This is a genomic window from Vogesella sp. XCS3, assembly GCF_020616155.1.
GTDB lineage: Bacteria > Pseudomonadota > Gammaproteobacteria > Burkholderiales > Chromobacteriaceae > Vogesella.
The window spans coordinates 1400814-1456936 of record NZ_CP085530.1; the positions used below are offsets into that span (position 1 = coordinate 1400814).

Annotated in this window: 55 protein-coding genes (2 of these 55 cut by a window edge); 38 read left to right on the plus strand and 17 right to left on the minus strand. The window is 63.2% G+C overall.

Going from position 1 to position 56123, the window contains the following annotated elements; genetic code table 11:
• On the minus strand, positions 1–968 hold the 5' portion of the coding sequence (gene uvrC / locus LCH97_RS06635) for an excinuclease ABC subunit UvrC (protein ID WP_227304240.1). It extends 835 nt beyond the left edge of the window; the window shows 968 of its 1803 coding nt (coding positions 1–968); its start codon is at positions 966–968; the stop codon falls past the left edge of the window.
• Positions 968–1381 (minus strand): DUF4124 domain-containing protein, encoded by a 414-nt coding sequence (locus LCH97_RS06640; RefSeq protein WP_227304242.1) that lies wholly within the window; start codon positions 1379–1381, stop codon positions 968–970. The genes uvrC and LCH97_RS06640 overlap by 1 nt, the downstream gene beginning before the upstream one ends.
• Positions 1382–1518: 137 nt before the next feature.
• On the opposite strand from LCH97_RS06640, the gene guaB reads away from it, so the two are divergent.
• Positions 1519–2982: an IMP dehydrogenase gene (gene guaB, locus LCH97_RS06645; protein ID WP_227304244.1), complete on the plus strand. Its 1464-nt coding sequence runs from the start codon at positions 1519–1521 to the stop codon at positions 2980–2982.
• A gap of 110 nt (positions 2983–3092) precedes the next feature.
• Here guaB and LCH97_RS06650 read toward each other — a convergent pair whose 3' ends face one another.
• Positions 3093–3938: a GyrI-like domain-containing protein gene (locus LCH97_RS06650; protein ID WP_227304246.1), complete on the minus strand. Its 846-nt coding sequence runs from the start codon at positions 3936–3938 to the stop codon at positions 3093–3095.
• A gap of 57 nt (positions 3939–3995) precedes the next feature.
• Between LCH97_RS06650 and LCH97_RS06655 the strand changes: the two genes are divergently transcribed.
• The 3 genes from LCH97_RS06655 to LCH97_RS06665 all read left to right on the plus strand — a co-directional run bounded on the left by LCH97_RS06655 (position 3996) and on the right by LCH97_RS06665 (position 6967).
• Positions 3996–4889, plus strand: coding sequence for an alpha/beta fold hydrolase (locus LCH97_RS06655; RefSeq protein WP_227304248.1), 894 nt, complete (start codon positions 3996–3998; stop codon positions 4887–4889).
• Positions 4890–4952: 63 nt separating this feature from the next.
• Positions 4953–6038, plus strand: a complete 1086-nt coding sequence (locus LCH97_RS06660; RefSeq protein ID WP_227304249.1) for an aminotransferase class I/II-fold pyridoxal phosphate-dependent enzyme — start codon at positions 4953–4955, stop codon at positions 6036–6038.
• A gap of 68 nt (positions 6039–6106) precedes the next feature.
• A complete protein-coding gene (locus LCH97_RS06665) occupies positions 6107–6967 on the plus strand; it encodes an HDOD domain-containing protein (RefSeq protein ID WP_227304251.1) in 861 nt (286 codons plus the stop codon).
• A 57-nt stretch (positions 6968–7024) separates the two neighbouring features.
• Here LCH97_RS06665 and hslO read toward each other — a convergent pair whose 3' ends face one another.
• Complete coding sequence (hslO, locus tag LCH97_RS06670; protein WP_017508591.1) at positions 7025–7903, minus strand: Hsp33 family molecular chaperone HslO; 879 nt, start codon at positions 7901–7903, stop codon at positions 7025–7027.
• Positions 7900–8484 carry an MFS transporter gene (locus tag LCH97_RS06675; protein WP_227304253.1) on the minus strand — a complete coding sequence of 195 codons (585 nt, stop codon included), beginning with the start codon at positions 8482–8484 and terminating at the stop codon, positions 7900–7902. Before LCH97_RS06675 ends, hslO begins: the two co-directional genes overlap by 4 nt.
• Positions 8485–8665: 181 nt before the next feature.
• On the opposite strand from LCH97_RS06675, the gene LCH97_RS06680 reads away from it, so the two are divergent.
• The 3 genes from LCH97_RS06680 (at position 8666) to LCH97_RS06690 (ending at position 12005) form a co-directional block, all read left to right on the plus strand.
• Positions 8666–9508 (plus strand): class II glutamine amidotransferase, encoded by an 843-nt coding sequence (locus LCH97_RS06680; protein WP_227304255.1) that lies wholly within the window; start codon positions 8666–8668, stop codon positions 9506–9508.
• A gap of 83 nt (positions 9509–9591) precedes the next feature.
• A complete protein-coding gene (locus tag LCH97_RS06685) occupies positions 9592–11400 on the plus strand; it encodes a putative nucleotidyltransferase substrate binding domain-containing protein (RefSeq protein ID WP_227304257.1) in 1809 nt (602 codons plus the stop codon).
• A complete protein-coding gene (locus LCH97_RS06690) occupies positions 11397–12005 on the plus strand; it encodes a 3'-5' exonuclease (RefSeq protein ID WP_227304258.1) in 609 nt (202 codons plus the stop codon). The genes LCH97_RS06685 and LCH97_RS06690 overlap by 4 nt, the downstream gene beginning before the upstream one ends.
• A 166-nt stretch (positions 12006–12171) precedes the next feature.
• Here LCH97_RS06690 and LCH97_RS06695 read toward each other — a convergent pair whose 3' ends face one another.
• The 3 genes from LCH97_RS06695 to radC all read right to left on the minus strand — a co-directional run bounded on the left by LCH97_RS06695 (position 12172) and on the right by radC (position 13759).
• On the minus strand, positions 12172–12546 hold the full coding sequence (locus tag LCH97_RS06695; protein ID WP_227304260.1) for an oxidoreductase: 375 nt from the start codon (positions 12544–12546) through the stop codon (positions 12172–12174).
• Between the two features lie 211 nt (positions 12547–12757).
• Complete coding sequence (locus LCH97_RS06700) at positions 12758–13009, minus strand: hypothetical protein (protein ID WP_017508585.1); 252 nt, start codon at positions 13007–13009, stop codon at positions 12758–12760.
• A gap of 75 nt (positions 13010–13084) precedes the next feature.
• The gene (gene radC, locus LCH97_RS06705; protein WP_227304262.1) at positions 13085–13759 is read right to left on the minus strand and encodes a DNA repair protein RadC; all 675 of its coding nucleotides are present in this window, start codon (positions 13757–13759) and stop codon (positions 13085–13087) included.
• A 157-nt stretch (positions 13760–13916) separates the two neighbouring features.
• Between radC and coaBC the strand changes: the two genes are divergently transcribed.
• From coaBC to LCH97_RS06720, 3 genes are read left to right on the plus strand one after another with little or no spacing between them, the layout of a single operon-like run.
• Positions 13917–15110 carry a bifunctional phosphopantothenoylcysteine decarboxylase/phosphopantothenate--cysteine ligase CoaBC gene (gene coaBC / locus LCH97_RS06710; protein WP_227304264.1) on the plus strand — a complete coding sequence of 398 codons (1194 nt, stop codon included), beginning with the start codon at positions 13917–13919 and terminating at the stop codon, positions 15108–15110.
• On the plus strand, positions 15107–15559 hold the full coding sequence (dut, locus tag LCH97_RS06715) for a dUTP diphosphatase (RefSeq protein WP_227304267.1): 453 nt from the start codon (positions 15107–15109) through the stop codon (positions 15557–15559). The genes coaBC and dut overlap by 4 nt, the downstream gene beginning before the upstream one ends.
• Positions 15560–15580: 21 nt before the next feature.
• Complete coding sequence (locus LCH97_RS06720; protein ID WP_227304269.1) at positions 15581–16567, plus strand: GGDEF domain-containing protein; 987 nt, start codon at positions 15581–15583, stop codon at positions 16565–16567.
• 76 nt (positions 16568–16643) lie between these two features.
• On the opposite strand, the gene LCH97_RS06725 is transcribed toward LCH97_RS06720, so the two are convergent.
• The 5 genes from LCH97_RS06725 to LCH97_RS06745 form a co-directional block, all read right to left on the minus strand.
• Positions 16644–17468, minus strand: a complete 825-nt coding sequence (locus LCH97_RS06725; protein WP_227304271.1) for an ABC transporter permease — start codon at positions 17466–17468, stop codon at positions 16644–16646.
• Between the two features lie 3 nt (positions 17469–17471).
• Positions 17472–18734, minus strand: a complete 1263-nt coding sequence (locus tag LCH97_RS06730; protein WP_227304273.1) for an ABC transporter permease — start codon at positions 18732–18734, stop codon at positions 17472–17474.
• Positions 18735–18806: 72 nt separating this feature from the next.
• Positions 18807–19844, minus strand: a complete 1038-nt coding sequence (locus tag LCH97_RS06735) for an ABC transporter substrate-binding protein (RefSeq protein WP_227304275.1) — start codon at positions 19842–19844, stop codon at positions 18807–18809.
• Positions 19845–19912: 68 nt separating this feature from the next.
• Positions 19913–21028, minus strand: a complete 1116-nt coding sequence (locus LCH97_RS06740; RefSeq protein WP_227304278.1) for an ABC transporter ATP-binding protein — start codon at positions 21026–21028, stop codon at positions 19913–19915.
• Positions 21029–21445: 417 nt separating this feature from the next.
• Positions 21446–26248 (minus strand): NAD-glutamate dehydrogenase, encoded by a 4803-nt coding sequence (locus LCH97_RS06745; RefSeq protein WP_227304280.1) that lies wholly within the window; start codon positions 26246–26248, stop codon positions 21446–21448.
• Positions 26249–26765: 517 nt separating this feature from the next.
• On the opposite strand from LCH97_RS06745, the gene LCH97_RS06750 reads away from it, so the two are divergent.
• The 11 genes from LCH97_RS06750 to LCH97_RS06800 all read left to right on the plus strand — a co-directional run bounded on the left by LCH97_RS06750 (position 26766) and on the right by LCH97_RS06800 (position 35395).
• Positions 26766–27530, plus strand: a complete 765-nt coding sequence (locus LCH97_RS06750) for an ABC transporter substrate-binding protein (protein WP_227304282.1) — start codon at positions 26766–26768, stop codon at positions 27528–27530.
• An 83-nt stretch (positions 27531–27613) separates the two neighbouring features.
• On the plus strand, positions 27614–28378 hold the full coding sequence (locus LCH97_RS06755; protein ID WP_227304284.1) for an ABC transporter substrate-binding protein: 765 nt from the start codon (positions 27614–27616) through the stop codon (positions 28376–28378).
• An 89-nt stretch (positions 28379–28467) separates the two neighbouring features.
• The gene (locus LCH97_RS06760) at positions 28468–29157 is read left to right on the plus strand and encodes an ABC transporter permease (RefSeq protein ID WP_227304286.1); all 690 of its coding nucleotides are present in this window, start codon (positions 28468–28470) and stop codon (positions 29155–29157) included.
• The gene (locus LCH97_RS06765) at positions 29154–29885 is read left to right on the plus strand and encodes an ABC transporter permease (RefSeq protein WP_017508572.1); all 732 of its coding nucleotides are present in this window, start codon (positions 29154–29156) and stop codon (positions 29883–29885) included. The genes LCH97_RS06760 and LCH97_RS06765 overlap by 4 nt, the downstream gene beginning before the upstream one ends.
• A gap of 9 nt (positions 29886–29894) precedes the next feature.
• Complete coding sequence (locus LCH97_RS06770; RefSeq protein WP_227304288.1) at positions 29895–31022, plus strand: succinylglutamate desuccinylase/aspartoacylase family protein; 1128 nt, start codon at positions 29895–29897, stop codon at positions 31020–31022.
• A complete protein-coding gene (locus tag LCH97_RS06775; protein WP_227304290.1) occupies positions 31019–31801 on the plus strand; it encodes an ABC transporter ATP-binding protein in 783 nt (260 codons plus the stop codon). Before LCH97_RS06770 ends, LCH97_RS06775 begins: the two co-directional genes overlap by 4 nt.
• A gap of 186 nt (positions 31802–31987) precedes the next feature.
• On the plus strand, positions 31988–32968 hold the full coding sequence (locus LCH97_RS06780) for a GlxA family transcriptional regulator (RefSeq protein WP_227304292.1): 981 nt from the start codon (positions 31988–31990) through the stop codon (positions 32966–32968).
• Positions 32969–33198: 230 nt separating this feature from the next.
• Positions 33199–33657, plus strand: coding sequence for a MarR family winged helix-turn-helix transcriptional regulator (locus tag LCH97_RS06785; protein ID WP_017508568.1), 459 nt, complete (start codon positions 33199–33201; stop codon positions 33655–33657).
• A complete protein-coding gene (locus LCH97_RS06790) occupies positions 33654–34190 on the plus strand; it encodes a cytochrome b (protein WP_227304294.1) in 537 nt (178 codons plus the stop codon). The genes LCH97_RS06785 and LCH97_RS06790 overlap by 4 nt, the downstream gene beginning before the upstream one ends.
• 27 nt (positions 34191–34217) lie before the next feature.
• A complete protein-coding gene (locus LCH97_RS06795) occupies positions 34218–34763 on the plus strand; it encodes a YceI family protein (RefSeq protein WP_227304296.1) in 546 nt (181 codons plus the stop codon).
• A 62-nt stretch (positions 34764–34825) separates the two neighbouring features.
• Entirely contained in the window at positions 34826–35395 is a 570-nt protein-coding gene (locus LCH97_RS06800; RefSeq protein ID WP_227304298.1) for a YceI family protein, read from the plus strand.
• 96 nt (positions 35396–35491) lie between these two features.
• Here LCH97_RS06800 and LCH97_RS06805 read toward each other — a convergent pair whose 3' ends face one another.
• The 4 genes from LCH97_RS06805 to LCH97_RS06820 all read right to left on the minus strand — a co-directional run bounded on the left by LCH97_RS06805 (position 35492) and on the right by LCH97_RS06820 (position 41788).
• The gene (locus LCH97_RS06805) at positions 35492–37294 is read right to left on the minus strand and encodes a HAMP domain-containing sensor histidine kinase (protein WP_227304300.1); all 1803 of its coding nucleotides are present in this window, start codon (positions 37292–37294) and stop codon (positions 35492–35494) included.
• Entirely contained in the window at positions 37291–38934 is a 1644-nt protein-coding gene (locus tag LCH97_RS06810; protein WP_227304302.1) for an EAL domain-containing protein, read from the minus strand. The genes LCH97_RS06805 and LCH97_RS06810 overlap by 4 nt, the downstream gene beginning before the upstream one ends.
• Positions 38927–41023, minus strand: coding sequence for a sensor histidine kinase (locus LCH97_RS06815; RefSeq protein WP_227304304.1), 2097 nt, complete (start codon positions 41021–41023; stop codon positions 38927–38929). The genes LCH97_RS06810 and LCH97_RS06815 overlap by 8 nt, the downstream gene beginning before the upstream one ends.
• Positions 41024–41137: 114 nt before the next feature.
• Positions 41138–41788, minus strand: coding sequence for a HugZ family protein (locus LCH97_RS06820; RefSeq protein WP_227304306.1), 651 nt, complete (start codon positions 41786–41788; stop codon positions 41138–41140).
• Between the two features lie 217 nt (positions 41789–42005).
• Between LCH97_RS06820 and LCH97_RS06825 the strand changes: the two genes are divergently transcribed.
• From LCH97_RS06825 to LCH97_RS06905, 17 genes are all read left to right on the plus strand, one after another.
• Complete coding sequence (locus tag LCH97_RS06825) at positions 42006–42731, plus strand: ABC transporter substrate-binding protein (protein ID WP_227304307.1); 726 nt, start codon at positions 42006–42008, stop codon at positions 42729–42731.
• A 194-nt stretch (positions 42732–42925) separates the two neighbouring features.
• Entirely contained in the window at positions 42926–43543 is a 618-nt protein-coding gene (gene hybD, locus LCH97_RS06830) for a HyaD/HybD family hydrogenase maturation endopeptidase (RefSeq protein WP_227304308.1), read from the plus strand.
• A gap of 17 nt (positions 43544–43560) precedes the next feature.
• Positions 43561–43869, plus strand: coding sequence for a HypC/HybG/HupF family hydrogenase formation chaperone (locus tag LCH97_RS06835; RefSeq protein WP_255619300.1), 309 nt, complete (start codon positions 43561–43563; stop codon positions 43867–43869).
• Positions 43870–43888: 19 nt separating this feature from the next.
• Positions 43889–44335, plus strand: coding sequence for a hypothetical protein (locus LCH97_RS06840; protein WP_227304310.1), 447 nt, complete (start codon positions 43889–43891; stop codon positions 44333–44335).
• Positions 44332–45222, plus strand: coding sequence for a hydrogenase expression/formation protein (locus LCH97_RS06845; protein ID WP_227304311.1), 891 nt, complete (start codon positions 44332–44334; stop codon positions 45220–45222). Before LCH97_RS06840 ends, LCH97_RS06845 begins: the two co-directional genes overlap by 4 nt.
• Positions 45219–45431, plus strand: coding sequence for a rubredoxin (locus LCH97_RS06850; RefSeq protein WP_017508555.1), 213 nt, complete (start codon positions 45219–45221; stop codon positions 45429–45431). The genes LCH97_RS06845 and LCH97_RS06850 overlap by 4 nt, the downstream gene beginning before the upstream one ends.
• Positions 45428–45916, plus strand: coding sequence for a [NiFe]-hydrogenase assembly chaperone HybE (gene hybE / locus LCH97_RS06855; RefSeq protein ID WP_227304312.1), 489 nt, complete (start codon positions 45428–45430; stop codon positions 45914–45916). The genes LCH97_RS06850 and hybE overlap by 4 nt, the downstream gene beginning before the upstream one ends.
• Positions 45913–46905, plus strand: a complete 993-nt coding sequence (locus tag LCH97_RS06860) for a hypothetical protein (RefSeq protein ID WP_227304313.1) — start codon at positions 45913–45915, stop codon at positions 46903–46905. The genes hybE and LCH97_RS06860 overlap by 4 nt, the downstream gene beginning before the upstream one ends.
• A complete protein-coding gene (gene hypA / locus LCH97_RS06865) occupies positions 46898–47239 on the plus strand; it encodes a hydrogenase maturation nickel metallochaperone HypA (RefSeq protein ID WP_227304315.1) in 342 nt (113 codons plus the stop codon). The genes LCH97_RS06860 and hypA overlap by 8 nt, the downstream gene beginning before the upstream one ends.
• Before the next feature lie 73 nt (positions 47240–47312).
• Positions 47313–48347: a hydrogenase nickel incorporation protein HypB gene (gene hypB / locus LCH97_RS06870; RefSeq protein WP_255619302.1), complete on the plus strand. Its 1035-nt coding sequence runs from the start codon at positions 47313–47315 to the stop codon at positions 48345–48347.
• Between the two features lie 3 nt (positions 48348–48350).
• Positions 48351–50663, plus strand: a complete 2313-nt coding sequence (gene hypF / locus LCH97_RS06875) for a carbamoyltransferase HypF (protein WP_227304317.1) — start codon at positions 48351–48353, stop codon at positions 50661–50663.
• Complete coding sequence (locus LCH97_RS06880) at positions 50642–50878, plus strand: HypC/HybG/HupF family hydrogenase formation chaperone (RefSeq protein ID WP_147683734.1); 237 nt, start codon at positions 50642–50644, stop codon at positions 50876–50878. Before hypF ends, LCH97_RS06880 begins: the two co-directional genes overlap by 22 nt.
• Complete coding sequence (hypD, locus tag LCH97_RS06885) at positions 50875–51999, plus strand: hydrogenase formation protein HypD (RefSeq protein ID WP_227304319.1); 1125 nt, start codon at positions 50875–50877, stop codon at positions 51997–51999. Before LCH97_RS06880 ends, hypD begins: the two co-directional genes overlap by 4 nt.
• Complete coding sequence (gene hypE / locus LCH97_RS06890; protein ID WP_227304323.1) at positions 51996–53033, plus strand: hydrogenase expression/formation protein HypE; 1038 nt, start codon at positions 51996–51998, stop codon at positions 53031–53033. The genes hypD and hypE overlap by 4 nt, the downstream gene beginning before the upstream one ends.
• Positions 53034–53072: 39 nt before the next feature.
• Complete coding sequence (locus LCH97_RS06895; RefSeq protein WP_227304326.1) at positions 53073–54509, plus strand: sigma-54 dependent transcriptional regulator; 1437 nt, start codon at positions 53073–53075, stop codon at positions 54507–54509.
• Between the two features lies 1 nt (position 54510).
• Positions 54511–55503 (plus strand): hypothetical protein, encoded by a 993-nt coding sequence (locus LCH97_RS06900; RefSeq protein WP_227304329.1) that lies wholly within the window; start codon positions 54511–54513, stop codon positions 55501–55503.
• Positions 55500–56123 carry the 5' end (the start) of a nickel-dependent hydrogenase large subunit gene (locus LCH97_RS06905; RefSeq protein ID WP_227304331.1) on the plus strand. 822 nt of this gene lie beyond the right edge of the window, so the window shows 624 of its 1446 coding nt (coding positions 1–624); it begins with the start codon at positions 55500–55502; its stop codon lies off the right edge, out of view. The genes LCH97_RS06900 and LCH97_RS06905 overlap by 4 nt, the downstream gene beginning before the upstream one ends.

Sequence of the window (56123 nt, forward strand, 5' to 3'; positions counted from 1 at the left end):
TCGGGCGATACCTGTTCGTTATGGATGATCACGGCAGGCAACGGCACACCCAGATAATGCTGCGCCAGGAAGGCTTCAAGGTTGGCCGCCAGCGAGGCTTCGTCGGCGTTCTGCGGGAAAAAGCTCTTGTCGCCCAGATGGCGCCCGCCACGAATCATCACCAGGTTCACGCACACCAGCCCGCCATGCGCGGCGATGGCCACCACGTCGGCGTCCAGCTGGCTGGTATTACTGCTGATGAACTGCTTCTCTTGCACCCGCGCCAGGGCCTGGATCTGGTCGCGCAGCTCGGCCGCCTGCTCGAACGCCAGCGACTCGGATGCGGCCAACATGCGCTCGGTCAGCGCGTCGATCAGCTCGTTCTGTTTGCCTTGCAGGAAAGCTACGGCACCGCGCACGTCTTCGCGGTAGTCCTCGGCGCTGATTTCGCCAGTACAGGGCGCGGTACAACGCTTGATCTGGAATAACAGGCAGGGGCGCGAGCGGTTGCTGAATACGCTGTCTTCGCAGCTACGCAAGCGGAAGACTTTTTGCAGGATCTGGATGCTCTCGCGCACGGCGTAGCCGTTCGGGTAGGGGCCAAAATACTGATGCGGCTTTTTCGGGTCGCCGCGAAAGTAGGCCAGCTGCGGGTAAGCGTGGCCGGACAGCATCAGATAAGGGTAGGACTTGTCGTCGCGAAACAGGATGTTGTACTTGGGTGCCAGCGCCTTGATCAGGTTGTTTTCCAGGATCAGCGCTTCGGCCTCGCTACGCACCACCGTGGTTTCGATGCTGGCGATCTGCGCCACCATCAGCTGGATGCGCGGGCTCAGATCGTTTTTCTGGAAGTAGGAGCTAACGCGCTTTTTCAGGTCGATAGCCTTGCCGACATAAAGCACATTGCCCGAGGCATCCAGCATGCGGTACACCCCGGGCAGGCCGGGCAAGCTGGCCAGAACCGGCCGGTAATCAAAAGCAGGCTGCATTACTTGCCGCACCAGATCTGCACTTCCTCGCGCGCACGCTTGAGCATCTCTTCACGGCCGGGCTTGCTACCCGGGCGGTCCAGCGCCGCCAGGTTGGCCTGGGCGGTTTTGCAGTTTTGCGCTTTCACGTCGCGGTTGTGCTTTTCAATGCGCTCGTTCAGCGCCTTCACATCCGCATCCAGCCCGCCGGCAGATTGCCCCGCCGCAGGGGCCGCACCAGCAGGGGCGGAGGCCGCCTGGCGTGCTACCTGCGCCCCACCCGGGTAAACCTTCACCTTGTCTACCTTTTTGCCAGGTGGCGGCTGGTCGGAAAACACCACGCGGCCGTTGGCATCTACCCATTTGTAGACCTCGGCCTGCGCCATGCCACTGGCAGCCAGCAGCAGCGCTGCTATCACTATGTCTTTTCTCATGAAAACCGTCTTTGCAATCGGCAGCAAACGGCCACTTTATACACTGCATGCACACTATAGGCAAAACCGCCATCACATTTTGCACTTGGGGCGGCAGATCGGTATAATGCGTTTTTGCCGCCTAAGGAAACGCGAAGATGCGCATCATCGAGAAAGCCTACACTTTCGACGACGTTCTCCTCGTCCCGGCCCATTCTGCAGTACTGCCGCGCGACGTTGCCCTCCACACCCGTCTTACCCGAAACATCAGCCTGAACCTGCCACTGGTTTCCGCCGCCATGGATACCGTGACCGAGTCGCGCCTGGCGATTGCCATGGCCCAGGAAGGTGGCATCGGCATCATCCACAAGAACATGAGCGCTGAAAAACAGGCCCTGGAAGTTTCCAAGGTCAAGCGTCATGAAAGTGGCGTGGTGAAAGACCCGATCACCATCGCTCCGGACATGCTGGTACGCGACCTGGTTCTGCTGACCCGCCAGCACAAGATCTCCGGCCTGCCGGTGATCCAGGATGGCAAGGTAGTCGGCATCGTGACCAACCGTGACCTGCGCTTCGAAACCCGTCTGGACCAGCCGGTAGCCAGCATCATGACCCCGCGCGAGCGCCTGGTCACCGTGAAAGAAGGTGCCAGCATCGAAGAAGCCCGCGAGCTGATGCACACCCACCGTCTGGAACGCGTACTGGTGATTGGCGATGACTTCGAGCTGAAAGGCCTGATCACCGTCAAGGACATCATCAAGACCAGCGAACACCCTAACGCCAACAAAGACAACCAGGGCCGCCTGCGCGTAGGCGCGGCCGTAGGCACTGGCGGCGATACCGACGAGCGCGTCAAAGCGCTGGTGGCTGCCGGCGTGGACGTGATCGTGGTGGATACCGCCCACGGCCACAGCCAGGGCGTACTGGACCGCGTGAAGTGGGTGAAGGAAACCTACCCGCAAGTAGACGTGATCGGCGGCAACATTGCCACGGCCGAAGCTGCCCTGGCCCTGGTGGCTGCTGGCGCTGACGGCGTGAAAGTGGGCATTGGCCCAGGCTCCATCTGCACCACCCGTATCGTGGCCGGTGTAGGCGTACCGCAGCTGACCGCCATCCACAATGTGTCCGAAGCCCTCAAAGGCACCGGCGTACCGATGATCGCCGACGGCGGCATCCGCTTCTCCGGTGATATTTCCAAGGCACTGGCAGCCGGCGGCAACGCCGTGATGCTGGGCGGCATGTTTGCCGGTACCGAAGAAGCACCGGGCGAAGTAGAACTGTTCCAGGGCCGTTCGTACAAATCGTACCGCGGCATGGGCAGCCTGGGCGCCATGAGCCAAGGCTCGGCCGACCGCTACTTCCAGGACAGCTCCAACGCAGCCGACAAATTCGTGCCGGAAGGCATCGAAGGCCGCGTACCGTACAAGGGCCCGATCGCCCAGGTTATCCACCAGCTGGTGGGCGGCCTGCGCTCGTCCATGGGCTACCTGGGTTGCCCTAGCATCGACGTGATGCACGAGAAAGCCGGCTTTGTGGAAATCACTTCTGCCGGCATGCGTGAATCGCACGTGCACGACGTACAGATCACCAAGGAAGCACCAAACTACAACGTGGGCCGCTAAGCCCGCGCCAAGGTTGGCCGCAAAAACCCCGCAGCGTGCTGCGGGGTTTTTCTTTGCCCTCACGCGGCCAAAGCAAAGCCATGCACTGCCGGCGGCACCAGCCGCGCCAGCTACACCAGCGGCGCCCAGATTTCGGTCAGCAGGTCTTTCGGCGCGGTATCCTGCGGCGAATTCAGGTAGGCCTCCACGCACGGCCGGTCGGCCAACTGTTCGCCACTGGCAGGCAGCCACACACCGTACAGCCAGCCGTAGGCCTGCTCCAGCTCGCTGTAAGGGCCACGATGGCAGATCACCACGTAGCGGCCGGCCTCAATGCGCCACGCTTCCAGCCCGTCAGGCAGGCTAACGCCGGGCGGCAAGGTCAGGCAGGCTGCCGAGCGCAGCTGCTCGGCCGGCACCGTGCGCGGGTCATCAAGATAGATGCCGTACCAGCGGCTCTCCGGCCCCAGCCACGGGCGGGCGATCGCCCCCAGGCGCTCGAACGCCTGTCCTATCTGCATATAGTCGCCACGGTGCGGCAAGGCGGCCAGCATTACCACTTGGTCAAGCGTGCGAAATTCGGGTGTGTACATGGCATTCTCCAATCGGGACAAGGTTTCCAGGCGCCGGACACAGTGCTGACGATAGCGCCCGGGCGGCATGCCGTACGCCTGCCGGAAGGCACGCACAAAGGCGGCTGCGCTGCCGTAACCTGCCCGCTGCGCCATCTGCTGCAAAGGCACCACGGGCTGGCGACGCAGTGCCAGTGCGGCCAACTGCAGGCGCAGGCGCTGGCGCGTGTCGTTCACGCTCTCGCCCATCACCGCCACGTAGGTGCGGTGAAAGTGATAGGGCGAAAAGTGCGCCATCTCGGCCAGCAGCGCCAGCGGCGTGTCGTGCTGCGGGTGCTGCCACAGGTAATGCACCACTTGCAGAACACGCTGCACATGGCGCTGGCTGGTGTCGCTACTCGTCATCTGTCTCCTCCTGTGCGTACACTAGGCGCCTCCGATTGATTCAGGTTGCGATTCTGCATGCACCCCACCCTGCCCTACCAGCCACAGCAGCCGCCGCGCAGCGAGTGGCATACCTTTAACGGCCACGCCTACCATATCCGCCGCTGGGGCCAGCCCGATGCACCCCTGCTGGTGATGCTGCACGGCTGGATGGATTGTGCCGACACCTTCCAGTTTGTTGCCGACCGCCTGGCTGGCGGCTGGCAGATTGTAGCGCCAGACTGGCGCGGCTTCGGCCACAGCGCGTGGAACAGCGTCAGCTACTACTCGCCCGACTACCTGGCCGATCTGGACGCCCTGCTGCAGCACTACAGCCCGCACCGTGCGGCCAACCTTGTCGGCCACAGCATGGGGGCCATGGTAGCCGGCCTGTACGCCGGTATTCGCCCCGATCGCGTAGCGCGGCTGGCACTGGTGGAAGGCTTCGGCCTGGCCGCCACCCGCCCGGCCGAGGCCCCGGGCCGCTACGCGCGCTGGCTGCGCGAAAAACAGCAGGCACCGGCCTTTACCGCCGTGGGCAGCCTGGACGAGGTGGCCGCCAAACTGCAGGCGCGCAACCCGCGCATGGCGCTGCCCCACGCACAGCACATAGCCACCGCACTGTGCCATCAGCACAACGGCCAGTGGCAATACCGCGCCGACCCGCGCCACAAAATGGTGAACCCGGTGCTGTACCGGCTGGAAGAAGCCAAAGCCTGCTGGCAGCGCATCAGCGCGCCGGTATTGTGGGTGATAGGCGGCGATATGTGGGACCACCCCATGGCCAAGGGCGTGTTCGATACACTGCCAGAGCGCCGCGCCTGCTTTGCGCAGCTGACCGAAACCACCATCGCCGACGCCGGCCACATGATCCAGTGGGAACAACCGGCCGCGCTGGCCGATACGTTGGCCGCGTTCTTTACTTATAAATAAGCGGCATGGCACGCCGGCGCGTTTTGCCTTAGTGTCATGCCATCAGCTTTTATGGATACCGCCATGCCACGCTACGCCCGCCACCTGCAAGACGTCACCATCGCCAACCCGTTCCCCGGCCTGCCCAAGCTGGAAGCCCTGATCGGCCGCCGCATCGACAGCCGCATCGGCTCCAACGAAAGCATGGCCATCGCCGGCCACAGCGTCAGCCAGCAATGGGGCGAAGCGCTGTACGAACTGGCGCGGCTGTACCCCGACCCGTACGCCGGCGCCATCCGCCAGCGCGCCGCGGCGCTCAACGACGTGAAAGCGGCCAACGTGGTAGTGGATGCAGGCGCCGACAGCCTGATCGCGCTCTTCCTGCGTGCCCGCGTTTCGCCGGGCGACGTGGTGGTGTGTACCGCCGGTACCTACCCCACCTTCCGCTACTTTGCCGAAGGCGTGGGCGCCCGCGTGGTGGAAGTACCCTATGCGCAGCACGGCGACAGCCTGGTGAACGACCTGCCCGCCCTGCTGGCCGCCGCGCAGCAGCACGAGGCCGCGCTGCTATACCTGGCCAACCCCGATAACCCTACTGGTAGCTACTTGCCGCTGGCCGAGGTCACTGCGCTACGTACTGCGCTGCCGGCCGACACCTTCCTGCTGCTGGACGAGGCCTATATCGACTTTTGCGACCAGGCCGAGCGCCAGGGCACGCTGCCTGATACCGCCCGCCTGCGTACGCTGTCCAAGGCGCACGGCCTGGCCGGCCTGCGCATCGGCTATGCCCTGGCACCGGCAGAATGGGTGGTCAAGGCCGACCAGATCCGCACCCAGTACGGCACCTCCAGCGTGGCACAGGCCGCAGCGGTCGCCGCGCTGGACCAACCCGAATGCAGCCAGCGGCTGATTGCCGACACGCTGGCGCTACGCGACCAGCTGCAGCTGGCTCTGCAGCAAGGCGGGCTGCGCATCATCCCGTCGCATACCAATTTCCTGACCATCGTCTACCCGGACGCCGACGCGGCGCTGGCGCGCCAAAAAGCACTGTGGCTTCAAGGCGTTGCCGTACACCGCCCGCCCCACCCGGCCATGCAGCACGTGCTACGCATTACCGCCCACCCGGACTCACTTGCAAAAAAGGTGGTCCAGATGTTGATTTCGCCATGAAATACCCCGCCTTCACTGCTAGAATGAGTTGAAATTCCTATAACCCAGCCTACACCGGATCCTTAGCAATGAAGGTCCCTCAATTCGACGCCAATACCACAGCCGACCTGGTGCGCAACTTGGTGATTCCGCCCCGTCCCGAAATCCTGGACAAGCTGGTCGCCCTGCGTAGCAACCCGGACATGAGCCTGATGGACGTGGCCGATATCATTTCCAGCGACCTGGGCCTGTCTGCCGCCATCCTTAAGGCGGCCAACAGCCCGTTTTTCGGTAGCGGCCGTACCCTGACTTCCATCATGCAGGCCGTGAATCTGCTGGGCGAACGCAATATCGTTCACCTGGTACATGGCCTCTTGCTGCGCCTGACGCTGACCAGCCAGAACCCGCCGGTGATCGAGCAGTTCTGGGAACGCACCATGCACGAGGCGTCCATCGCCGCCAGCCTGTGCGAGAAGCTGGGCCGCCCGGCAGACGAGTGCCAGAGCTTTGCGCTATTCCGCAGCTGTGGTATCGCCGTGATGCTGATGCGTTACCCCAACTACGAGCGCACGCTGCGGCTGATTACCCAGGCGCGCGACCGCCAGATCAGCAAGATCGAGCAGGAGTTCCACGGCACTAGCCACGACGTAGTCGGTTACCTGGTCGCCCGGACCTGGAATATGCCGGAAGACTTTGGCCAGGCCATCTTGCTGCAGCACAACCCGGACCTGTTCCAGGACAGCAACGACGAGCTGCTGGACCACAGCCACAAGATGATGATTGCCGTCGCCCGCGCCGCGCAGCACATCTGGCGCACCAGCACCGACCAGAATGGCGACCCGGGCTGGAAAGACCGCGCAGAAGAGCTGATTGCCTACTTGGGCATGCACGAAGTGGAGTTTGAAGACTGGGTGGACGAGATGCACGACCGCATCCACGCCGGCCTGTAAACCACACAAAAAAACCCGCCACTTGGCGGGTTTTTGTTTGGCTACGGCGGATAGCGATTAATGGCGCTGCTGCTCGGCGCGCACGGCGGCTACCACATCCATACCGAACAGCGTGTTGACGTCTTCGTCGTCAAACACGTAACGTTGGCCGCAATACTCGCAGCCCACCTCGATGCTGCCCTGCTCCAGCACCACGCTGGCCACTTCTTCGCCGCCCAGCAGCTTAAGCATGTCGCCCACGCGCTCGGTACTGCAGTTGCAGGCAAAGCTGACCAGTGCCGGGTCGAAAATGCGCACGGCATCCTGGTGGTACAGGCGGTACAGGATATCCAGCGCGTCCAGCTGCAATAGCTCGTCTTGCTGCAGGGTTTCAGCCAGCGCCTTCACGTGCGGCCAACCTTCGGCATCGCCATGGCCGTCGGGCAGGCGCTGCAGCAGCAGGCCGGCGGCGGTCTCGTCGTTACAGGCCAGTACCAGATGGGTTTCCAGCTGCTCGGAACGCAGCATGTAGTTTTGCAGCATTTGGGCGATGCTGTCGCCCTCCAGTGCCACGATACCCTGCCATGGCTCGCCGTCTTTCGGCTCCAGCGTAATGACAAAGGTGCCGCCCTCGCCCAGCAACTCGGCCAGCGGGGCATCGGTGATACCGTCGTCAAAGCGTGCGGTAGCCCGTACGGTACGGTCGTTGGTGCATTCGGCCACAGCCAGGCGCAGCGCACCCTTGCCGTGCAGCTGCATGATCAGCGTGCCGTCAAACTTCAGGTTGGCCGCCAGCAGGCTGCTGGCAGCCAGCATCTGGCCCAGCACATGGCGGATGGCCGGCGGATATTGATGGCGCGCCACCACCTCCTGCCAGGCGCTGTCCATGCGTACCAGTGCGCCACGCACCGGTATGCCGTCAAACAGGAAGCGTTGCAGAGTATCGTGTTGGCTCATGAGCGGGTGTCCTTCTCTTTCTGGATAGTGTGAATCGTCAACGGCAGCGAGGAGCTGGCGTCAAACTCGCAGCCGGCACGGATCGCCGCTTCGGCAATCTGGCCGGCCGTCATGTCGGTATCAAACAGGGCGTGCATGGCGCCCATGGCAAACTTGCGTCCCGAGCCTATGGCCCAGTAACGGGCAAACTGGTACACCTCACGCATGGGGTAAACACCGAAAATGCCGTGGGCGTTGGCGACCAATACCATCATCTGACTGGATTCGTACGGGTCGTCTTCCTCTTCTTCCGGCCGCAGGTAGAAGTGGTCTTTCAGCTTGGGGTGTATCTTGCGAAAGGTCTCGAACAAGCCGGCACGGCTGCTGAAATCGCGCGATTTCATGCCTTTCAGCGCCGATTGCAACACCAAGTCGTGCGCCGCCGAGCCAGCAATGGCCAGGTAGCTGTCGCCCAGCTTGAAGATCTTGTTGCTGTGCACATCGTAGGCCGCCAGCAGTTTCTGGTCATCGCCAAAAGTAGTCTGGCTGTCTGCGGCAATAGCAATCTCTGCCCCTTTGTTTACAACAACGATGGTGGTCATGCCTGCCTTTCAGTTACAGCGGGCCTGCAACAGCAACGTTGCTGGCAGACCCAGGAAAACACATATCGGGATTTTCTCATAAATAACAAGCCCACCCCAAGGCGGCCACCTGGCTGAATGCTGCTTGGCGTGGCCGCCCCTGCATGAAACAATAGGCTATCTATTGAACACGGACACCCCCATGTGCCAGCTTTTGGGCATGAACTGCAATACGCCCACCGACATCCTGTTTTCCTTTGAAGGCTTCCACCGCCGCGGCGGGCTGACCGACCACCACGCTGACGGCTGGGGCATTGCCTTTTTCGAGGGCAAGGGCGTGCGCCTGTACCTGGACGATAAACCGTCTGCCGACTCGCCCGTCGCGGCGCTGGTACGCCAGTACCCGATCAAATCGGAAAACGTGATCGCGCACATCCGCAAAGCCACGCAAGGCGAAGTGAACCTGGCTAACTGCCACCCGTTCCAGCGCGAGATCTGGGGCCAGTACTGGATTTTTGCCCACAACGGCAACCTGGTGGACTTCGCGCCCGCGCCCGGCTGCCACTACAACCCGGTGGGCAGCACCGATTCCGAAGCGGCGTTTTGCTACATCATGGAGCAGCTACGCCAGCGCTGGTGCACCGCCCCCACGCTGGACGAGCTATTCGAGGCCATTGAAGGCCTGGCCGCCACGCTGCGCGGCTACGGCGTGTTCAACTTCATGCTGTCCAACGGCCAATGGCTGTTTACCCACTGCTCTACCAAGCTGCACTACATCGTACGCAAGGCACCGTTCCCCACCGCCCACCTGGTGGACGACGACGTGACAGTGGATTTTTCCACCGTCACCACGCCAGACGACCGCGTAGCCGTGATTGCCACCGTACCGCTCACCGACAACGAACAGTGGACTGCAATGCAAGATGGCGAGCTGGCCCTGTTTGCCGACGGCATCGTGCGGCGCAGCAGCGTGACGCTGCCAGCCACCCGCGCAGCCCAGTGCTGCACGAATGCTGCAAAACCGTCTGATCCAGCGCAAATCTAGCCGCTTTACGCCAGGCAGGGCTGGCTAGCCATTTCGATAGCGCCGTATGCTGGAGAAATGAGCCACCCACCGGACCTGCCAGCATGAGCCGCTTCGACTTTACCCACCCGCCGTTTACCCACCTGAGCCAGCACGAACGGCTGGCACTGGAGGGCGCGGCGGATATCGTGTTCTTCGATAACGACGAAGTCATCATGGCCCCCGGCGACAGCGTGGATAGCCTGTACGTGCTGATCAAGGGCGTGGTGCGCGAGATGGCCGACGACGAAGTGCTGGCCGTGTACCACACGCAAGACACCTTCGACGCCCGCGCCATGGTAGCCGGCGTGGCCACGCAGCGCTTTGTGGTGCACGAAGAGGCGCTGGCCTACTGCCTGCCGCGCGCCATGGTCATGCAGCTCACCGAAAGCAACCCGCGCTTTGGCGCCTTCTTCTACGCCAGCGTGTCGCAGAAATTCGGTGCGCTGGCGCAAAATGCCGGCACCCGCGAACTGCAAACCCTGCTCACCGCCACCGTGCGCGACGCCTGTAGCCGCCTGCCGGTCTTTGCCGATGGCCAGGATAGCGTGCTGGACGCTGCCCGCCTGATGAAACAGCGCAAGAGCAAGTCCATCCTGGTACGCCACATGGGCCAGCTGGGCATGTTCACCACCACCGACTTTCGCGACACCATTCTGAACGAGCTACCTTCCAGTACACCGCTACACCAGGTGTGCCATTTCAACCTGATTACCACCGATATCGACGGTTTTCTGTTCGATGCCCTGCTCACCATGACGCAGCGCAATATCCGCCGCTTGGTGGTGATGGACCAAGGCGAGCCGGTGGGCATTCTGGCGCAGGTAGACATCCTGTCCTATTTCTCCAACCACTCACACCTGATTGCCCACAAGCTGGAGCGCGCCGACACCCTGGACGAGCTGCAGGACATCGCCGGCCAGATCACCCGCCTGGTGGGCATCCTGTCCAGCCACGGCGTCAAGGCACCGCAGCTGGGCCGTCTGGTACAGGCACTGAATGCACGGTTGTTCGAGCGCACCTGGCAGCTGATCGCCCCGCCCGAAGTAGTCGCCAACAGCTGCCTGATTGTCATGGGCTCGGAAGGCCGTGGCGAACAGATCCTGAAAACAGACCAGGACAACGCGCTGATCATCCGCGACGGCTTCGACCACCCCACACTGCAAGGCGCCTGCCAGGCATTCAGCGACGCCCTGGCGCGCTTTGGCTACCCGCCGTGCCCGGGGCGCATCATGGTGAGCAACCCGCAGTGGTGCCAGCACGAGCAAGGCATGCGCGACCAGCTGTACCGCTGGCTATACCTGCCGGATGCCGATTCGCTGATGAACCTGGCCATCTTTGTGGATGCCGAAGCCGTCGCCGGCGACCACGCCCTACTGGCGCAGTGCAAACACTACCTGAGCAGCCTGCTATCGGACGACGAAAGCTTCTACGCACGCTTTGCCCGCGCCATCGAACAGTTCGATACCCCGCTGGGCTTCTTTGCCCAGCTGCTCACCCGCGAGCAGAACGGTGAAGCCACGCTGGATATCAAGAAAGGCGGCATCTTCCCCATCGTGCACGGTATCCGCTCGCTGGCTTTACGCCACAATATTGCGGCCAACAACACGTTCGAGCGCCTGCAACGGCTGGTCGAAAACGGCCACCTGGAGCGAGAGTTCGCCAACGATATCAACGAAACACTGGCTTTCCTGCTGGGCCTGCGCCTGAGCCACGGCCTGGCCGACCTGGAAGACGGCCGCGCGGCCAGCAACCTGATTCGCCCCGACCGCCTGTCCACGCTGGAAAAAGACCTGCTCAAAGACGCCCTGGCGCTGGTAAAAAAATTCAAGAGCCTGCTACGCCACCAATTCCGCCTGGGGGCCGTGGCATGATAGGCGCGCTGAAAAAACAGTGGGCGGCCCACCGGCTGAAAGACCCGCGCTTTGCCATGCTGCTGCAAGAACAGAACGAAGAGCTGGTCAGCGTAGACTGCGAAACCACCAGCCTGAACGTGCGCGACGCCGAGCTACTCTCCATTGGCGCCGTCAAGATACGCGGCCAACGTATCCTCAGCAGTGAAGCGTTCTACGTGCTGGTGCGTCCGGAGCGCAAGCCGGACGCCGGCAGCGTGCGCATACACGGCCTGCGCCCCCGTGACGTATCGGACGGCCTTGCGCCGCAAGAGGCGGTAACCCGCTTGCTGGACTTTATCGGCGGCCGCCCGCTGGTGGGCTACTACCTGGAGTACGATGTGGCCATCCTGAACAAGTACGTGCAGCCGCTGGCCGGCATCAAGCTGCCAAACAGGCAGATCGAAGTTTCCGGCCGCTACTACGATTACAAGCTGCGGCAAAACCCGGACAGCAACGTCGACCTGCGCCTGGCCACGCTGGTAGACGACCTGCGCGTCCCCGCCCTGCCACGCCACGACGCACTGAACGACGCCATCACCGCCAGCATGCTCTACCTGGCGCTGAAAAAGCGCGGTTTCGGCTAGCTAGCTGCTCACCGCCGTTGCACCTGCATGCCAGCGCATGCGGCCAACCTTCAGCAAGTTGGCCGCATGAAAAAAGGGCGTGCTTTCGCACGCCCTTCAAGCCAGCCGGCACAGTCGCACACCGGCCGTTTACTGCATCGATACTTTAGTAGCCCAGCACGAGCCTTCAGTAGCTGAGCGAGTCATGGCGGGTTTCCACCAGCTCGCCTGCCGACAGCGACATCAGCAGCAGGGCAATACGCTCGTGCATGATGACGGTGTGGGTGTTACCGGCAAACTGCATGAAACGGCGCAGATCTTCGCGCACTTTGCGCGAGCCGGTCAGGTCGATGATGATATCCACGCGCTCGCCCTGCTCGGCCAGCTCGATAAAGTTGTCGGTTACCGGCACCCCGCGCTCACGCGCCAATGCCACGCCCGGCAAGGCCAGATTGAGCTCGGCAACGCCGATCAGCTCCACATAGGGCGCATTCAGCAGCTGCCGCAACAGAGGTGTCGCCGTTTCACCGGCGCCCACCATGGCAATACGAATCTTGTTCATGTCCATCCTCGCTTGCGCCTTATGTAACACGCATTGAAGCGCGTACTTTATCAAGCCCGCCCCGGCGCGATTTGCGCCAGATCAAACCCGGGCACTTTGTATAGAAATCATAAGCAATGCGCAGTTTTATTGCCCAATCTTGCAATAAAAAGGCATGAAACAAAACCCATCCCGCATCAACCGCCTTACTGCGGATCGCGGCTCACGGCCGTCAGTGCAAGGCGTGCCGGCTCAAAAAGCGGATGTAACCCACACTTTCTATCCAGTAAGCACCATCAGCCAGCGGTGTTGCCTCTTCCAGGTCGGCCACGGTCAACACCAGGTCGGCTTCGTCGATATGCGCCTCCAGTGCCACATCGTCGTCATCGGCGTAGTCTTCGCTGGCGTACATGAATTCCGGCTTCACCAGCTGGTTGTTCACCTGGATGTATTCGGACTGATTCATCAAACGCAGGATGTTCATGGCTTGCTCCTTGTGATCCGGCCAACCGGCATGGTTGGCCGCACGACAACAGCAGGGGCAGCCCAAGGGCCGCCGCTACACCCAGCCGCGCGCCGCCAGTGATTCGGCGTGCTCGCCCGTGACAACAAAATGGTCCAGCAAGTTGATATCGACCAGCTGCAAAGCCTGCTTGAGCGTAGCGGTAAGCCGGCGGTCGGCGTCGGAAGGCTCGGCCACGCCCGAGGGGTGGTTATGCGCCACAATCACGCTGCAGGCATTGTGCTGCAAAGCCCGCCGCACCACCTCGCGCGGGTAGACCCGTGTTTCGGTAAGCGTGCCCCTGGCCAGTTCTTCGACAGCCAGCACGCGGTATTGTGCCGTGAGAAAAATCACGCTGAACACCTCCACCTCGCAATAGCCTATCGCCACGCGCAGAAAGCGCTGCACGGCTTCCGGGCTGTTCAGTACGTCTGCCGCAGCCATTTCTTCGGCCAGCAGCCGCCGCGCCAACTCGTGCATGGCCATGAACTGCACGTACTTGGCAGGCCCCAGCCCGGCTTGCTGCTGGAACTCGTCAGCCCGCGCACCCAGCAAACGCCCCAGGCTGCCAAAACGCTGCATTAACAAACGTGCCATATCGACAGCCGAGCATCCTTTGATGCCCGTTCTTAGAAATATCGCCAGCAATTCGGCATCTGACAAGGCTTGCGCCCCCCGTGCCAACAATTTTTCACGCGGACGTTCGGCCGCGGGCCATTCGCTAATAGACATAGTCCCTCCTGCGCGCTGACGAAGTCTTCATCATCATGCATGCAGCGGCCTCCATAAAATGCATTTTTCATGAAAAACAGCCCATGCACGGCAGCCTGCGTGCAGGTGCAGCATTACGTTACAATCATGCCTTGCACGACATACGGCAGGCCGTAACATGACGCAGAAACGCATTCTTCTAGGCATTACCGGCGGTATTGCCGCCTACAAGTCGGCCGAACTGACCCGGCTGCTGGTAAAGGCAGGCCACCATGTAGAAGTGGTAATGAGCGAGTCCGCTACCCGCTTTGTCACCCCCGCTACTTTCCAGGCGCTGTCTGGCCATGCTGTTTACACCGATATCTGGGACCCACGCCCGGCCAACGCCATGGCGCATATCGAGATGTCACGCCGCGCCGACGTTTTCCTGATCGTACCGGCCACCGCCGACTGCATTTTCAAGCTGGCGCACGGCGCCTGCGACGACCTGATCAGCACCATGGCTGCCGCCCGTACCTGCCCGCTGGTAGTAGTGCCTGCCATGAACCGCCAGATGTGGGAGAACCCGCCCAACCTGCGCAATATCGCGCAGCTGCAGGCAGACGGCGTACAGGTGTGGGGCCCGGCGCACGGCGTACAGGCCTGTGGCGAAACCGGCCCTGGACGCATGCTGGAGCCGGAAGAAGTGTTCGATCTGCTGGGCGGCGTATTCAGCACCAAACCGCTGGCAGGCAAGAAGGTATTGCTGACCGCCGGCCCCACTTACGAGCCGATCGACACCGTACGCGGCATTACCAATATCAGCTCCGGCAAGATGGGTTACGCCTTGGCGCGTGCCTGCCGCGACGCCGGCGCCGAGGTGACCCTGGTCAGCGGCCCTACTGCCCTGACCCCGCCCACGCTGGTGCATACCATTGCGGTACAGAGCGCACAGGACATGTACCAGGCGGTACTGGCTGAGGTTGGCCGCAGCGATGTGTTCATCAGCGTGGCCGCCGTAGCGGACTACCGCGTGAAAAACCGCTCGGAGCACAAGATCAAGAAAGGCGACAGCCTGCCGGTGATCGAGCTGGAAGAAAACCCCGATATCCTGGCCACCGTGGCTGGCTTGCCCGCCGCCCCGTTCTGCGTGGGTTTTGCCGCAGAAAGCCAGAACCTGCTGCAGTTTGCCGACCAGAAACGTCGTCGCAAAAAAGTCCCTTTACTGGTGGCCAACCTGGCCCAGCACGCCATGGGCGCTGACACCAATAGCGTGACGCTACTGGATGACCAGGGCCAGCACCCGCTGCCCGATATGCCCAAGGCCGATGTGGCCCGTGCCATCGTTCAACATCTGGCCCAAAGCCTTAACCTGAAAACTGACATCGCATGAAACCTGTAATCGACGTACAACTCCTGGACCCACGCCTGAAAGACAACCTGCCAGCCTACGCTACCAGCGGCTCTGCCGGCCTGGACCTGCGTGCCGCAACAGAGGCCGACATGGTGATCCAGCCTGGCGAAACCGTGCTGGTACCTACCGGCATGGCCATCCACCTGGCCGACCCGGGCCTGGCGGCCATGATCCTGCCGCGCTCAGGCCTGGGCCACAAACACGGTATTGTGCTGGGCAACCTCACCGGCCTGATCGACTCCGACTACCAGGGCCAGTTGTTCGTCTCGGTGTGGAATCGCAGCAACATGCCGTTTACATTGGCGCCTATGGAACGCATTGCACAGATGATTATCGTGCCTGTGGTACAAGTAGGGTTTAATATTGTAGAGAGTTTTATCGATACGGAACGCGGCAGCGGTGGCTTTGGTAGTACTGGCCGCCAGTAAAGACTATTGTCACGGATGAAAATGGATCAGCATTTCCCCCCCTCCAGCATCGCCACCTTGATGGAACAAATGGCGAAAATGACCTCGCAGCGTGAGCAGCGCGAGCTGGAGCGGGCATTGCTGGAGCTGGTAGGTGCCTTTCTGCAAAGCCAGAGCATTGCCCTGTACGGTGTACGGCACGCAGAGTCGCTGCCCGAGCTGAAGCTGCTGCAAGTCAGCGGGGAAGACGATAGCCTGATCTCCCCCGAAGGCTGCGGCTGGCTGCCTGCCGGTGACGATGCGCGCAAAGCCATTGCCATTGGCCGCGATAATCGCGCCCCGTGGGAGTATGGTGGCCATATCTGGCAGGTGATTTACCAGAAAAACAACATCATCGCGCTGCTGCAGATAGAGCACGGCCCACTTGAGCCGGACGATCTGGGCTTTCTGAGTGGCATGGTACGCATTCACGAAAACTATCTACGCCTGCTGTACGACGCGGAACGTGACATGCTTACCGGCCTGCTGAACCGCCGCTCCTTCGATGCCCGCCTGTACGAGCTGCTGGACAAGCCGGACTACCAGCACACGCTGGCGCTGGTGGATATCGACCACTTCAAGCTGGTGAACGACCGTTACGGCCACATCGTGGGCGACGAGGTACTGCTACTGGTGGCTCACCACATGGAGCAAGTACTGGGCGTGCACGCCCAGCTGTACCGTTATGGTGGCGAGGAGTTCGGCATTATCCTGCGCGACGAGCCACAACTGGCCATGACCCGGCTGGAAGCACTGCGCGAAAACATCGCCAGCTTCAACTTCCCGCAAGTAGGCCAGGTGCATATCAGCATGGGCTACGTGCTGATAGGCGGGCAAATGCTGCCGGCCAACGTGGTAGAGCAAGCCGACCGCGCGCTGTACTACGCCAAGGAAAACGGCCGCAACCAGACTTGTGCCTACACCCAGCTGCTACAGCGCGGCGAGATCACCGAACAGCCCCAGCACGAAGGCGATATCGAGCTGTTCTGACCCTGTTGCGGCCAACCTTGGCCAGTAAAAAGCCCCTGCCAACCGGCAGGGGCTTTTGCTTGATGCACAGCCGGCATCAGGCAGCGCTGGTACGCGTCTTCTCGGCGCGGCCGCGCAGCCATTCCAGCGTCAGCAGCAAGGCGATGGAGAACAGGATCAGCACCGTGGCCGCAGCGGCAATCGCCGGGCTGATGTTTTCCTTGATGCCGCCAAACATCTGGCGCGGCAGCGTGGTTTGCTCGGGGCCGGCCAGGAACAGCGTCACCACCACCTCGTCGAACGAGGTAGCAAAGGCAAACAGCGCACCCGAGATCACACCTGGCGCAATCAGCGGCAGCACGATGCGGCGGTAGGTGGTGATCGGGTTAGCCCCCAGGCTGGCGCTGGCGCGGATCAGGTTGGCATTGAAGCCGCGCAGCGTGGCCGACACGGTAATCACCACAAACGGCACGCCCAGCGCGGTATGCACCAGAATCAGCGCAAAGTAGCTATTGGACAGGCCCAGCGGAGCAAAGAACAGATAAGCCCCCACGCCGACGATCACCACCGGCACCACCATGGGCGAGATCAACACACTCATCAGCACCGATTTGCCGGGGAAGTCCGACGAGGTCAGGCCCACAGCCGCCAGTGTGCCCAGCGTGGTGGCCAGCAAGGTGGCAGCCGGCGCCACGATAAAGCTGTTCTTCAGCGAGGTCAGCCACACGCCGTTGCCGAAGAATTCCTCGTACCAGCGCAGCGAGAACGACTCGATCGGGTACAGCAGAAAGGTATCGGCCGAAAACGACAGTGGCACGATCACCAGTAACGGCGACACCAGGAAGATCAGGATCAGCACGCAAAAAATGCGGAAACTCCAGAACCAGATGCGCTCGATAGGCGAAGCATAAGTTGGCAGCATGGCTTACCCCAGACTCAGTTTATTGGCACCCACCAGCTTGCTGTACACCGCGTACAGCGTCATGGTGGCGATCAGCAACAGGCTACCCAGCGCAGCGGCCATACCCCAGTTGATGGTGACGTTGGTGTAAAACGCCACGTAGTAGCTCACCATCTGTTCTTCCGGGCTACCCAGCAGCGCCGGGGTAATGTAGTAGCCGATGCACATGATGAACACCAGCAGCGCCCCGGCAGCCACGCCGGCCACGGTTTGCGGGAAATAGATCTTCCAGAAAGCGGCAAACGGGTGGTCACCCAGCGAAATGGCAGCACGCATATAGGTTTGCGGGATGCTCTTCATCACGCTGTAGGCCGGCAGGATAACGAACGGCAGCAGGATGTGCACCATGGCGATGTACACGCCCACACGGTTGAACGCCAGCTGCAGCGGCTCGCCGATAATGCCCAGGTTCATCAGCGCGCTATTGATCAGGCCTTCGCGCTGCAGCAGCACAATCCACGACGCCACACGCACCAGCACCGAGGTCCAGAACGGCAGCAGCACCAGAATCATCAGCAGGTTGCTCTTGCGCGCCGGCAGGTTGGCCAGCCAGTACGCCAGCGGGTAACCCAGCAGCAGGCAGAACACCGTCACCCAGAAGCTGATCCACAGCGTGCGGCCAAAAATACTGATGAAGGCGCGCTCTTCTTCCGGTGCCAGCTCAGGCGTACCGGCCTTGGTTTCGCGCAGGTCCAGCGAGCTGTACAGGTAGTACGGCGTCCAGCTCTTGGCGTTCTTGGCAATCACGTGCCAGTGGTCGGGGTCGCCCCAGCGCTCGTCCATCTGGATAAAACGGTCGCGCATGCTTTCGCCTGCGGCCAACTCCAGCGGCATCTTGCGCGCGGTTTTCTGGATCAGCGAACGGAAACCGCTGATGTCCATGTTCAGGCGCTTGGCTACATCGGGTACGGTCTTGGCTTCCTTGGCGGCAGTCAGGTCGCGCGCCATGGCCTGGAAGACTTCTTCGGATGGCAGGGCGCGGCGGTCCCAGCTGGCAATCAGCTTGCTGGTAGCCGGCAGGTGGGTCACAACCTCAGGGTTATCGACGCTGCGGCCCAGCAACATGAAAATGGGCACCAGAAAGGTCAGCAGCAAGAAAATGGCCAGCGGGGCAACCAGCGCCACCGCTTTGAGCTGCTTGTTGCGGCGCTCGCGTGCCAGCTTGACGGTAAGCAACTCGCCATCGGCAGCAGTGAGCGGGGCATTCACGGTAAGGGTTTGGGACATGGTGGGCATCACTTCCAGCAAAGTCCCGCCAGGCCGGGTAGCGAGGCGGGACGGTTCAGGCAGGGTGGCTACTTAGCGGGCAGCCCAGGCATTGAAGCGCTCTTCCAGCTCTTCACCATGCTCAACCCAGAAGTTGACATCCAGGGCCAGCGCGTTTTTCAGGTTGGCAGGCCAGGTAGGCAGGTTGGTCGCAGACTTCGGATCTACCTTCTGCACGGCTTTCAGGTTGGTCGGGCCGTAAGCGATCTTGTTGGAGTACACGGCCTGGTTTTCCGGCAGGCTGGCGTGTTTGATGAAGTCCATCGCCTCTTTCAGCTTTGGCGAGCCTTTAGGCACCGCCCAGGAATCCACGTCGTATACGCTGCCAGTCCACACCACTTTCAGGTTCTTGCCTTCTTTCTGCGCGGTATCGATACGGCCGTTGTAGGCCGAGCTCATCACCACGTCACCCGAGGCCAGGAATTGCGGTGGCTGCGCACCGGCTTCCCACCACTGGATGTTCGGCTTCAGCTGGTCCAGCTTCTTGAAGGCACGATCCACACCGGCCTTGGTGGCCAGCAGCTTGTACACGTCGGCCGGCTTCACGCCGTCAGCTTGCAGTGCGAACTCCAGCGTGTACTTGGCGCCCTTGCGCAGGCCGCGTTTGCCCGGGAATTTCTTCACGTCCCAGAAATCAGCCCAGTTCTGCGGGGCGGTTTTCAGCTTGTCGGCGTTGTAGGCCATGGCGGTGGACCACACGAAGATGCCCACACCACACTCGGATACGGCTGGCTTCACAAAGTCGGTTTTCTTGCCCACTTTGGCCCAGTCGATCTTTTCAAACAGGCCCTCTTCGCAGCCGCGCAGCAGCTCTGGCGACTCAACCTCTACCACGTCCCAGCTCACCTTCTTGGCGTCGACCATGGCCTTGATCTTGGCCATTTCGCCGTTGTAGTCACCCGCGGTGATCTTGTTGCCGGTCGCTTTTTCAAAGGTCTGGTAGTAGGCCACGGTCTGGGCGTCCTTATTGGCACCACCGAAAGAAATCACGGTGATGTCTTTGGCCATAGCCGGGGCAGCCAGCGCAACAGCAACAGACAGGGCCAACAGGCGTGGGGTGTTTTTGTTCATAGTCATAACTCCTCTGGGGATATCGCTTTGCAGGACGTTGAAAGCGCCCGTGTGGTCGGGCTTTTTATTTAGTGTGTGTAAACCGAGGCATCCAGCGCGCGAATGTCGCGTGCCATCCAGCCAATATCCAGCTTGTCGCCTACCTTCCAGCTGCTATCGAGCTCGCCGGCAGGCACTTTCACCATGAAGCCGCTCTGCCCTGCTACATCCAGGCGCAGGCGTACGTGGTCGCCGAAATAGATGAACTCGGCCAGGCGGGCCTGCAGGCGGTTTTCGCAGGCTTCGGCGTGGCGGTTCAGGCGCACGCGCTCCGGGCGAATCGACATGGAGGTGGCTTCGCCAGGCTGGCCGACGCAGACAGCGGCAGCCTGGACGGTATCGCCGTTACCCAAGCGTACGGTGCAGTGCTGGTCTTGCACCGCCAGCACTTCGCCGTGCAGGGTGTTGTTTTCGCCAATGAAGTTGGCCACAAACGAGTTCACCGGCTTTTCGTACAGCACGTTGGCCGCATCGATCTGCTGGATGATGCCGTCCTTGAACACCGCCACGCGGTCGGACATGGTCAGCGCCTCGCCCTGGTCGTGGGTAACGTACACCACGGTAATGCCCAGGTTTTCGTGGATATGCTTGATCTCCAGCTGCATGTGCTCACGCAGCTGCTTGTCCAGCGCGCCCAGCGGCTCGTCCATCAGCACCAGCTGCGGCTCGAATACCAGCGCACGCGCCAGTGCCACGCGCTGCTGCTGGCCACCGGACATCTGGCCGGGGTAACGGTTGGCCAGCGCGTCGAGCTTCACCATGCCCAGCGCTTTCTTCACGCGGTCGGCAATGTCGGATTTGCTCATCTTGCGAATGGTCAGCGGGTAGGCCAGGTTTTCCGCCACGGTCATGTGCGGGAACAGCGCGTAGTTCTGGAACACCATGCCGATGTTGCGCTTGTGCGGCGGCACGTGGTTCAGCAGCTTGTCGCCCAGACGGATCTCGCCGTGGGTGGGGGTTTCGAAACCGGCCAGCATCATCAGGCAGGTGGTTTTGCCGGAACCGGACGGCCCGAGCATGGTGAGGAATTCGCCTTTGCGAATATCCAGGTCCAGATTCTTGACGATCAGTGACGCGCCATCGTAGCTCTTCTGTACACCGCGAAAGCTGACAAGGGTGTCGGAGGCCGTGTGTTTCTCGCTCATCATGTCCTTCCTGATAGTTCCGCCTGGCGGAATGTTGTTTCAGTTTTTATCAGATTAACCAGCATCAAAACCGAAGTAAAGCGTGCTGGCTTGCGCCAGCCGGCCGGTTTGTCCCCCTGTCTCTGTGTACAGGTGTCCATTAATTTAATCGCCCCGTTTAATAAAACAAACTACCTGGACATGCTTTTTCGAAAAAGGAATAAGCATTGAAGCCAGGCAAAGACAGCAGGCACTTTTCCAGTGCATGCAATTGGGATTTATTGAGATGAATATGCGCGATTACCCGGTCACGCCGCATGGAAATGCACCAAATGGCACCGCCATTGCACCGTGATGTCAAACAGTTGTTTGTCGTATCGTCACAACAAAAAAAAGCCGACCTTACGGTCGGCTTGAAGGGAGTAATGCGAAAACGGCTTAGGCGAGCAGGTGGTTGTTCAGTTCGCGCATGCCGGCAGACAGCATGGCCAGGTCCAGCGTCTCAAAAGACTGCAGCTCGGCAAACATCTGCTGGCAGGCTTCCACCTCGGCCGCACGCTGCTGCAGCCACTGGCTGACAAAGCCGGCGTCTTGCGACACGGACAGCGCGCGCTGGGTCAGCGAGCGATGCTGGCGGTACAGGTCGTCACGCAGCGCGCTGCGTGCCAGCGATTGCCAGCGGTTGTCGCGCGGCAGCTGGGTGATGGCGGCACGCAGCCAGTCCAGCTGCAGATCGCGGCCCAGTTGCAGGTAGTTGGCCGCAATGTCTTCCAGCGCCAGCTCGCCCTCTTCGCCGATCTCGATCAGGTCCATCAGCGGCACAGCAAACTCCAGGCGCGCCAGTACACTGGCCAGCTCGGCCGGTACGTTTGGCTGCGTCAGGCGTTTTTCCAGACGCGCTACCTGCGGGTAGGTATCTGCGCTGATCAGCTGTGGCAGCTTGGCCAGCAGGGCTTGTACCTTGTCGGCAAACTGCGCGATGGTGGCCTCTACCGAGCCGGCGACACGGCGGTTACGCAGTACCCAGCGCACCACGCGCTCTACCAGGGTACGCACCATCACCATCATTTCTACTTGCAGGTCGGCCGACACCAAGTTGTCCAGGCTTTCGATGCGGGTCCACAGGCTTTCGGCATCAAATACGCGGCTGGCAATCCAGAATGCGCGGGTGATGTCGGCAGCCGAGAACGACGACTCTTCCTGCATGCGGAACACGAAGGTGGTGCCCATGCGGTTGATGATCAGGTTGGCCAGCTGGTTGGCGATGATCTCGCGCTTCAGGTGGTGCTTCTGCATGGCATCGCCAAAACGCTGCTGCAGCGGTTTCGGGAAGTAGTTCACCAGCACCGGCAGGAAGTCTGCGTCATCCGGCACGTCGGTCTTCAGGATGGCCTGGTCCAGCGAGATCTTGCTGTACGCCAGCAGTACGGCCACTTCTGGCGGCGTCAGGCCCTGGCGTGCCAGTCGACGCTCGTTGATCTGCGTGTCGGACGGCAGGTACTCGATCTCGCGGTTCAGTTCGCCGGTTTTTTCCATGTGCGTGATCATGCGCGAGTGGGTGCTCAGCATGGACGCGGCATGGCTGCGGTTTACTGCCAGAATCTGGGTCTGCAGGTAGTTGTTGCGCAGTACCAGGTGGCCCACTTCTTCGGTCATCTCGGCCAGCAGGTCATTACGCTGTTTCAGCGTCATGTCGCCGGCTTGCATTACCGCGCCCACCAGGATCTTGATGTTCACTTCGTGGTCGGAGCAATCCACACCGGCGGAGTTGTCGATAGCGTCGGTGCAGATGCGGCCGCCAGCCAGCGCAAACTCTACGCGGCCCAGCTGGGTGCACGTCAGGTTACCGCCTTCGGCTACCACTTTGACCTGCAGCTGGTTACCGTTGACACGTACCGGGTCGCACGCGCGGTCGCGGGCGTCGGCGTGGCTCTGGGTAGACGCCTTCACATAGGTACCGATACCGCCGTTGTACAGCAGGTCGGCTTTGGCCTTGAGCAGCTCGTGGATCAGCTCGTTCGGTGCCATGCTGTCCTTGTCGGTTTCCAGCCAGGCTTTAACTTCCGGCGACAGCGGGATGGACTTGGCGGAACGCTCGAAAATGCCGCCACCTTGCGAGATCAGCTCGCGGTTGTAGTCCGCCCAGCTGGAGCGCGGCAGGTTGAACAGGCGGGCGCGCTCGGCAAAGCTGGCCGCAGCGTTTGGCGTCGGGTCCAGGAAGATGTGCAGGTGGTTGAACGCAGCTTTCAGGCAGATGTGTTCGGACAGCAGCATGCCGTTACCGAATACGTCACCAGCCATGTCACCGATACCGATCACGCTGAAATCCTGCTCCTGGGTGTTGATGCCCAGGTGGCGGAAGTGGCGCTTCACCGACTCCCACGCGCCGCGGGCGGTAATGCCCATGCCTTTGTGGTCGTAACCGGCAGAACCACCGGATGCAAACGCGTCGCCCAGCCAGAAGCCGTAGGCTTCGGAGATGCTGTTGGCGATGTCGGAGAAGGTTGCGGTGCCCTTGTCGGCAGCCACCACCAGGTACGGGTCATCCGGGTCCAGGCGACGCACGTCGGCCGGCGGCACGATCTGACCGTTCACCAGGTTGTCGGTCACGTCCAGCAGTGCGGAAATGAAAGTCTTGTAGCTGGCGATACCTTCGGCCATGAAGGCTTCACGGTCGCTTGGTGCCGGCAGTTGCTTGCCGACGAAACCGCCCTTGGAACCCATCGGTACGATCACCGAGTTCTTCACCATCTGGGCTTTTACCAGGCCCAGTACTTCGGTGCGGAAGTCTTCCATGCGGTCGGACCAGCGCAGGCCGCCACGGGCCACTTTGGAGCCGCGCAGGTGCACGCCTTCCACACGCGGGCTGTATACCCAGATCTCGAACATCGGGCGCGGCTGCGGCAGGAAGGAAATCAGGTTGGATTCCAGCTTGAACGACGCGTAAGACTTGAATTCGCCGGTTTTGTCTTTCTGCCAGAAGTTGGTACGGCGGGTCGCCAGGATCACCTGCAGGAAGCCGTTCAGGATGCGGTCTTCGTCCAGGTTGGCCACGCCGTCCAGCAGGTCTTTCAGCTCTTCCTGCAAGGCGGCAGCACGCGCGTCGTCAAACGCGGCAGGGTGCAGGCGGGCAGCAAACAGCTGTACCAGGCGACGGGTGATTTCCGGGTAGTGCGCTACGCAGTTTTCGATATAGGTCTGGCTGAAGGTCAGGCCGCCCTGGCGCAGGTACTTGGCCAGTGCACGCACCAGCGTGATTTCACGCCAGTCCAGGCCAGCCACCACGGCCAGACGGTTGAAGCCATCGTTTTCGCAGTCTTTGGCAAACACGCGCGACAGCAGTGCCTGGAAGTTTTTCTGTACAGCTTCATCCTGCATGGATTCCGCAGCGCCACCCAGCTCCAGGCCGAAGTCGCTTACCCATACGGTGCCGTCGTTCAGCTCGATGCGGTACGGGTGCTCGTCGCGCACCTGTACGCCCATGTTTTCCAGGATAGGCAGGCTGGCAGACAGGCCTAGCGGCTCGCCACCACGGAACAGCTTCAGGTTGAAGCCCTGGCCACGGTGGAAGGCACGATACAGCTTCATGGTCAGGCCGTGGCTGGCAGCGGCCTCTTCGATCAGCTGGATATCCAGCACGGCGTTGCGCGCGGCAAACTCTTCACGGTAAGCCACCGGGAAGGCACCACGGTAACGGTTGAACAGCAAGTTGCCCTTCTCTTCACCGTGCGCTTCGATCAGCAGGTGGTGCAGCTCTTCCTGCCAGCCGCGTACCACGCGGGCGATGTCGGTTTCCAGTTCCTGGGTACGGAACTGCGGCAGATGGCCGCCCTGGGTGCGGATAATGTAATGCACACGCGCCAGGGTGCTATCGCTGATCTGCACGCTGAATTCGGCCGACGCGCCATTAAAGGCATTCATCAGCACGCGCTCGATTTTCAGGCGGATTTCGGTATTGAAGCTGTCACGAGGCACAAACACCAGGCAGCTTACATAACGATGGTAGCGGTCGGTACGTGTGTACAGGCGCACACGCGGGCGCTCCTGCAGGTTCACGATACCTTCCACGATAGGGGTCAGGGTTTCTGCCGGGATTTCGAACAGCTCGTCACGCGGGTAGCTTTCCAGCACAAAACCCAGGGTCTTGGCTTTGTAGCTGTTGTCTACGTAATCGCAAGCGGATACCACGTGGGCTACTTTTTCACGCAGCAGCGGGATGTCTTTCGGCGACTGCTGGTAAGCGCTGGCGGTATACAAGCCCAGGAAGCGGCGTTCGCCAACAACTTCGCCCTTGCTGTTGAAGCGCTTGATGCCGACAAAGTCCATGTAGGCGGAGCGATGCAGCACCGAGCGGGACTGCGATTTGTTCAGGATCAGCAACTGCGGCTGGTGCGCCAGTTCGCGCAGGTCTTGCGGCAGCGCCTCGAAGCTCTCGGAATACTCTTTATTACCCTGGTCTTTCAGGAAGCCCAGGCCGGAGTTCTTCACGATCTTCAGGCTGTCTTTGCCGTCACGCTTCACCAGGTCGTAATCGCAGTAACCCATGAAGATGAAATGGTTGGCCGCCATCCAGTCCAGGAAGGCTACCGCTTCGGCGGCTTCGCGCTCGCGCTCGCCCTTGATGGCGGCCAGGTCGGCGCGCAGGGCGGCAACCACTTCGCGCATCTGCGGCTCGTCGTCTACCACGCGGCGCAGGTAGGACAGCACGTCGTTCAGGTCGGCTTGCAGTGCCTTGAGCACGGCCGGGTCGCTGACGCGATCCACCTGCACGTGAATAAAGGATTCCAGCGGCAGGCTGCGGTCTTCGGTGCGTTTGAATTCGGCAATCACGCCGTCTGCATTGCGGCCAACCGACAGTACCGGGTGTACCAGCAGGTGCAGGTTCAGGTTGTGGCGTGCCAGCAGCATGGCGACCGAGTCGATCAGGAACGGCATGTCATCGTTCGCGATCTCGATCACGGTGTGGGTGCTCTGCCAGCCGTCACGCTCGAAATCGGGGTTGTAAATACGGGCCTTGGCCTGGCCTGGCGCGCGCTTCTTGGCGAATTCGAAATGCGCCATGGCTGCGCCGAACAGATCCAGCGGCGAGAAGCTTTTCAGGTCTTCGTGTTCGGTTTCTTCAAAGTAAAGCGGCACAAAGGACCCCAGACTTGCGGCGTCCTGGCTGGACAGCTTCTGCTCTGCTACCGCCTGGATATCAGCAATCAGGCTCAGAAATTCAGTCTTGTTGGTAAGCGACATGTTGCTTCTCGTATTTGTTTTGGGAACACAGGTGTTGTGTGAGCGCATTGTAAGAGCGCCCACACCCTAGGGATTTCCTTATTGCGACATGCTCGTACACATTCAATAACCGCACTGCACAATGACAAGTACTTGCGCAGCGGGAAATTGACAAATCGTGCACTTTTTGCCTTATAGCAATGCGACGGCAAATTACAAAATGAATATGCGTAAAAAACAGGCTTTTTTGCAAAAATTCACGACAAGCCACTGTATCTAAAGACATTTCCCTCCTGAACAAAAAGACAGTAGAATTCGCCCCCCGCACGCAAGCCCAAGCAACCGTGCAGCCAGCGCATTGTGCCTGCTGCCGCTTGCGTGCAAAGATTTCGCCGTCCCCCACAGAGGGGGTGCGAAAACAACAATATTGCAAACAAGGCAAGGCCTGCACCAGGCCCGTACCGCCGCCTTCGCCAGGTAGCGGTACCCCTGCCCCGGCGTGCCGGGGTTCACCATCTTCAAAGAGAGTTATAGCAGCATGAAAAAAGCGCTCATCCTGGCCGCACTGGCCCTGTCCGCTGCCGGCATGTCGGCACAAGCTGAAACCATCCGCTTCGGTATCGACGGCAACTACCCGCCGTTTGCCAAACAAGGCGCCGACGGCAAACTGCAAGGCTTTGACGTGGATATCGCCAATGCCCTGTGTACCGCGATGAAAGTGACTTGCCAGATCGTGCCGCAAGACTGGGACGGCCTGATCCCTGCGCTGAACGCCAACAAGTTCGACGCCATCCTGTCGTCCATGTCCATCACCGAAGAGCGCCTGAAAGCGGTGGACTTCAGCAACAAGTACTACCACACCCCTAGCCGCATGATCGCCAAAGAAGGCACCAAGGTTGATCAGAACAGCTTCAAGGGCAAGAAAATCGGCGTTCTGCGCGCCTCCATCCAGGAAAAATTCGCCAAGGACTACTGGGCCAAGAGCGGCGCCAGCCTGGTGGCTTACGGCAAAGTACCGGAAGCTTTCCTGGACCTGAAATCCGGCCGTATTGACGGCGTATTCGTGGATTCCGTCGTCGGCGACACCGACTTCCTGAAATCGTCGCAAGGTAAGGGTTTTGCCTTTGTCGGCCCTGACTACAACGACGCCAAATACTTCGGCCGCGGTGCCGGTATTGCCGTGAAGAAAGGCAATAGCGCCCTCACCGAGCGCCTGAACAAAGCCATCGAGCAAATCCGCAAGGATGGCAGCTACAAGAAAGTACAGGATAAGTACTTCAACTTTAACGTATACGGCAACTAAACCTGCCAGTCCCGCCCTGCCTTCGTCCGGAGGCAGGGTTTTTCATACCTAAAAACACAAAAACCACCGTGCCGGAGAGAAACATGAAGAAGCCCTTGCTTGTGCTGGGTGCGCTTGCACTCGCCCTGACCACTGCCGCCCACGCAGACACCCTGCGTTTTGCCACCGACGCCAGCTACCCGCCGTTCTCCAAACAGGGGGCCGACGGCAAGATGACCGGCTTTGACCCGGACATTGCCCAGGCGCTGTGCACGGCCATGAAAGCGCAGTGCGAAGTGCTGCCGCAAGACTTCGACGGGATTATCCCGGCTTTGAACGCCAAGAAGTTCGACGCCGTGATCGCCTCGATGAACATCACCGAAGAGCGCAAGAAAGCGGTGGATTTCTCCGACAAGTACTACAACATGGCCAGCCGCCTGGTGGCGCGCGAAGGCAGCCAGGTGAATGATGCCTGGTTCAAGGGCAAGAAGATCGGCGTGCTGCGCTCGTCCATCCAGGAAAAATACGCCCGCGAACACTTCGTGAAGCTGGGCGCCAAGCTGGTGAGCTACGGCAAGGCGCCGGAATCTTTCCTGGACCTGAAAGCCGCCCGTGTGGACGCGGCCTTCGTGGACGCTGCCGTGGGTGACGTGGACTTTGTCAAAACGGCCAACGGCAAGGGCTTTGCCCTGGTAGGCCCGGACTACAACGACCCGAAATACTTCGGTGTGGGCTCCGGCATTGCAGTGCGCAAGGGTGACAAGGCCCTGCTGGCGCGCATCAACCAGGCGCTGAAGCAGATCCGCGCCGACGGCAGCTACGACAAGATCCAGAAGAAATACTTCAGCTTCGATATTTACGGCAAGTAAGCAGCACATAACACCCGCCGTCTGGCAAAACGCGCGGCCAACCCCGGTTGGCTGCCTGCCACATCAAGCAGGAACGATGGAGTAAAACAATGTTTCTACAGGGTTACCTACCCAGTATTCTGGAAGGCACCATACTGACACTGCAGGTTGCCGTGGCATCGCTGCTGGTGTCCGTGGTGCTGGGGCTGATTGGCGCCATGTTCAAGATGGCGCCCTCCAAGCCGCTGGTCTGGCTGGCCGAGCTGTATTCCACCGTGGTGCGGGGCATACCCGACCTGGTGTGGATGCTGCTGCTGTTCTTTGGCGGCCAGATGCTGATCAACGATTTCTGTACCCGCATGGGCTGGCAGGCGCCGGAGATCAACTCTTTCTTTGCCGGCGTGCTCACCATCGGTTTCATCTTTGGTGCGTACATGACCGAAACCTTCCGTGGCGCCATCATGGCGGTACCGAAGGGGCAGATGGAAGCCGGCCTGGCTTACGGCATGAGCCCGCTGCGCGTGTTTCTGCGCATTACCTTCCCGCAGATGGTGCGCTTTGCCCTGCCAAGCTTTTCCAATAACTGGCTGGTACTGGTGAAATCTACCGCCCTGGTGTCGGTGATCGGCCTGAACGACGTGATGTACCGTGCCGATACCGCCAAATCCATCACCCAGGAACCGTTTACCGTGTACGCCGTAGTGGGCCTGATCTTCCTGGCCATTACCAGCGTGTCCGACTTTGCCCTCAAACGCCTGGAAAAACGCTACTCGCTGGGCGTACGGGAGACCGAACTATGATCGACTTCAACCTGATCGTGGAAAAACTCCCCGCTTTTCTGGGCGGGGCCGACGGCGCACCGATGATGTCTACCAGCGACGGCCTGCAGCTGACGCTGGAGCTGCTGTTCCTGTCGCTGGCTTGCGGGCTGCTGCTGGCGGTACCGCTGGCGCTGATGCGCGTCTCGAAAAATCGCGTGGCCTCCAGCCTGGTGTGGCTGTACACCTATGTGTTCCGTGGCACACCGCTGCTGGTTCAGCTGTTCATCATCTATTACGGCCTGTCGCAGTTTGACTGGGTACGCGATAGCTGGGCATGGGAATACCTGCGCGAAGCCTACGCCTGCGCCATCCTGGCCTTTACGCTGAACACCGCCGCCTACACCACCGAAATCATCGCCGGCCAGATCCGCAATACCCACTACGGCGAGATCGAAGCGGCCAAGGCCATGGGCATGAGCAAATGGCTGATGATGCGCCGTATCGTGATTCCGTCTGCGCTGCGCCGCGCCCTGCCGGCTTACAGCAACGAAGTGGTGATGATGATGCAGTCTACCTCGGTAGCCGGCCTGGTCACCCTGGCCGACCTGACCGGCGTGGCACGCCGCGTGTTCAGCGACACCTACATGCCGTTCGAGCCCTTCATTACCGTGGCCTGCTTCTACCTGGTACTGACCTTTGGCTTCGTGTGGCTGTTCAAGCTGGCCGAGCGCCGCTGGCTGGCCTACCTGGCCCCGCGCAAGCACTAAGGAGCCACCATGCAACGCATAGACCACCCCCTGCTATCCCCCAGCCTCACCACCGGGCGTAGCATCTGTAGCTTTCACTACGGCCAGCCAGGCCAGGGTGAAAAGGTCTACATCCAGGCCAGCCTGCACGCTGACGAGCTGCCCGGCATGCTTACCGCCTGGCACCTGAAGCAAAGGTTGGCCGCACTGGAAGCCGAGGGCCGCATTGCCGGCGAAATCGTGCTGGTGCCTGTGGCCAACCCCATCGGTCTGGACCAGAACCTGAACGGCGTGGCGCTGGGGCGCTTCGAGCTGGGTAGCGGCCAGAACTTCAACCGCCACTACCCCGCCTTTGCCCGTCAGCTGTTCGACAAGCTGCGCGATCAACTGGGCACGGACGCTGCGGCCAACACCCGCCTGGTACGCGAGCACCTGCGCAGCATGGTGGCGGCTATCGAGCCGGCCAGCGAGCTGGCCTCGCAGCGCAAAACCCTGATGCTGCTGGCCTGCGACGCCGACGTGGTACTGGACTTGCACTGCGACATGGACGCCGCGCTGCACCTGTATACCGGCACCCCGCTGTGGCCGCAGTGCGAGCCGCTGGCGTGCTACCTGGGCGCCGCCGCCACGCTGCTGGCCGAAGACTCGGGCGACAACCCGTTCGACGAAGCCTGCAGCCAGCTATGGTGGCAGCTGCGCGACCTGGTACGCGATGCCGGCCTGGACGCCGCCATCGACATGGCCTGCCTGTCGGTTACCGTAGAGCTGCGTGGCCAGGCCGACGTGAGCCACGAGCTGGCCGCTAGCGATGCCGACCGGCTGCTGGCCTTCCTGAGCCACCGCGGCATCATCCGTGGTGAGGCACCGCCACTGCCCGCGCTGGTCTACCCGGCCACCCCGCTGGCCGGCTCGGAAAGCCTGCTCGCCCCGCACGCCGGCGTAGTGCACTACTACGTGCAGCCCGGCACCCTGGTAGAAAGCGGCCAGCACCTGGCCGATGTGATCGACCCGATAAACGACCGCGTTACCGCGCTGCGCGCCCACCGCGCCGGCATGCTGTACGCCACCGACAGCCGTCATTACGCTACTGCAGGCCAGTGGCTGGCCAAAGTTGCCAGCGCCGAGGCCTTCAAAACCGGAAAGTTGCTCTCAGCATGAACCAGACATCCAATATCAAACTGCAAGTGCAGGATCTGCACAAAAGCTACGGTAGCCACGAAGTCCTGAAAGGCGTCTCGCTGACCGCCCACGCTGGCGACGTGATCAGCATCATCGGCTCGTCCGGCTCTGGCAAAAGTACCTTCCTGCGCTGTATCAACATGCTGGAGCAGCCCAATAGCGGCAGCATTGCCGTCACCGGCGAGCAACTGGCGCTGACCACCGACAAGCGCAACGGCGCGCTGAAGGCAGCCGACCAGAAACAGCTGGCGCGCATCCGCACCAAGCTGGCCATGGTGTTCCAGCACTTCAACCTGTGGGCCCACATGACGGTGCTGGAAAACATCATCGAAGCGCCGGTGCACGTGCTGGGCGTACCCAAGGACGAAGCCATCGCCCGCGCCCGCAAGTATCTGGACAAGGTTGGCCTCAAAGGCGTGGAAGACAAATACCCGTCGCACATGTCCGGCGGCCAGCAGCAGCGTGTAGCCATTGCCCGCGCGCTGGCCATGGAGCCGGAAGTGATGCTGTTTGACGAGCCCACCTCGGCGCTGGACCCGGAGCTGGTCGGCGAAGTACTGCGCGTGATGCAGGACCTGGCAAAAGAAGGCCGCACCATGGTGGTGGTGACCCACGAAATGGGCTTTGCCCGCGAGGTGTCCAACCACGTGATCTTCCTGCACCAGGGCCGTATCGAAGAGCAAGGCAACCCGCGCGAAGTTTTGGCGCAGCCCAAGAGCGAGCGCCTGGCGCAGTTCCTGTCCGGCAGCCTGAAATAACGCGTCTGGCTTGATCTACCGGCGCCATGCAAGCTACAACGTTTGCATGGCGCCGTTTTTTACAGGCACGCCGGAAAACCACGCAGTTTTTATACGGCTGCATATTGCCTGCCACCTGCAAGCACGACACAATGCGCGCTTGATTCACCCCGCTGCTACAGCACCTGGAGCACCCGGCTACCGGATATGGTCAATATCGCCCCACATCACAAACCCGTTCGCTTCGGCTTCCTGCTACTGCCCAATGCCTCGATGGCAGACCTTGCCATCGCCACCGAAGTGCTCACCCGCGCCAACCAGCTGGCAGAACGCCGCGCCTACGAGTTCTTGCCACTCTCGCTGAGCGGTGAAATGGTCACCCTGAGCAATGGCATGCGCATGCCGGTAGACCTGCCGCTGGCGCACGCCCCCAAGCTGGACGTGCTGGTGGTACTGGCTGATGAAGTCGGCATTGACGTATCAGCCGACGAACTGGGCAAAGCCATCAGCAGTCAGCTGTCCGACCATACCCAGCTGGTCGGCATAGGCTGCGGCAGCTACTGGCTGGCGCGCGCCGGTCTGCTGGCAGGCCACCGCGCCACCATTCACTGGCAAGAGATCAGCCGCCTGACCGACGAGTTTCCCGATGTCATCGTGTCATCCAATCTTTTTGAACTGGATGGCAACCGGCTGACCAGCGCAGGCGGCGCGGCCACCTTCGATTTCATGATGGCGCTGGTGGCGGCCAACCTGGGGCAGGAGTTTGTCGCCACGCTGTCCGAGGTATTCAGCATGGAGCGCCTGCGCCCCGGCAGCGAGCGCCAGCGCATCCCGCTGGCCACCCGTATCGGCGGCAGCCAGCCCAAGCTGACCGAGGCAGTGAGCCTGATGGAAGCCAATATCGAAGAGCCGCTGACCACCGACGACATCGCCTATTACGTAGGGGTATCGCGTCGCCAACTGGAGCGGCTGTTCAAGCAGCACCTGGGAACCGTGCCTTCCAAATACTATCTGGAACTGCGCCTTAGCCGCGCCAGACAGCTATTACAGCAAACCAGCAAGTCCATTGTGCAGATCGGCCTGGCTTGCGGCTTCTCCAGCGGGCCGCACTTTTCCAGCACCTACCGCAGCCACTTCGGCATAACCCCGCGCGAAGAACGGGCCCAGCGCAGCACCCCGGCAGCCTAGCCCAGCCCGCCCCCGCCAGCCGGCGGGGGTTAGTCCGCTTAGCCCTATCTTTACGGTAACACCTCGCCCGAACCGGCGTGCCTGCACGGCACGCACGGCCCCCATACGCCCCATCACAGCAGCTGGTACAACAGCAGTTCAGAATTGCTGAATAAGATTTACAAAAATGCTTGATTTTATTTAGTACTAACTGGAACTATCCTAATCACAACTTACTCGGAGACACAGGTATGCCAGACCAGCCCGGCCAACATCGCTCGATACCTTTGGTACGCGAACTGGTACGTACTTACCAGGCGTTCGAGCAGCTCAGCAGCCAGCGCATCAAGCAACACGGCCTGACACACGCGCAGTTCGATGTCATTGCCACGCTGGGCAACACCCCCGGCATGAGCTGCCGCGAGCTGTCGGAGCGCACGCTGATTACCAAAGGCACGCTGACCGGCGTACTGGACCGGCTGCTGGATAAGGGGCTGATTAGCCGCACCGTGCCAGAGCACGACCGGCGCAGCCTGTTTGTTGCACTGACCCCGGCAGGAGAAGCGGTATTCGATAGCGCCTTTCCTGATGTAGTAAGCCACTGCGGCGAAGCGTTTGCCCACCTGGACGACGCCAGCCTGAACCAACACATCGCCATGCTGGCCGCACTGCGCGCCGCCATTGGCCAGAAACTGGAGCCAGCCGAATGAAGCAAGCCAACCGTTACCACCCCATGCAAATCATGCTGCACAGCCTGATGGCCGTGCTGATGGTCTGTACTTTCGCCTTTGGCAAATACGTGCACAGCCTGCCGCTGTCGCCGGCCAAATTCCAGCTGATCAGCTACCACAAGTGGGCCGGCATGGCCGTGCTGGCCCTGGTCATGGTGCGTATTCTGGTACGCCTGGCCAAGGGCGCACCGGCGCTGCCGGCCAGTATGTCTGCCGCTGCCCGCCTGGTGGCGCACGCCGGCCACCTGCTGCTGTACGTGCTGATGATCGCCATCCCGCTGTCCGGCTGGCTGATGAGCTCTGCCTACGGCATCCCCGTGGTGATGTTCGGCCTGTGGCAAGTACCCGACCTGATTGCGGCCAACCCCGAGCTGGCACCGCAACTGGGGCAGCTGCACGGCGCACTCAATACCTTGCTACTGCTGGCCGTACTGGGCCACGTAGCGGCGGCACTGAAACACCACTTCATCGACAAAGACGGCCTGCTGAGCCGCATGAGCCTGCGCGGCTAACCGCGTGGTACACACAGGAACCCACCCATGAAAAAAGCACTGCTTCTGCCCCTGGCTGCCCTGCTCGCAGCGCCAGCCTTTGCCCAGCCGGTTGACCTGACCAAGAGCCAGCTGGCCTTTACCCTGAAACAGATGGGCGTGCCGATGTCCGGCAGCTTCAAGAAGTTTGCGGCCAACGTGGACTTCAACCCGGCGCAAGCAGAAACCGGCAAAGCCGACATCAGCATCGACGTGGCCAGCATCGCGCTGCCTACCGGTGAAGCCAGCGCCGAAGCACGCAAAAAGGAATGGTTCAACGCCGCCCAGTTCCCGCAAGCGCGCTTCGTGTCTACCAGCATGAAGTCGCTGGGTAACAACCGTTACCAGGTTACCGGCAAGCTGACCCTGAAAGGCATCAGCCGTGACGTTAGCGCGCCGTTTACCGCCACCGCCCAGGGCAAAACCCTGACCGTAGACGGCACGCTGCCGATCTCGCGCCTGGCATTCAAGATCGGTGAAGGCAGCTGGAGCGATACCGGCACCGTGGCCGACAACGTAGACCTGAAATTCCGTCTGGTGCTGGTCAACCCCTGATACCCGGGATCCGCACCAACCGTTTTTGTACTGATAGCCCCACCCTACTCTGGAGAGAGAAAATGATCCGTACCACCCTGTTTGCCGCCCTGTTTGCCACTGCTGGTGCCGCCTTTGCCGCCCCGGTGTCCTACAACATCGACCCTACCCACACCTTCGCCAGCTACGAAGTAAACCACCTGGGTCTGTCGGTACAAGCCGGCACTTTCACCAAGATCAGCGGCAAGCTGACCGTGGATGAAGCCGCCAAAACCGGCGCCGTGGATGTGACTATCGATGCCGCTTCGCTGCAAACCTTCCTGGGCGACCGCGACAAGCACCTGAAGAGCGCCGATTTCTTCAACGTGGAAAAATTCCCTACCCTGACCTACAAGTCCACCGCGGTTGAATTCAAGAACGGCAAGCCGGCTGCTGTCAAAGGCAACCTGACCCTGCTGGGCGTGACCAAGCCAGTGACCCTGAAGCTGGTTAACGTGACCAAGGCCAAGCACCCGATGACCGGTGTGGAAAACTGGGGCGCCAACGCTGTGGCCACCATCAAGCGTAGCGAATTCGGCATGAAAACCTTCCTGCCAGCCATCAGCGATGATGTAAAACTGAACATCGCGCTGGAAGCCGCCAAGGCCGAGTAAGCCGCTGTCACGCACCCTGCCCGCACGGGCAGGGATAGGCAGTAAAAAGCCCTGTTTGCTTTGGCAAACAGGGCTTTTTTATAACAACTGCCGGGGTCAATCCGGCTGGCGCAGTGGCAGCGTCACGGTAAACATGGCGCCATTGCCCTCGCTGCTTTCCACCTCGATACTGCCGTGGTGCATCTGCACCAGCTCTTTCACCAGCGCCAGGCCAATGCCACAGCCTGGTATACCCTGCGCGGTACTGGCGCGGAAAAACCGCGTAAACAGCCGGCCCTGCTCGCTTTCCGGCACACCCACCCCCCAGTCACGCACCGACACCCTTACCGTGTCATTATCCTGGCGCAGGCTCAGCGCCACACGCTGCCAGCGCGGCGAATACTTGATGGCGTTATTGATCAGGTTGGAAAAAATCAGCCGCAGCAGCTCCATATCGCCCTCTACCTGCAAGGCGACCTCAGCCTGGGCATCCAGCTCGATATGGCAATCCGGATAAATAGCCTGGTTCAACTCCACCAGCTCGCTGACCAGCGGTAACAGCCGTACCGGCACGTGCTCTACACGAATCTGATCCGACTCCAGCCGGTTCAGCGTCAGCACGCTGTCTGCCAGCGTTACCATATGTGCCACCATATCGCGCACACGCTGCACCCGCTCGTGCAGCATCTCGCAGGTAAACTGCCCGGGGCTGCGCAAAATGCGCTGGGCAATGCCATCGATCACCGCCAGCGGGGTGCGGTACTCGTGAGACACCATGGAGACAAAACGCCGCTGCATTTCCATCAGCTCGCGTTCGTGCTGCAAGGTGGCTTCCAGCGAGCGCTCACGCTCACGAATATGCGAGATATTCAGCACACTCACCAGAATACTGGGGATACCGCGGTAATCCACCAGGCAGCCGGTGAGGCTGGCGTCAAAACGCTGCTGCTGGCGGTCGCGCAGCACGGTCTGAAAATCCGACACCATGCCCTGTAGCTGCAACAAGTCCAGAAACTGGGTGCGGTCTTCCGGCTTTTCGTACAAACCCACCGAAACGGGCGACAAATCCCCGCTACTGCCCAGCCACATGCCGTACAGCTCTATCGCCAGCCGGTTGGCGTAGCGGATACGCCCGCCTTCCAGCTCGGAAATCACCATGGGCAGCGGCAGGGCATCCAGGATGCTCTGCAGCTCCTCGCTGCGCTCGCGCTGTAGCTGTAGCAGTTTTTCCCGGTCGCCAACATCGTGCTGGCTCACCAGCAGGGCCGGGTCGCCGGTGGCTGGGTCGGCCACTTCTACCAGCTGCATCTGGTGGCGCGTGGTGCTGCCATCGGCCAGGTTGACCTCCACAATGCGGCGTACCGAACGGCTTTCCGATACCGCCGTGCGCAGCTCGCGGGCGATGGCGGCGCAATGCAGGTTGGCCGCAAAGGCATCGTCCGCCTGCGGCAAGTAGGCCTGCGCGGCCGGGTTGCGCAGCAGTACATTGCCGTGCAGGTCGTACAAGGTCACCATCTCGCGCACGTGGCGCAACATTTCTACCGAGCGCGACACCTGGGTTTCGAAATTCAGCTCGCTGGCTTCTACGCGCATGATTTCCGGCACCGCCACGTCCAGCTGGGCACAGTGGCAATGCAGCTGCACCGGCCGGCCACGCGGGTAGATGGTCCAGGTTTCGCGCACGGTTTCTTGCCGCGCAAAGGCTGCCTGGTAGCCTTGCAGGCGCAAGCGCCCGCCTTCGCTACTCATGCTCAGGTCGCGCTGCTGCAGGGCTTCCAGGTCTGGCGCATCCCATAACTTGAGCGCGGCCAGGTTGGCCCACACTATGGTCTGCTGGCTGAAATGGTAAAACCAGATGGCAGTGCTGAGCTGGTTCAATGCCGGCAGAGCCGGCAGCCAGCCCGGAGGAATGGCTGTCATGGTGCCTCCAGCAGGGCAAGAAGTTCGTCCAATGGCATAGGCCTATAGAAATAATAGCCCTGCGCGTAGCGGCAGCCCAGGTTCAGCAAAGCCTCCGCCTGTACGGCGGTTTCCACTCCTTCCGCCACCACGGTGCAGCCCATGGCGCGCGCCAGGCCAATCAGGCCTTCCACAATCTGGGCATCGATTTCCTGCCGGGCAATATCGGTGACAAAGCTGCGGTCTATCTTGATGACCTCGGCACGCAAGCGTTTAAGGTAGGCAAGCGAGGCGTAGCCCATGCCGAAATCGTCTACCGCCAGCTTGGTGCCCATCTCGCGCAAGCGGGCAATGGCCTGCTCTACCTCGGGCGTGAGGTGGGCCATGGAGGTTTCGGTAACTTCGATTTCCAGGTTGGCCGCAATGCCTTGCGCGTCGTCTTTCAGGCAATCATTCAGGTAGGCAGGCACCCCCGCCCCCAGGCTTTGCCCGGACAGGTTGAACGACAGCACGGTATGCGGCGCACGCTGCACCATCTGGCGCACGGCTTGCAGCATGCGGCTGATCACCCAGCGGTCCAGCTCAGCGGCCAGGCCCATGCGCTCGGCAGCGGGCACAAAAAAGCCTGGCGACAAGGCGCCAATGGCGGCACCGGGCCAGCGCAGCAGGGCTTCCGCCCCGACAATCCCCCCGCTGGCAATATCCACCCGCGGCTGGAACACCAGCTCCAGTTCGCCATGGCGTATGGCTTCAGCCAGGTTGCGCTCGGCGTAGCGGGCTGCCTCCAGGGCGTGGTAATCGGCGTTGCCCAGATAGATAAAACGGCGGGCGTTGCCGGCACTCATGAAGTTCAGATGCAGCGCGCACGCCTCCACCAACGCGCTGGCGTCCAGCCGGCGCAGCTCGGGCGATGTCCAGTCCACCTGGATACGCAGCATGCTGAAGGTGTAGTTCACCACCACCCCGCCCACCAGGATTTCATGGCGCTGCATGCTGGCCGGGATATCGCTGTCCTGGGTATCGGCGCGCTCGATCAGCGCCCAGCAGCCATCGGCCCAGCCGTACACCTTGCCGGACTCGGCCAGCTGCGCCAGTTGGGCATGCACCTGGCTGCGTAACAGCTGCTGCTCAGCCGGCGCCAGCCGGATGGACAAGCCAAGAAAACTGTCGATCTTGGTCAGGATCACACTCACCGGCGCTACCACGCGGCGGGCAGCTTCAAGCCGCTCCAGCAGTAACTGGCGGCTAAAGAACTGCCCGTTGGCGTCGGCAAAGGTATCGGAATGCCGGCGGCGCTTGATACGCGACGCCACGGCCGCCAGCAGCAGGTCAAAATCCACCGGTTTGACCAGGTAGTCCACCACGCCCAGCTCGCGCCCGCGTATCTGGTTCTGGCGGTCGCCCAGGGCGGTGAGCATGACAAAGGGCACAGGGTCGTCATCGTTCAGATTCACGGCTTCCAGCAGCTCGAAGCCATTCATGCGCGGCATGGAAATATCGCACACCACCAGGTCCGGGCTGTGCTGGTGCACCATCTCCAGCCCTTCCACCCCATCGCGCGCCTGCAGCACGTGGTAGCCGGCAAAAGCCAGCTCCTCGCAGATCAGCATGCGGATGGTGTTGTCATCCTCTACACACAGTACGGTTCTTTGTTCAGACATGGTCATGCTCCGTCAGCGGCAGGTAGACGGACACGATCAGCCCTTCGCCCTCGGCACTCTCCAGCTGTAGCCGGCCGCCCATTTCATTTACAAAGCGCGCCACCATGGTGAGGCCCAGGCCGCTGCCCACGGCACGGTCGCCGCTACGGCGATAAAACGGCTGCAGCAACTGTGCCAGCTCGTCGGCAGGTAGCGCCGGGCCGCCATCGCTGATCCGTAGCAGCCACTCCTTGCCTTGCAGACTGCTGGCCACACGTAGCTGGCCACCGCCATGGCTGGACGCATTCTGCAGCAGCTCCTGCACCACCAGGCGTAACAGTGGCTCGCGCGCGGCAGGGCTGTCCGGCGCGTCCAGCTGGCGCTGGATATGCTGATCTGTCAGCCCATCGGCAACCAGGCTATCCAGCAAGGCGGGCAGCGATACCGGCAGCAAGGGCGCATGATTGTCCTGTACCGGCAGCAAGGCCAGCAGGCTGCGATCCAGCATGGCTTCCAGGCGCTCGCCTGCCTCGCGGATCAGGCCCAGGCGCACCTTGAGCGTATCGGCATCCGTCGTGCTGCCCCGGCGCTGTAGCGCCTGGGCCACCGAATCTATCTGCGCCAGCGGCGTGCGCACCTCGTGCGACAGTACTTCGATGAAGTGCTGCTGTTGCTGGTTGATTTGCCGCTCGGTAGCCAGGGCTTTTTCCATCTGCTGGCGCGCTTGCTCTTCCACGCTAGCGGCTTTTTCCAGCTGCAAGGCCATCTGGCCAATATGCTGGCCCAGGGCATTCAGCTCCATGATGGGCTGCTCGGCAATGGTAGTGCGGTATTGCCCGGCACCGATCTGCTCTACCGCTTGCTGGAAGCTGGCCAGCGGTGCCACCACGCGCTGGCTCATCTGGCGGGCACGGCGCGCCAGCAAGGCAAAGAAAACCGCATAGAACACCAGCAAGGCGGCCAGCATGAACCAGCCTATGGTCGTCATGCGCTCATGCAGCTTTTGTGCCGCGGCCAGGATAACCGGCTCTTCGGCCACCATCAGCATGGTCCAGTTCGGGCCGGCCACCCGCGACCAGGCCACGACCTCTTGGCGGCCATGGCGCAGCGGCAAGGTGGCAATGCCGGAAGAACCCTTGCCCATCAGTGCGGCCAACTTCTTGCCTTCCGGGTGCAGGTCGATACGGTATTTTTCCGGCTTGAACACGTTCTGGCGGATAGCCTCGGTATAGCTGTGCGCCCCCAGCTCCTGCAGCCCCCAGTCGTGCTCGCCTTGCGGTGGCAGCGCCAGAATCGTGCCGTCCCGCCCGATCAGCATCACGTAGGCGCCCCAGGGCAGGTCCAGCGCCAGCAGCTCATCCACCACGGTTTTCAGGGTAATGTCGATACCCACCACGGCCTGCAGCGTATCGCCCTGCCAGACAGGGGCGATGGACGACACCATCCAGCCCTGGCCTGCCGGGTCCAGATAGGCGTCGGTCCATACCGGTTTGCGCGCGGGGTTATGCTTGCCGTCGGCCTCGTAATAGAAATTGAACGACGGGATATCCATCTTGGCCGGGTACTGCCCCTTCACCTCGAAATAAGGGTAGATGCGGTTGTAGGAATCCTTGGTATTCAGATAAACCTGCGCAATCAGCGGGTTGGCCGCTTTTACGTCTTTCAGTACCGGGTCCAGCTGAGCGCTACGGTCTATGGTTTCCTGCTGCTGCGGGCCCAGCGGCACGATACCGCTGTAGTAGGCTGCAGCACCGCCATTGTCTCGGGTGGTAATCAGCGCCCCGTCTGGCGTGCGCTGGTAGCGCGACTTTTCATCGGCAGCGGGGGTGTAGGGTGTCTGCAGGGCACGCCCGGTCTGGCGGGCAAACAAGCCGGTAATGCCCGACACGGCATTCAGGCGCTCGGACAAGGCCCGCGCCTCGGCTTGCACCTCACGCGGCATGAAGGCCTTGGAAATATCGCCTACCGTGCGGCTGTTATCCTGGTAAATCATCTGGGCGCTAACCCAGTAAATCAGCAAAAACCCGAGCTCGATCACCAGCAAGGGAATCAGTGCCGTACGCAGGAAAGACTGCCAGAACCAGCGGTCCAGCCTGACTTTTTGGCTCATAACCCACCTCGCTTCATGATTTTCAGTTTTAAATAACTGGCAAAATTTTAAACAATAATTACAGTATGCCGCATTTGCCCGGCCAGCACCGCACTGGCACCACGCCGTGTACCATCAGCGCAACTCGCCTGCGGCCAACGCTATGCGGGTGCGCTCCAGCAGCTGCTCTGGCGGCACAGCACCGCCAAAATCCAGGCGCTGGCGCTGGCCATGCACCAGGTAGTCCACACCGTAGCAATCCGCCCCCAGCACGGCCACATGCTTGCCCGGCGGTACCAGCGCCGGTAGCAGACTGGTTTCGGTAGCCAGGTCCAGCAGGTCGCCAGCCTGCCAGGCTTCGGCCTGTATCCAACCCATCTGGCCGAAACCGCCAATAAAGCGCAGCGCACGCAAGGACAGGCGGTAAAAGCTGAAATCGCCCAAGGCCAGGTACTGTTCGAAATCCGGGCAATAGCGCAGCAATCTGGCTTGCAGCGCCGCATCCGGCTGCTGCGGCTGCAGCTCGCCCACCAGCGTCATGCGTGCCTGCTGCAGCACAGCATCGGTGGGTGCCTGCAGCAGCAGGCTGACACGCGGGTCGGCCTGGACATTGCGGCAATGCTCGGCCAGGCTGCTCATCAATAGCCACGGGCTGTGGTCCGGCCCCGGCGCAAAAGGCAGCACCGTGGCAAACGGGTAGCCAGGTACCGCCTGCGAGTGGCTGGCCAGTACAGCCGTGCTGCAACGGTGCAACAGGGAAAAGGCTTGCGATACGGGTATTTTCATGAGGATTACACCATGGTGCCGTTACTACAGCTTAGGGGGGTGGCGCAGCCAGGGCAATAAATAGCCCATTAGAATAACGTGGGAAATAGCACCTGAAACACCATTTCATCCCGAAATTCGATAAATTTTCAGCTAGCCTGCCAAAAGCACTTAACGACGAAGGCATAGCGCGCTAGAGTCATGACACCTTACTGACCACCCCAGCCGCCAGCCCACCGTGTACACCCGCCTGCTCCTTTTGTTACTCAGTGCTCCGGTCTGCGCGGCCACCATCACCGCAGTGACTACCGAGTTTCCGCCCTTTCAGAGCGCACAGCCCCAGCCATGGGGCATTGCGCTGGAAACCGCACGTGAGCTGGCCAGACAAAACGGCGATACACTGGATGTGCGCTTCTTGCCCTGGGCACGGGCCTACCAGATGGCGGAAACCACGCCCGGGCTGATGATCTTCTGCCTGGCACGCACGCCACAGCGTGAAGCGCAGTTTGGCTGGATAGGCGAAATTGCCCCCAACGACGTTACCGTCTGGCGCCTGGCCAGCCGCCGCGAAGTCAGCCCCCGCAACCTGGGCGAGGCCCGGGTATGGCAGCTGGGCGCCACCGCCGGCGACGTGAAAATGCAATACCTGCTACAGCAGGGCTTTGTCCTGGGGCAAAACCTGCAGGAAAGCAGCGACGACCTGAGCAATATCCGCAAACTGTTTGCGCACCGCATCGACCTGCTGCCGTTTTCCAACCAGGTGGTCCTGCGCTACCGCAGCGCCCAGGCCGGCCTGGATAGCCGCATGCTGCACCCTGCTTTTACGCTACCAGGGCTGTCGCAGCCGCTATACCTTGCCTTTAGCCCGGGCACTCCGGCTACACAGCTGGCGCGCTACCAGGCCAGCTTTCACCAGTTGCAGAAACGTGGCTGGGTGCAGCGGCTGACAGCGCGCTATCGCTAGCCGCCAAAGTGAAAAGCTACTTTTCACCACAAGGCACCAAAAAGAAAACAAACTTTCCACCTCGTAAACACAAGCACCCGCCGCATACCAGCAAACCCATAAAAATCAGCCACTTGCCCAAAGCACCTGCCCGCTCAAAGCTGGCACGGCCTTTGTATATGTAACGCCCTCCGTAACACACCGGGAAGGCAAACATGTCAACGCCACACATCGTGGTACTGGGTCTGGGCAATCTGCTGTGGGCCGACGAAGGCTTCGGCGTGCGCTGTGCCGAGGCGCTGTACGCCGGCCATACCCTGCCCGCCAATGTGGAAGTAATCGACGGCGGCACCCAGGGCCTGCTGCTGCTGCCCTATGTGGAAGCGGCCGACCATCTGCTGATCCTGGATGCCATCGACTTCGGCCTGCCACCGGCCACGCTGCGCGTCTTCCACAACGACGCGGTACCCGCCTACCTCACTGCCAAGAAAATGAGCCTGCACCAAACCGGCTTTTCCGAGGTACTGGCGCTGGCCGAGCTCAAGGGCGCGATGCCCACGGCCATCACGCTGATCGGCGTGCAGCCAGCCGAGCTGGAAGACTACGGCGGCAGCCTGTCGCCGGCGGTACGCGCCCGGCTGCCCGAGGCACTGGCCATTGCCGTGCAAACCTTGGCGGCATGGGGCGTGCAGGTACAGCCCGCCAGCGGTGACGGTGCGCGCCTGAACGACGCCAGCCTGGACATGACGCGCTACGAAAGCGAACGCCCCAGCGCCGACAGCGCCTGCCGCGTGGGCGATGCGCGCGTGCTGTTTGACGGGGAGCCCGGCTGATGTGCATGGGCACCCCGATGCAAGTCGTTACCCCCGGCTGGTTCAGCGCCCGCTGCCGCGACCGTGACGGCAGCTTGGTGGACATCGACACCCGTCTGCTGGGTGATGTCAGCGCCGGCCAGTGGCTACTGGTGTTCACCGGCGCCGCGCGCGAACTGCTGGACGAGCAGCGCGCCGCCGACATTCTGGCCGCCATCACCGCGCTGGAAGCCGCGCTGACCGGCCACTACCAGCCCGAGCAGCACTTTGCCGACCTGTACCACCGCGAGCCGCAGCTGCCGCCGCACCTGCAGGCGCTGCTGACACCCGATACCCCATCAAGCTGACAAAGCAAGGCCACCCACCATGCAATCGTATATCCCCACTTTCGACAGCGTTGCCACACGCTTGGCCGCACTGGGCTACAGCCAGACCGACGCGGCCAACCTTGACACCCTGGCCACCGCACACCCGCAACTGGTACTGATGCTGAACGCCGACCCGCACCAGCACCCCGAGGTGGCCGACAACGCCATCATCGTGCCCGAGGTGCTCAAAAGCCTGCCCGGCGCCACACCGCACGTGTGCTGGGCCGACCCAGCCGCCAGCCGCACGCTTGCCAGCCGCTTTGGCGTGCTGAAGTACCCGGCGCTGGTATTCCTGCGCGGCGGCCAGTACACCGGCGTCATCGTCGGCCTGATGGACTGGCCGGACGTGGTACACCGCTTTGCCGAACTGTTGGCCGCACCGGTGCGCCGCCCGCCCTCGGTAGGCATTCCTGTGACCAGCCCCACCAGCGGAGCCTGCCAATGAGCACCTTTACCCTGCCCAAAGCCTTCCCCATTCCGGTAGTGGGCATCGGCCCCGGCTCGCAGCCGGCCGACCCCGACCTGAACTACATGCCGCTGCCGCGCGAGCTGGACGGCTTTGACATGCCCTACCTGCCCACCGCCGAAGAAACCGCCCACCTGGGCGACGCCAAGGCGCTGGTGGCCGAACTGATCCGCCGCATGCAGGCGTGGGATGGCACGAGCGAGCCCTACCCGTCGCTGCTGCTGAACGGCCTGGACCGCGACGGCCGCACGCTAGTCAGCCAGCTGCTGGGCGAAGGCGAAGTCAGCGCCCGCGTGCGCTGCCTCAACGGCCACGAGCTGCTGATCCAGGAATCGGTGTTCGCTGGCGTGTGGCGCGTGCTGGAGCTGGACGCCGACGGCCAGCCGCTGGCCGACCGCATCGAAGCCTGTGCCATCCCCGCTGCCGTGTGGCAGCAAGCCCGCGCCTTCGGCCGCCGCGAACTCACGCCGTTCGACCCGGCCGGCGTGGCGCTGATGAACGCGCCGGCGGTGCTGGCGGAAATCGCCGAACGCGCCGCCGCCTACCAGGACGGCGACGAAGACCACGTCATCAACTTCAGCCTGCTGCCGATGACGCCGGAAGACATGGCCTATATCGACGCCAACCTAGGCGGCGGCAACAGCGGTGTGTTCTCGCGCGGCTACGGCAAGTGCCGGGTGATGGCCACCGGCCTGCAAAACGTGTGGCGGGTGCAGTACTTCAACGGCATGAACGCCATCCTGCTGGACACGCTGGAAATCACCCGCATGCCAGAGGTGGCACTGGCCGCCGCCGACGACCTGGCCGACGCCATCGACCGGCTGCAGGAGGCACTGGACTGGCTCACCGGGGAGCAAGTGGCATGAACACTTTTGAAGGCAGCTATCTGGGCAAACCCGGCGAGCTGGCCGACGACGCGCGGCTGGAGTGCAAGATTTGCTGGTGGGTATACGACCCGGCGCAAGGCGACAGCGTTTGGCAGATACCGCCAGGCACGCCGTTTGCCGCGCTGCCCGCGCACTGGCGCTGCCCGGTATGCGACGGCGCGCACGAACAGTTCATGGTGCTGCCATGAACGCGCGCCACAGCAGCACCGGCTGGCTGCAGCACCCGGGCGCCGCGCTGGAGCAGGCCTACCGCCACATTCAGCACACGCGCATGCAGGGCATCCCCATCCTGAACCCGGCCATCAGCGTGGAAAGCGTGGGCTTTCGCCGCTACCAGGGCTGGTGGGCCGGCGTGCTGATTACGCCGTGGTTCATCAACCTGATGCTGCTGCCGGCCGACGCGCCGCTGCCGGATGGCCCGGCCGGCGAAGAGCGGCTGGTGGCGCTGCCGGAAGGCATCATGCCGTTTCTGCCAGGCAGCGAGGACAGCATCGGCCCCTACCTGATGTGCTCGCTATTTTCGCCGCTGCCGCAGTTTGCCGACCAGCAATCCGCGCGCGACACCGCTGCCGAGGTACTGCGCCTGCTGTTCGAGATTCCGGCGCCAGCAGCGGCCACGCCGGCCGGGCCGGACCTGAGCCGCCGCCGCCTGTTCGGGCTGGGCAGCGCATGAACGGCATCACCTTGCAGCGCCAGCACGGCCAGGTGAGCGTGCACTGGCCCAGGTTGGCCGCAGAGCAACTGTTTATCGGCCGCACACCCGCCGACGCCATCGCGCTGGTACCGCAATTGTTTTCGCTGTGCGGCCACGCCCAACAGCTGGCCGCCACCCTGGCGCTGGCCGCCGCCAGCGGCCAGCCAGTACAGGCCGATCAGCAGACCCTGGCCAAGGTACGACTGGAGGCCATCCGCGAAACCCTGCGCCGCTGGCTGCTGGACTGGGCGCCGGCCTGCGGCCAACCCTGCGAGCCCAGCGCCATTGCCGTACTGGCACGCGCCAGCACGCTACAAGACTACCGCCAGCTGGCCGCGTACAGCATTTTCGGTACCGACCCGGCCATCTGGTGCCAGTACGGCCTGCACGGCTGGCAGCAATGGGCAGCCGGTAGCGATAACGCCGCCGCCCGCGCCTTGCAGTCACTGCTGAATGCGCCAACAGAAGCCGTACCGGCACTACGCACGCTGGACCGCACCGCCGCGCTGGCCGCCGACCCGCACTGGCTGGCCGGCCCCTGCCCGGCCTGGCACGGCCAGGCGGTAGAAACCGGCGCGCTGGCACGCTACCAGCCGCTGCTGCAACCCTGGCTGGACACCGGCCACGTTAGCGCCGCGCGCCTGCTGGCGCGCTGGCTGGCGCTGGCCGCCTGGCTGGGCGAGGCCGAACCGGGCGGCGACAGCTGCACACTGGCCGGTAGCGGCCTGGCGCTGGTGGATACCGCACGCGGCCCGCTGCTGCACCTGGCCACGCTGGGTAGCGACGGCCACATCAGCCATTACCGCGTGCTGCCGCCCACGCTATGGCACAGCCACCCGCAAGGCTGCATGGCGCAGGCCGCGGCCAACGGTACGGCCGCACAGGTACAGCGCAGGCTGTTGCTGATCGACCCCTGCGTAAGCTTTACACTTGCCGGTATCGATAACGAGGAATCGCCCCATGCATGAAATGTCGCTGGCCGAAGGCATCGTGCAGCTGCTGGAAGAGCACGCACACACGCAGCAATTCCGCCGCGTCAAACAAATCTGGCTACAGGTAGGCGAGCTGGCCGGCGTAGAGCCGGAGGCGCTGACCTTTTGCCTGGACGTGGTGCTGCGCGGCAGCCTGGCCGAGGACGCACAGGTGCACCTGCTGCGCGAGCCCGGCCGTGGCTGGTGCCTGGCCTGCAGCCAGGAAGTAGCCATCCACGCGCGCTTTGACGCCTGCCCCAGCTGCGGCCGCCACCAGGTGCAGGTCACCGGCGGCGAGGAACTGCGCGTAGCCGAGCTGGAGGTGGAGTAGCGCCTGCCCGCGCCCCTTACCACCCGCACAAAGAAAAGCACAACACCGAACAGAACAAGAAAGGACCCCACCCATGTGTACCGTCTGTGGCTGCGCCGAAGGCAATGTCAGCATCGAGGGCCAGAAACCGGCCGTGAAATACCCGTACCGCCCGCGCCGCGCCGGCGGCCACGCGCATGGCCATCACCACCACCATGACCACGATCACGCTCATGATCACCCGCACCATCACGACCACGCGCCAGCACAGCCGGTAGCGCAGGCAAGCAACGCCGCAGACAGCACACCGGTAACGCTGGCCGACGGCAGCCACCACTACGGCCACGGCCCGGCGCACGCGCACGCACCGGGGCTAAGCCAGGCGCGCATGGTGAAGATCGAGCAGGACATCCTGGGCAAGAACAAGCAGTACGCCACGGCCAACCGCCGCCGCCTGGCCGAGCGCGGCATTTTTGCGCTGAACCTGGTATCCAGCCCCGGTTCTGGCAAAACCACACTGCTGACCGAGACGGTACAAAGGTTGGCCGCCTCCACGCCACTGGCAGTGATCGAGGGCGACCAGCAAACCGCGCACGACGCCGAGCGCATCCGCGCCGCCGGCGCGCCGGCCATCCAGATCAACACCGGCAAGGGCTGCCACCTGGACGCGCACATGGTGGGCCAGGCGCTGGACGCGCTGGCGCTGCAGGACGACAGCCTGCTGCTGATCGAAAACGTCGGCAACCTGGTGTGCCCGGCGGCGTTCGACCTGGGCGAGGCGCACAAGGTGGCCATCCTGTCGGTGACCGAAGGCGAGGACAAACCGCTGAAGTACCCGGACATGTTCGCCGCCGCCAGCCTGATGGTACTCACCAAAACCGACCTGCTGCCGCACCTGGATTTCAACGTCGATGCCTGCATCGCCTACGCCCGCCGCGTTAACCCCGCCATCGAGGTGCTGCAGCTCAGCGCCCGCAGCGGCGACGGCATGGACGCCTGGCTACAGTGGCTGGCCTACGGGCTGATCGAAGCGCGCGCCCAGCGTGCCGAGCGGGAAGCACAGCTGGCGCAGTTGGCCGCACTCAAAGCCCAGGTCGCCGCGCTGGAAGCGCAGCTGGCGCAGGGCTAGCGCATGACGCTGCAACGCCGTTGCCTCTCCGCCCGTGGCCGCGTACAAGGCGTGGGCTTTCGCCCGCACGTGTGGCGCGTCGCCCAGGCGCTGGGCCTGGCCGGCCACGTGGCCAACCACGCCAACGGGGTGGTGATCGAGGTGGAAGGCCCGCCGGCGCAGCTGGACGCCTTTGCCATACAGCTGCTGGCCAGCCTGCCGCCGCAGGCGCAGGTGGATAGTCTCACCAGCCACGCGCTACCGCCGCAAGGCGGGCGCGACTTCAGCATTGCCGTCAGCAGCGGCAACACCGCACAGGTGCGGCTACCGGCCGATAGCGCGCCGTGCGACGCCTGCCTGGCCGAACTGTGCCAGCCCGCTGGCCGGCACTGGCGCCACGCCTTCATCAACTGTACCCAGTGCGGCCCGCGCTATAGCGTGACCCGCGCCCTGCCCTACGACCGCAGCGCCACCACGCTGGCCGGCTTTGCACTATGCCCCGACTGCGACGCCGACTACCAGCAGCCGGCCAGCCGCCGCTTTCACGCCGAACCCACCTGCTGCCCGGCCTGCGGCCCCCAGCTGCACTACCTGGGCGCGGATGGCGCGCCGCAAGCTGGCGACCCGCTGGCGCTAGCGCTGGCCACGCTGCAAGGTGGCGGCATCGTAGCGATTAAAAGCAGCGGCGGCTTTCACCTGGCTTGCGACGCGCGCAACGCGGCCGCCATCGACCGGCTGCGCCAGCGCAAGCACCGCCCGGCCAAGCCCTTGGCACTGATGGCGGCCAACCTGGCCAGCCTGCAGGGCGTGGTGCAGCTGGATACCGCCGCTGCCACGCTGCTGGCCAGCCCGGCACGCCCCATCGTGCTGCTGCCACGCGGCAGCGTGCCCCTGCCGGACGCGCTGGCGCCGGGCCTGGCCGAGCTGGGCGTGCTGCTGCCGCCCACGCCACTGCACCTGCTGCTGTGGCACGAAGCCGCCGGCCGCCCGGCCGGCACCGGCTGGCTGGATGATGCCCAAGCCATGCTGCTGGTGATGACCAGCGGCAACGCCAGCGGCGCACCGGTGGCCATCGATAACGACGAAGCGCTCACCGCGCTGGCCGGCATTGCCGACGGCTTTCTGCTGCACGACCGCGCCATCCACGCCCGCAGCGACGACAGCGTGCTGCGCGTCGATGCGCTGGGCCACGCCACGCTGCGCCGCAGCCGGGGCTACGTGCCGGACGTGCTACCGCTGGCTGCCGACGGCGCCACCGTGCTGGCCACCGGCAGCTACCTGAAAAACGCGCCGGCGCTGCTGTACGGCAACGCGGCGCTGCCTGGCGCCCACGTGGGCGACCTGGCGCACCCGGCCGCCTGCGTGGCGCTGGAGGATGCCATCGCCGCGTTGCAGCTGCACGCTGGCTACGCGCCACAGGCCATCGCCTGCGACAACGGCGAGCACTTTGCCAGCCAGCTGGCGGCACAGTTGGCCACTGCGGCCAACATCCCGCTGCTACGCATTAGCCACCACCACGCCCACATCGGCGCCGTGTGCGCCGAACACCAGCTGCACGGCCCGGTGCTGGGGCTGGCGCTGGACGGCCACGGCGTCGGCGACGACGGCGGCGCCTGGGGCGGCGAGCTGCTACGGGTAGACGGCGCGCACAGCCAGCGCATCGGCCATCTGGCGCCGCTGGCGCTGCCCGGCGGCGACACCGCCGCGCGCGAACCGTGGCGCGTGGCCGCCGCCTGGTTGCTGCAACACGGCCATGCAGACGAAGCAGAACGCCGCTTTGGCCACCAGCCAGCGTGGCCGCTGCTACAGCAACAACTGGCACGCGGCATCAACACCCCGTACAGCAGCAGCATGGGCCGCTATTTCGACCTGGTGGCCGCGCTGGCTGGCGTGTGCCTGCAGCAAGGCTACGAAGGCGAAGCGCCGCAACGGCTGCAAGCGCTGGTGCAGCCCTGCGCGCCGCTGGCCGAGGCCTGGCATATCGATGCGGCCAACGTGTTGCAGCTGGCGCCGCTGCTACGGCAGCTGCTGGCCCAGCCCGACGCCGCCACCATCGCCAGCCGGTGGCACGCCACGCTGGCGGCGGCGCTGACCAGCTGGGTGCTGGCTGCCGCGCAACACCACCACCTCAGCACGGTGGCACTGGGCGGCGGCTGTTTTGCCAACCGCACCTTGCTGGCCGCGCTGCTACCGCGATTACAACAGGCCGGACTGGCCGTGTACCACCCGCAGGCCTTGCCGGCCGGCGACGGCGGTCTGGCCGTGGGCCAGGCCTGGGTAGCACGGCAGATACTGGCCAACAAGGAGACTGACCCATGTGCCTGGCCATGCCGGTGAAAGTGACAGAGCTACTGGCGGGCGACAACGCCCGTGTCGAGGTGGACGGCGTGATGCGCGACGTGTCCATCGCCCTGGTGCCGGGCGTGCAGCCTGGCGATTACGTGATCCTGCACGTGGGTTACGCCATCGGCCGGCTGGACGCCGCCGAAGCCGAAAAAACGCTGGCGCTGATGCACGAGCTGGCCGCCTTGCCGCAGGGGGAGCAGCCATGAAATACGTAGACGAATTCCGCCGTGGCGACGTGGCGCACGGCCTGGCCGCCCGCATTGCCGAGGCGGTACAGCCCGGCCGTAGCTACCGCCTGATGGAGTTTTGCGGCGGCCACACCCACGCCATTGCCCGCTACGGCCTCACCGGCCTGCTGCCGGCGGCGGTGCAGCTGATCCACGGCCCCGGCTGCCCGGTGTGCGTGCTGCCGATCGGCCGCATCGATTCCGCCATCGAGCTGGCGCTGCAGCACGGCGCCATCGTCTGTAGCTACGGCGACTGCCTGCGGGTACCGGCCAGCAACAAGCTCAGCCTGTACAAGGCACGGGCGCTGGGCGGCGACGTGCGCATGGTGTACTCCACCGCCGACGCGCTGCAGATCGCGCGCGACAACCCGGCGCGGCAGGTGGTGTTCTTTGCCATCGGTTTTGAAACCACCACCCCGCCCACGGCGCTGGCGCTGAAAGCCGCCCGCGCCGAAGGGCTGCGCAACTTCAGCGTGTTCTGCAACCACGTGCTGACCCCGCCTGCCATGCAGCACCTGCTGGCCGCCGGCGACGCGGTGCAGCTGGACGGTTTCATCGGCCCCTCGCACGTCAGCACCGTGATCGGCAGCGCGCCGTACCAGGCGGTGGCCGATGCCTACGCCAAGCCGGTGGTGATTGCCGGTTTCGAGCCGCTGGATGTGCTGCAATCGGTGCTGATGCTGGTCGAGCGCATCAACCGTGGCGAGGCAGGCGTGGCCACCCAGTTCACCCGCGCCGTCACCACCGACGGCAACGCCACCGCGCGCGCCGTGGTGGCCGAGACGCTGGTGCTGCGGCCAACCTTCGAGTGGCGCGGCCTGGGCCAGGTGCCGCAGTCGGCGCTGGCCATCCACCCCGACTACGCCGACTTCGACGCCGAGCTGCGCTTCGGCCTGCCCTACCGCCACGTGCCGGACCACCGCGCCTGCGAGTGCGCCGCCATCCTGCGCGGGCAAAAGCAGCCGCAGGACTGCAAGGTGTTCGGCATTGTCTGTACCCCCGACAACCCGCTGGGTTCGTGCATGGTGTCCAGCGAAGGCGCCTGCGCCGCCCACTACCACTACGGCCGCTTTAGCGCGCCGCAGGAGCAACCGGCATGAGCCACTACCCCCGCAAGCTGGACATCACCCACGGCCGCATCGACATGACCCACGGCAGCGGCGGCCGCGCCATGGCGCAGCTGGTAGACGAGCTGTTCGCCCCGGCCTTTCGCAACGACTACCTGGCGCAGGGTAACGACCAGGCCATCCTGCCGCCCCCCGGCGGCCGCCTGGCCATCGCCACCGACAGCCACGTGATCTCGCCGCTGTTCTTCCCCGGCGGCGACATCGGCAGCCTCTCGGTGCACGGCACAGTGAACGACCTGGCCATGGGCGGCGCCACGCCGCTGTACCTGAGCGCCGGCTTCATTCTGGAAGAAGGCCTGCCGCTGGCCGACCTGCAGCGCATCGTGCACAGCATGGCCGCCGCCGCCCGCGACGCCGGCGTGCGCATTGTGACCGGCGACACCAAGGTGGTAGAGCGCGGCCACGGCGACGGCGTGTACATCAGCACCACCGGTATTGGCGTGGTGGCCGACGGCGTGCAGCTGTGCGGCAGCCAGGCACGGCCGGGCGATGCGATTCTGGTATCCGGCACGCTGGGCGAGCACGGCATGGCGGTGATGAGCCAGCGCGAAAACCTGGGCTTTGCCAGCCCCATCGTGTCCGACAGCGCCGCGCTGCACACGCTGGCGGCGGCGCTGATGGCGGCCAGCCCCGGCCTGCGCCTGATGCGCGACCCCACCCGTGGCGGCCTGGCCACCACGCTGAACGAGATCGCGCGCCAGTCCGGCGTGGGCATGCAGCTGCAGGAAGACGCCATTCCTCTGCAGCCGGCGGTGCGCGCCGCCTGCGAATTCCTGGGCCTGGACCCGCTGTACGTGGCCAACGAGGGCAAGCTGATTGCTGTCTGCCCCGCCGCCGAAGCCGACGCCGCGCTGGCCGCGCTGCGGGCGCACCCGCTGGGCCGCCATGCGGCCAACATCGGCCAGGTGGTGGCCGACCCGCACCACTTCGTGCGCGTGCGCACGCCGTTTGGCGGCGAGCGCCTGCTGGACTGGCTGACCGGCGAGATGCTGCCGCGCATTTGCTAAGCCCCGTTACAATACGCCCATGCCCCTGAAAGACACGCCATGAGCCCCCAAGCTACCGTTTTGCTGGTGGACGATGAAATCCGCTCGCTGGAAGCGCTGCAGCGCACGCTGGAAGACGACTTCACGCTGTTTACCGCCAGCAGTGCCGACGAGGCGCTGGCCATCCTGGAAAGCGAATTCATCCAGGTGATCGTCACCGACCAGCGCATGCCGGACATGACCGGTGTGGCGCTGCTGCGCCGCGTGCGCGAGCGCCACCCGCAGGTGGTGCGCATCATCCTGTCCGGCTACACCGACAACGCCGACATCATTGCCGCCGTCAACGAAGCCGGCATCTACCAGTACCTGCTCAAGCCCTGGCACCCGGAAAGCCTGCTGCTCACCGTACAGGGCGCCGCCGAGCTGTTCCGCCTGCAGCAGGACAACGAACTGTTGAACGTGGAGCTGAAAACTTCGGCGCCGTGGCTGCAAGGCCGGGTGGACGGCAAGCGCCGCGAGCTGAAGGCCCGTAACGCGATGGCCAACATCACCCGCGCCGCCGGCAGCCCGCTAGACAAAGTGTGCGAGCTGCTGGAACGCGTGGCCGGCTTCGACATTGCGGTGCTGATCGAGGGTGAATCCGGCGTGGGCAAAGAGCTGCTGGCGCGGGCGCTGCACTACGCCAGCCACCGCCGCGACCGCCCCTTCGTGGTGGAAAACTGCGCCGCCATGCCGGAGCAGCTGCTGGAAAGCGAGCTGTTCGGCCACAAGCGGGGCGCCTTTACCGGCGCCTATCAAGACCACATAGGCCTGTTCCAGCAGGCCGACGGCGGCACCATCTTTCTGGATGAAATCGGCGAAACCTCGCCCGCCTTCCAGGCCAAGCTGCTGCGCGTGCTGCAGGAAGGCGAGATCCGCCCGGTGGGCAGCCCGCGCCCGCTGAAGGTGGACGTGCGCGTGGTATCGGCCACCAACCGCAAGCTGGCCGAGCTGGTGCGCGAGGGGCGCTTTCGCGAAGACCTGTACTACCGGCTGTCGGCGTTTGCCGTCACCGTGCCGCCGCTGCGCGAGCGGCCGGCCGATATTCCGCTGATTGCCGAAAAGCTGCTGGACGACGCCCGCCGCCACTACCAGCGCCCCGGCCTGACGCTGCTGGCCGACGCGCAGGACGCGCTGCGGCTGTACCGCTGGCCAGGCAATGTGCGCCAGCTGCGCAACGAGCTGAACCGCATGCTGGTGCTGGCCGACGGCGACGCGCTGGGCGCCGAGCTGCTGTCGCCCGAAGTGCTGCAGGCCGCTGCCGAAGAACAGGTGGCCGAGCTGGCGTTCCTCGCCGGCATCGAGGGCGACCTCAAAACGCGGCTGGAGGCGCTGGAAAAGCGCATCCTCAAGGAAACCCTTACCCGCCAGCGCTGGAACAAGACCCGCGCCGCCGAAGAACTGGGCCTGTCGCGGGTAGGCCTGCGCAGCAAGCTGACGCGCTACGGGCTGGAATGACATGACGAGCAAAACCCTGGTCTGGCTGCAAAGCGGCGGCTGCGGCGGCTGTACGCTGTCGGCGCTGTGCGCGGAAAGCCCCGACTTCTTTACCGCGCTGGCCGACAGCGGCATCCGCCTGGCCTACCACCCGTCGCTGACCGAAGCCAGCGGCGACGAGGTGGCGCCGCTGCTGGCAGGGTTGGCCGCAGACGGCATTGACATCCTGTGCCTGGAAGGCTCGGTGATGCTGGGGGCGGACGGCCGCTTCCACATCAGCGGTGCCGAACACCAGCCCTACTACCGGCAGATCGCAGCGCTGGCCGCCCGCGCCCGCTACGTGGTGGCGGTGGGCACCTGCGCCGCCTACGGCGGCATTACCGCCGCCGGCGACAACCTCACCGGCGCCACGGGCCTCGCGTGGCAGGGCAGCCAGCCCGGCGGCCTGCTGGGTAGCGGCTTTGCCGGCAGCAGCGGCTTGCCGGTGGTGAACATCAGCGGCTGCCCCACCCACCCGGGCTGGGTGCTGGAAACGCTGGCGCTGCTGGCCGCCGACGCGCTGGCCGCCAGCGACCTGGACCCGCTGGGCCGGCCACGCTTCTACGCCGACAAGCTGGTACACCACGGCTGCGACAAGAACGAGTTTTACGAATTCAAGGCCAGCGCCGAGGCGCCCGGGCAGCAAGGCTGCCTGATGGAGTTTGTCGGCTGCAAGGGCACGCAGGCGCACGCCGACTGCAATATCCGGCCGTGGAACGGCGAAGGCTCCTGCCTCACCGGCGGCTACCCGTGCATCAACTGCACCGCGCCCGACTTTGCCGACCCCGGCCACGGCTTCTTCGACACGCCCAAGATTGCCGGCTTCCCGGTGGGCCTGCCCACCGACATGCCCAAGGCCTGGTTTGTGGCGCTGTCCACGCTGTCCAAGTCGGCCACGCCCACACGGGTGAAGGTTAACGCCACACAGGACCGCATCACCATGCCACCGTCGCTACCCAAGAAAAACACCCCATGACACGACGCATACTGGGCCCGCTGGGCCGTGTGGAAGGCGACCTTACCCTGACGCTGGAGCTGCAAGACGGCAAGGTAGCCGCCGCCGAAGCCACCAGCGGGCTGTTTCGCGGCTTCGAACGCATTCTGGTAGGCCGCCAGGCGATGGACGCGCTGGCCATCGTGCCGCGCATCTGCGGCATCTGCTCGGTGTCGCAGTCGGTTGCCGCCGCGCGCGCGCTGGCGCAGCTGTACCACGTGACGCCGCCGGCCAATGGCGAACGCGTCACCAACCTGATCCACGCGGTGGAAAACGTGGCCGACCACCTGTCGCATTTCTACCTGTTTTTCATGCCGGACTTTGCCCGCGACGCCTACGCCGGCCACGGCTGGCACGCGGATATCCGCGCCCGCTTCAAGGCGGTAGAAGGCAGCGCCCACGCGCCGATGTTGGCCGCACGCGCCACGCTGATGCGCTTCATGGGCACGCTGGCCGGCCACTGGCCGCACACCATGGTGATCCAGCCCGGCGGCGTCAGCCGCACCGTCAGCGCCGCCGAACGCGTGCGGCTGGGGCAATGGCTGGCAGCCTTCCGCCGCTTTCTGGAACAACACACCTACGGCGTGCCGCTGCAGGACGTG

Coding starts and splice junctions, on each gene's coding strand:
- LCH97_RS06640 (WP_227304242.1), bottom strand. CDS start 1,381: ATGAGAAAAGACATAGTGATAGCAGCGCTGCTGCTGGCTGCCAGTGGC.
- guaB (WP_227304244.1), top strand. CDS start 1,519: ATGCGCATCATCGAGAAAGCCTACACTTTCGACGACGTTCTCCTCGTC.
- LCH97_RS06650 (WP_227304246.1), bottom strand. CDS start 3,938: ATGACGAGTAGCGACACCAGCCAGCGCCATGTGCAGCGTGTTCTGCAA.
- LCH97_RS06655 (WP_227304248.1), top strand. CDS start 3,996: ATGCACCCCACCCTGCCCTACCAGCCACAGCAGCCGCCGCGCAGCGAG.
- LCH97_RS06660 (WP_227304249.1), top strand. CDS start 4,953: ATGCCACGCTACGCCCGCCACCTGCAAGACGTCACCATCGCCAACCCG.
- LCH97_RS06665 (WP_227304251.1), top strand. CDS start 6,107: ATGAAGGTCCCTCAATTCGACGCCAATACCACAGCCGACCTGGTGCGC.
- hslO (WP_017508591.1), bottom strand. CDS start 7,903: ATGAGCCAACACGATACTCTGCAACGCTTCCTGTTTGACGGCATACCG.
- LCH97_RS06675 (WP_227304253.1), bottom strand. CDS start 8,484: ATGACCACCATCGTTGTTGTAAACAAAGGGGCAGAGATTGCTATTGCC.
- LCH97_RS06680 (WP_227304255.1), top strand. CDS start 8,666: ATGTGCCAGCTTTTGGGCATGAACTGCAATACGCCCACCGACATCCTG.
- LCH97_RS06685 (WP_227304257.1), top strand. CDS start 9,592: ATGAGCCGCTTCGACTTTACCCACCCGCCGTTTACCCACCTGAGCCAG.
- LCH97_RS06690 (WP_227304258.1), top strand. CDS start 11,397: ATGATAGGCGCGCTGAAAAAACAGTGGGCGGCCCACCGGCTGAAAGAC.
- LCH97_RS06695 (WP_227304260.1), bottom strand. CDS start 12,546: ATGAACAAGATTCGTATTGCCATGGTGGGCGCCGGTGAAACGGCGACA.
- LCH97_RS06700 (WP_017508585.1), bottom strand. CDS start 13,009: ATGAACATCCTGCGTTTGATGAATCAGTCCGAATACATCCAGGTGAAC.
- radC (WP_227304262.1), bottom strand. CDS start 13,759: ATGTCTATTAGCGAATGGCCCGCGGCCGAACGTCCGCGTGAAAAATTG.
- coaBC (WP_227304264.1), top strand. CDS start 13,917: ATGACGCAGAAACGCATTCTTCTAGGCATTACCGGCGGTATTGCCGCC.
- dut (WP_227304267.1), top strand. CDS start 15,107: ATGAAACCTGTAATCGACGTACAACTCCTGGACCCACGCCTGAAAGAC.
- LCH97_RS06720 (WP_227304269.1), top strand. CDS start 15,581: ATGGATCAGCATTTCCCCCCCTCCAGCATCGCCACCTTGATGGAACAA.
- LCH97_RS06725 (WP_227304271.1), bottom strand. CDS start 17,468: ATGCTGCCAACTTATGCTTCGCCTATCGAGCGCATCTGGTTCTGGAGT.
- LCH97_RS06730 (WP_227304273.1), bottom strand. CDS start 18,734: ATGTCCCAAACCCTTACCGTGAATGCCCCGCTCACTGCTGCCGATGGC.
- LCH97_RS06735 (WP_227304275.1), bottom strand. CDS start 19,844: ATGAACAAAAACACCCCACGCCTGTTGGCCCTGTCTGTTGCTGTTGCG.
- LCH97_RS06740 (WP_227304278.1), bottom strand. CDS start 21,028: ATGAGCGAGAAACACACGGCCTCCGACACCCTTGTCAGCTTTCGCGGT.
- LCH97_RS06745 (WP_227304280.1), bottom strand. CDS start 26,248: ATGTCGCTTACCAACAAGACTGAATTTCTGAGCCTGATTGCTGATATC.
- LCH97_RS06750 (WP_227304282.1), top strand. CDS start 26,766: ATGAAAAAAGCGCTCATCCTGGCCGCACTGGCCCTGTCCGCTGCCGGC.
- LCH97_RS06755 (WP_227304284.1), top strand. CDS start 27,614: ATGAAGAAGCCCTTGCTTGTGCTGGGTGCGCTTGCACTCGCCCTGACC.
- LCH97_RS06760 (WP_227304286.1), top strand. CDS start 28,468: ATGTTTCTACAGGGTTACCTACCCAGTATTCTGGAAGGCACCATACTG.
- LCH97_RS06765 (WP_017508572.1), top strand. CDS start 29,154: ATGATCGACTTCAACCTGATCGTGGAAAAACTCCCCGCTTTTCTGGGC.
- LCH97_RS06770 (WP_227304288.1), top strand. CDS start 29,895: ATGCAACGCATAGACCACCCCCTGCTATCCCCCAGCCTCACCACCGGG.
- LCH97_RS06775 (WP_227304290.1), top strand. CDS start 31,019: ATGAACCAGACATCCAATATCAAACTGCAAGTGCAGGATCTGCACAAA.
- LCH97_RS06780 (WP_227304292.1), top strand. CDS start 31,988: ATGGTCAATATCGCCCCACATCACAAACCCGTTCGCTTCGGCTTCCTG.
- LCH97_RS06785 (WP_017508568.1), top strand. CDS start 33,199: ATGCCAGACCAGCCCGGCCAACATCGCTCGATACCTTTGGTACGCGAA.
- LCH97_RS06790 (WP_227304294.1), top strand. CDS start 33,654: ATGAAGCAAGCCAACCGTTACCACCCCATGCAAATCATGCTGCACAGC.
- LCH97_RS06795 (WP_227304296.1), top strand. CDS start 34,218: ATGAAAAAAGCACTGCTTCTGCCCCTGGCTGCCCTGCTCGCAGCGCCA.
- LCH97_RS06800 (WP_227304298.1), top strand. CDS start 34,826: ATGATCCGTACCACCCTGTTTGCCGCCCTGTTTGCCACTGCTGGTGCC.
- LCH97_RS06805 (WP_227304300.1), bottom strand. CDS start 37,294: ATGACAGCCATTCCTCCGGGCTGGCTGCCGGCTCTGCCGGCATTGAAC.
- LCH97_RS06810 (WP_227304302.1), bottom strand. CDS start 38,934: ATGTCTGAACAAAGAACCGTACTGTGTGTAGAGGATGACAACACCATC.
- LCH97_RS06815 (WP_227304304.1), bottom strand. CDS start 41,023: ATGAGCCAAAAAGTCAGGCTGGACCGCTGGTTCTGGCAGTCTTTCCTG.
- LCH97_RS06820 (WP_227304306.1), bottom strand. CDS start 41,788: ATGAAAATACCCGTATCGCAAGCCTTTTCCCTGTTGCACCGTTGCAGC.
- hybD (WP_227304308.1), top strand. CDS start 42,926: ATGTCAACGCCACACATCGTGGTACTGGGTCTGGGCAATCTGCTGTGG.
- LCH97_RS06835 (WP_255619300.1), top strand. CDS start 43,561: ATGCAAGTCGTTACCCCCGGCTGGTTCAGCGCCCGCTGCCGCGACCGT.
- LCH97_RS06840 (WP_227304310.1), top strand. CDS start 43,889: ATGCAATCGTATATCCCCACTTTCGACAGCGTTGCCACACGCTTGGCC.
- LCH97_RS06845 (WP_227304311.1), top strand. CDS start 44,332: ATGAGCACCTTTACCCTGCCCAAAGCCTTCCCCATTCCGGTAGTGGGC.
- LCH97_RS06850 (WP_017508555.1), top strand. CDS start 45,219: ATGAACACTTTTGAAGGCAGCTATCTGGGCAAACCCGGCGAGCTGGCC.
- hybE (WP_227304312.1), top strand. CDS start 45,428: ATGAACGCGCGCCACAGCAGCACCGGCTGGCTGCAGCACCCGGGCGCC.
- LCH97_RS06860 (WP_227304313.1), top strand. CDS start 45,913: ATGAACGGCATCACCTTGCAGCGCCAGCACGGCCAGGTGAGCGTGCAC.
- hypA (WP_227304315.1), top strand. CDS start 46,898: ATGCATGAAATGTCGCTGGCCGAAGGCATCGTGCAGCTGCTGGAAGAG.
- hypB (WP_255619302.1), top strand. CDS start 47,313: ATGTGTACCGTCTGTGGCTGCGCCGAAGGCAATGTCAGCATCGAGGGC.
- hypF (WP_227304317.1), top strand. CDS start 48,351: ATGACGCTGCAACGCCGTTGCCTCTCCGCCCGTGGCCGCGTACAAGGC.
- LCH97_RS06880 (WP_147683734.1), top strand. CDS start 50,642: ATGTGCCTGGCCATGCCGGTGAAAGTGACAGAGCTACTGGCGGGCGAC.
- hypD (WP_227304319.1), top strand. CDS start 50,875: ATGAAATACGTAGACGAATTCCGCCGTGGCGACGTGGCGCACGGCCTG.
- hypE (WP_227304323.1), top strand. CDS start 51,996: ATGAGCCACTACCCCCGCAAGCTGGACATCACCCACGGCCGCATCGAC.
- LCH97_RS06895 (WP_227304326.1), top strand. CDS start 53,073: ATGAGCCCCCAAGCTACCGTTTTGCTGGTGGACGATGAAATCCGCTCG.
- LCH97_RS06900 (WP_227304329.1), top strand. CDS start 54,511: ATGACGAGCAAAACCCTGGTCTGGCTGCAAAGCGGCGGCTGCGGCGGC.